Raw genomic sequence first — 55,978 nt, 5'->3', positions numbered from 1 at the left:
CCGGATGCGCGTTGACGACCCGCACATCGGCGAGCGTCGTGCCCGGCCTGGCCACCAGCACGAAATTGACCCGCACCACGTACTCGCCGATGATGCGCAGGTTCGGGATGTTCGCGAGGGCGTCCTGGGTCGCGCTCACCCCACCCTCGATCGAATTCTCGATGGCGATCATCGCGGCGACACTGCGGCCGGAAACCACGTCATCGAGCGCCTCGCCCACGTTGTTCACGGGTCGCCACGGCTTGCCCGCGGCTTCAGGGACCTGCGCGAGCGCCGCCTCGGTGAACGTCCCGGCGGGGCCCAGGTAGCTGTAGGTCTCGTGGGCGTTCGACTCGGGCATGGTAGCGAGTCTATTTGTGCGCAATGGTTAAGGCATGAACGAGCGAGCCGGACAGCCAGCACAACAATCAGACCTCATCGATGTCCAGGAGCTGATCGACGCGTACCACCACCGCAAACCGGACGTATCCATACCAGAGCAACGCGTCGTCTTCGGCACCTCCGGCCACCGCGGGTCATCGCTCGACACGGCGTTCAACGAAATGCACATCGCGGCGATCACCCAGGCGATCGTCGAGTACCGGCGCGGTCAGGGCGTCACCGGGCCGCTCTTCATCGGCCGGGACACGCATGCCCTGTCGCACCCGGCTGAGACCACCGCGCTTCAGGTGCTGATCGCCAACAAGGTCGACGTGCGGGTTGACGAGTTCAGCGACTTCGTGCCGACCCCGGCACTCAGCCACGCAATCCTGAAGTACAACCGCAACGGCCCGGCCGGTCGCGGCAACGGCCGGTCCAAGCCGTCCGGGCCGGGCCTTGCCGACGGCATCGTCATCACTCCGAGCCACAACCCGCCACGCGACGGCGGCTTCAAGTACAACCCCCCGCACGGCGGCCCGGCCGACTCCGACGCCACCAGCTGGATCGCGGGCCGCGCCAACGAGCTGATCGCCGACGGCAACCGCGATGTCCTGATGGCCGAACCAAGCGCGGTCGGAACCTACGACTTCCGTGGGAACTACGTCGAAGACCTGGCGAACGCCATCGACCTGGAGGCGATCCGCCGGGCCGGCATCCGCATCGGCGCCGACCCGCTCGGCGGCGCCAGCGTCGGCTATTGGAAGGCGATCGCCGAACGGTACGGACTCGACGGAGGTGACGGTTCGAGCACGCTCACCGTCGTCAACCCCTTGGTCGACCCGCAGTGGGCGTTCATGACGCTCGACTGGGACGGCAAGATCCGGATGGATCCGTCGTCGCCGTCAGCCATGGCATCCGTCCTGGCCCGACGCGCCGACTTCGACATCCTCACCGGCAACGATGCCGACGCCGACCGCCACGGGATTGTGACCCCGGATGGCGGGCTGATGAACCCGAACCACTTCCTGGCCGTCGCCATCCAGTACCTCTTCACGCACCGCCCGGGTTGGCGCAGCGATGCGGCGGTCGGCAAGACGCTGGTCTCGTCGACCATGATCGACCGGGTGGCTGCAGCGCTCGGCCGGCGGTTGGTGGAGGTACCGGTCGGGTTCAAGTGGTTCGTGCCCGGCCTGCTCGACGGAAGTGTCGCGTTCGGCGGCGAGGAGAGCGCCGGCGCCAGCTTCCTGGCAATGAACGGGACCACCTGGACCACCGACAAAGACGGCATCCTCCTCGCGCTGCTCGCCAGCGAGATCCTTGCCGTGACCGGGAAGACCCCGTCGCAGTTGTACGCGGAGCTCACCGCCAAGTTCGGCGCCCCCAGCTACGAGCGTGTGGACGCCGCCGCCACCAAGGCGCAGAAGTCAGCGCTCGGCAAGTTGACGGGTGACGCCATCACAGCGGATGCCCTGGCCGGGCATCCGATCACCGCCAAGCTGAGTGAGGCGCCCGGTAACGGCGCCGCGCTCGGAGGGGTGAAGGTCGTGACGGAACGCGCCTGGTTCGCCGCGCGTCCGAGCGGCACGGAAGACGTGTACAAGATCTACGCAGAGTCGTTCGACGGCCCGGAACACCTGCGCCAGGTGCAATCGGAGGCCCGCGACATCGTCGACGCCGCGCTCGACAGCACAACGCAGTAGTTCCCGTTCCGGCGGATTGCGCCCGTTCCGCGGGGCACTTTCAACCGGAACGGGCACTATCAATCAGGGGTAGGCGGGGGCGGCGGGCAGCCCGAAGAACTCCTCGAGCGTGGTGACGCCCTGCTCGCGCAGCTCGGTCGCGAGCGGGACCCCGATGTAGCGATAGTGCCACGGCTCGAACAGGTACCCGGTGATCGGTGTCTTGCCGTCCGGATACCGCAGGTGAAACCCGAAGCGCCAGGCATTCTCCGCGAGCCAGGCACCCTGGGAGGTCTCCGCGAAACACTCCTGGACGGAGCACTGCCCGCTGTCAGGCGCAATGTCGGCAGACAGTCCGGTCTGGTGCTCACTGTGCCCGGGGCGCGCGCTGCCGACATCGGCGCGCTCCTGACCGAGACGGCTCACGTGGCCGGCATAGACGTTCACCTGCGTCTCGTAGGACCGGAAGGCGTTCTGCACCATCATTCCGCCTGCACCCTCCGCGACTGCGGTGGCGAACATCTGCTCCAACGCCGCAGCAGCTTCCGCTCGCATCGTCGCGTTCGCCGCGTATGGAACGTTCGCCGTAACCAGGTCGGGCGCCCTGAAGTTCAGCGGATTCAGCGGACGCAACTTGTCTGCGACCACCCAGATGCTCATCGGGTCATCAATCGACAAGGCGGTCTTGTCGAATGGCGGTGGCGTCGGCGTCGGCGTCGCGGTGGGGGTGGGAGTCGGGGTCCTGGTCGGAGTCTTCGCAACAGCCGATGGTGTCACTGTCGGGGCCGGCGCCGGACTGCTGGCCCACACGATGGTGGCGGTCGTCAGCCCCACTGCGACAACTCCCGCGACAACGGCAACCACCAGACGTCGGCGTCGAACTCGTCGTGAAGTTCGGCGGGGGCGCAGGTCGGTCACCACGCCAGCCTAAGCGCATCCCCGCAACGCCGTTTCATGGGAGCGCTCCCAAAGTATTTTAGCTTGTCTGATCAGGCCTTTCCATTCAGTAAGCGTTTGCACGCGTTGACAGTTCGCCCGGAAGGTGAATAGGGTGGCGTCGATCTTGTGGGAGCGCTCTCATATCACGTTTGGGAGCGCTCTCACGAGGCCTACCCCATCCACGCACACAAAGGAGTGACCGTGAGCACCTCACGACGCACCACCGCAGCCGCCGTCGCCGGCATCGCTGCGTTTGCCATGATCGCCACCGGATGCGCGAGCACTCCGGCCGGCGGCGACGAAGATATCACCCTCACCATCGCCACCTTCAACGACTTCGGTTACACCGATGAGTTGCTCGCAGAATACGAAGCGGCACACGAGAACGTGACCATCGTCCACAACAAGGCAGCCACCTCGAACGACGCCCGCGAGAACATGTTCACCAAACTCGGTGCCGGCTCCGGCCTGTCCGACATCGAGGCCATCGAAGTCGACTGGCTCGCCGAGCTCATGCAGTACTCCGACAAGTTCGTCCCGGTGACCGACGAGGACACCAAGGACCGCTGGGTCGATTGGAAGGCCGCTGCGGCGACGGATGCCGACGGCAGCCTGATCGGGTACGGCACCGATATCGGCCCCGAGGGGGTCTGCTACCGCGCCGACCTGTTCGAGGCGGCCGGACTCCCGACCGACCGCGAAGAAGTCGCCGCCCTGCTCGAAGGCGACTGGGACCACTATTACGAAGTCGGTGAGCAGTACCTCGCCGGCGGCGGCGAAGGCGCCTGGTTCGATTCGGCCGGGGCCACCTACCAGGGCGTGATCAACCAGGTCGAGAACGCGTACGAGGAGGGCGACGGCACCATCATCGCGGGCGAGAACCCCGAGGTCGAGGAAGCCTTCTACTCAGTGCTCGAGGCCAGCTCCACCCTCTCGGCGCACCTCGGCCAGTGGGGCGACGACTGGTTCGCCGGACTCGCCAACGGCGCCTACGCGACCATGCTCTGCCCCGGCTGGATGCTCGGCGTGATCTCCGGAAACGCGCCAGACACCACGGGCTGGGACGTGGCCAACGTCTTCCCGAACGGCGGCGGAAACTGGGGCGGGTCGTACCTGACCGTTCCGAAGCAGAGCGCCCACCCGGAGGAGGCATCCGCCCTCGCCGCCTGGCTGACCGCCCCGGAGCAGCAGCTCAAGGCGTTCGCCAATGCCGGCACCTTCCCCAGCCAGCAGGCCACCTACGGTGACACCGCCCTGGAAGAGGCAACCAACGAGTACTTCAACAATGCCCCGGTCGGCAGCATCCTCACCGACCGTTCGGAGGCCATCACCGTGGCTCCGTTCAAGGGCGTGAAGTACTTCCCCATCAATGACGCCATGCAGAAGTCGCTGACCAGGGTCGAAGACGGCACCCAGAGCATCGACCAGTCGTGGGAGCAGTTCCTGGCCGACGTCAAGTCGCTGAGCTAGCCACCCGCTCCACCCCGCGAGTGGGCACTGGATGCCCTGAGGACCCGACTTTGGGGCCACAAGTGCCCACTCGCGGCGGAGTCTTTCCTCCCTCTGCCGAATTGACGCCAGGAGCCACCATGCCGTCCACGCGCATCCGCCCGGAACGCGTCCCCCGCCGAATCGCGTTCAGCCAGACGCTCGGGCGCTGGGATCTCAAATTCTCCCCGTATCTCTATGTCTCCCCGTTCTTCATCCTGTTCGCGATCGTCGGACTGTTCCCGCTGATCTACACCGGCTGGGTCTCGCTGCACGAGTGGCACCTGATCGGCGGCCAGGGCGAGTTCGTGGGTGTCGACAATTTCGTCTTCCTCTTCGGCCAACGCCACTTCTGGCTGGCCCTCGGCAACACGTTCAGCATCTTCCTGCTCTCCACAATCCCGCAGCTCGTCGTCGCCATCGTCATCGCGGCGATGCTCGACACCAACCTGCGGGCGAAAACCCTGTGGCGGATGGGAGTGCTCCTTCCCTACGTCGTCATGCCGGTCGCTGTCACCCTCATCTTCAGCAACATGTTCGCCGACAAGTACGGCCTGGTGAACACACTGCTCAGCCAGGTCGGACTCGGCCCGGTCGGCTTCCACTCGGATGCCTTCTCCAGTCACATCGCGATCGCCACCATGGTCAACTTCCGCTGGACCGGCTACAACGCACTAATCCTCCTCGCCGGCATGCAGGCGATCCCCCGCGACTACTACGAGGCGGCGACCATCGACGGAGCCGGACGTGTTCGCCAATTCTTCTCGATCACGGTGCCGCAACTGAGGCCGACCATCATCTTCGTCGTCATCATGTCGACCATCGGCGGGCTGCAGATCTTCGACGAACCGCGCCTGTACGACCAGTTCGGCCAGGGCGGTGCGGACGGCCAATGGATGACCCTCACCATCTACCTTTACAACCTTGGCTGGGGCCAGCTGAACTTCGGGCGAGCGGCCGCCGTCGCCTGGCTGCTCTTCCTGGTCATCGTGCTCATCGGCCTGATCAACTTCTTCATCACCAAACGCATCGCCACCAGCGAGGGGAGAGCCGGATGAGCACCGTCACCGAACGCGCACGGTTGCGGAGAGCCCGTTCCGTCATCAACCAGCGGCCGGGCTTCCTCGTCTACGGCCTGCTCTCGGCCGTACTGCTCGGCGCCGCCTTTCCCCTCTACTGGTCGATCCTGATCGGCAGCGGCGACGCCTACACGATCAACGACCCGAACATGAGCTGGATCCCCGGCGGCAACTTCCTGGCCAACGCCGCCACGGTTATGGAGAACCAGAGTGTGCACTTCTGGAAGGCGCTCGGAAACAGCATCATCGTCTCGACAGTGGTGTCGGCATCCGTCGTCTTCTTCTCCACGCTGGCCGGCTACTCATTCGCCAAGCTGCGGTTCAAGGGCCGGCGCTGGATGCTCGTGTTCGTGGTGGCCACCATGGCGGTCCCCACCCAACTGGGAGTCGTCCCGCTGTTCATCGTCATGTCGCAGCTCGGCTGGGCCGGATCGATCGGCGCCGTCATCGTGCCGGCACTGGTCTCGGCGTTCGGAGTGTTCTGGATGGCGCAGTACATCAGCCAATCGCTGCCGGACGAGCTCGTCGAGGCCGGCCGCATCGACGGCGCCAACATGTTCCAGACCTTCTGGTACATCGGGCTGCCGTCCGCCCGACCGGCGGCAGCGATGCTCGCCCTGTTCACCTTCATCACCACCTGGACGAACTTCTTCTGGCCGTTCATCGTGCTCGACCGCAGCAATCCGACGCTCCCGGTCGCCCTCCAGCTTCTTCAGGGAGGCTACTTCGTGGACTACTCGGTGGTGCTTGCCGGCGTACTGTTGGCCACACTTCCACTGATCATCCTGTTCGCATTCACGGGCAAGCACCTCGTCACAGGCATCATGCAAGGAGCGGTAAAAGGTTGAACGAGTTCCCTCAAGACTTCCTGTTCGGGGTCGCCACCGCGGCGTACCAGATCGAAGGGGCTGCGCACGAAGACGGTCGCCGCGACTCCATCTGGGATGCCTTCTGCCGGGTGCCCGGTGCGGTGGTGAACGCCGACAATGGGGACGTGGCCTGCGACCACTACCACCGGTATGCCCAGGATGTCCGGATGATGGCCGACCTCGGCATCCAGACCTACCGGTTCTCGACATCCTGGGCGCGCATCCGCCCGGACGGCGGCCCGGTCAACCCGCTCGGCCTGGACTTCTACTCGCGCCTGGTCGACGAGCTGCTCGAGAACGGGATCAAACCCTGGCTCACCCTCTACCACTGGGACCTGCCGCAGGCACTCGAAGAGAAGGGCGGCTGGGCCAACCGCGACACCGCCCACCGCTTCGCCGAGTATGCGGGCGACGTGCACGACGCGCTCGGCGACCGGGTGGATGCCTGGACGACCCTCAACGAACCGTGGTGCTCCTCATTCCTCAGCTACACCGGAGGAGAGCACGCCCCCGGCCGCCAATCCGTCGCCGACGGGCTCGCCGCCGGCCACCACCTGCTGCTCGCGCACGGCCTCGCGATCAAGGAGCTCCGGGCACGCGACGAGAAGCTCCAGCTCGGCATCACGCTGAACCTCACCGTTCCCGACCCGGTCGACCCAACCAAACCGGGCGATGTCGATGCGGCCCGGCGCATCGACGGACAGTTCAACCGGTTCTTCCTCGACCCGATCTTCCGGGGCGAGTACCCGGCCGACCTGCTGGCCGACCTCGACGGTCTCGGGCTGACCGAGAACATCCGCCCAGGCGACCTCGACACGATCAGCACGCCGATCGACGCACTGGGCGTCAACTATTACCACGGGGAGGCGCTGAGCTCCGAACCGCCGCTCGAGCCGGAGCTGAGCACGGCAGCGCCCTCCGAACGCCCGAAGCGTTCGCCGTTCCCCGCCGCGGACGGCGTGTACTGGCATCCGCGTGGCCTGCCGGTCACCGCCATGGGTTGGGAGGTGCAGCCGGAAGGCCTGACCAGGCTGCTGAACCGCGTGCACGAGGAGTACACCGGCCCGGCGGATGTCGCGCTCTACGTCACCGAGAACGGTGCGGCCTACGACGACACGGTCGAGGCTGACGGTTCCGTGCACGATACCGACCGCACCGAGTTCCTGCGCAGCCACCTGGCCGCGATCCGGGATGCCATCGAGCAGGGCACACCGGTCGGCGGCTACTTCTACTGGTCGCTGATGGACAACTTCGAGTGGGCCTGGGGCTACGACAAGAGGTTTGGGCTGGTGCGCGTGGACTACGACACACAGGAGCGGACCCTGAAGGACAGCGCCATCGAGTACCGCCGCATCATCGGTGACCGAGCCGTCTGAGGAAGCAAGTAGCTAGACTTTCGCACGATATGACAACCCTCAAACCGGCCCGTCGCGCCGCACCGACCCTCGAAGCGGTCGCCGCGGCCGCCGGTGTGTCGCGTTCCACCGCGTCGCGGGTGCTCAACGGGTCGAGCAAGGTGAGCCCGGATGCCGTCGCGAGCGTCGAAAGGGCGGTCGCCAGGCTCGACTACGTGCCCAACCGCGCGGCACGTTCCCTGGTCAACAGCCAGACCATGGCCCTCGCCCTGGTGGTGCCGGAAGACACCATCCGCTTCTTCGGCGACCCCTACTTCGCCGCCATCGTGCAGGGCATCGCTCGCGGGCTGGAAGACAGTGACTACGTGCTGACCCTGCAGTTGGCGAGCCAGTCAGTGCCGTCAGCCAAGACGGTGCGCTACCTCAGCGGCGGCAACGTCGACGGTGCCTTCGTCGTCTCGCACCACTCCGGGGACCACTTCCTGGCCGGCCTCGGCTCCACCCTTCCGGTGGTGTTCGGCGGCCGGCCGCTCAGCATCGACGAGCACCCGAACTACTTCGTCGACGTCGACAACACGGCGGCGGCGGCCATGGGCACGCGATACCTCATCGAGCAGGGCAGGCATCGCATCGCCACCATCACCGGACCGCCGGATATGCCGGCCGGAATCGACCGCACCGAAGGGTGGAAGGCGGCCCTCGAGGAGAGCGGCCTGCCCGCCGACCGGCTGATACACGGGGACTTCACCCTGGTCGGAGGCGCCCAGGCGATGCGCGCACTGCTCGACACGCATCCGGACCTCGACGCCGTCTTCGTGGCCAGCGACCTGATGGCGGTCGGCGCCATCTCGGTGCTGCGGGAACGCGGAATCACCATCCCCCAGCAGGTGGCGATCGTCGGGTTCGACGACTCCCCCGCGGCGGCGACCGGCCCCATCCAGCTCACCACCGTTCACCAGCCATCCGTCGCCATGGGGATCAGGATGGCGGAGACCATGCTGGCCATCCTGCGCGGGGAGAACCCGGGGCGCGAGCACATCCTGCCAACGCACATGGTGGTGCGCGACTCCGCATAGCCTCACTCGAAGGCGATGCCGGCCTTCTCCAGGCGGCGGCGGATGATCGTGATCGACTCGTCGCCCTCATCGATGAGCAGGAACCTGCGCCCGAGCGCGCCGGCGACGGCGCCGGTGGTGCCACTGCCGGCGAAGAAGTCGAGCACCCAGTCACCCTCCCGGCTGGACGCCTGCACGATGCGGCGCAGCACGCCCTCCGGCTTCTGCGTCGGGTACCCGGTCTTCTCCTTGCCGGTGGGCGACACGATCGTGTGCCACCAGACATCCGTCGGCAGCTTGCCCCTGGCCGCCTTCTCCGGCGTGACAAGCCCGGGCGCCATGTATGGTTCGCGATCGACCGCCTCGGAATTGAAGTGGTAGCCGGCCGGGTTCTTCACGTAGACGAGGATCGTGTCGTGCTTGGTCGGCCAGCGGCTCTTCGACTTGGCGCCGTAGTCGTAGGCCCAGATGATCTCGTTGAGGAAGCACTCCCGGCCGAACAGCGCGTCGAGCAGCACCTTGGCGTAGTGGGCCTCGCGATAGTCGAGGTGCAGGTACAGGGTGCCGTCATCCGCCAGCAGTCGCCACGCCTCGGCGAGGCGCGGTTCGAGGAACGACCAGTAGTCCTCGAAGTGGTCGTCGTAGCTCATCAGGTCGCCGCGGATTCGCTCGTACTGGAGGCCCTTGAACCCGGTGATGGATCCGACCGTGCCCCTTGGAGATGGGCTGCGAACGCTGGTGGTGGACTGCCGCCGCTGGCTGCGCCCGGTGTTGAACGGCGGGTCGAGGTAGACCAGGGTGAACGCGCCATCCGGCAAGGATGCGGTCACCTCGAGGTTGTCGCCCTGGATCACCCGGTTCGCGGAGGTCGGGGTCCAGGATGACGGCATGGGGCTATCTTCCCATTCAGCGGGGGGTGCGGAGGGGCAGCACGATGGGACGGCCGGTCTCCGGCTGGGACATGATCTGCACGCCGAGGCCGTAGGCCTGCTCGACGAGTTCCGCCGTCAGCACCTCGGCCGGGGTGCCGACCGTCATGAGCCGGCCGCCGGCGAGCAGTGCGATCCGGTCGGCGTACGCGCCGGCCAGCGACAGGTCGTGCAGCACGACGATGACCGCCTTACCGTCCCTGGTGAGGGCGCGGGCAGTGTGCATGACGTCCTCCTGGTGCCGCAGGTCGAGGGCGGCGGTCGGCTCGTCCAGGAAAATCGTGTCGGTGTGCTGCGCGAGCGTCCGCGCCAGCGACACCCGCGCCTTCTCCCCGCCGGAGAGCGACGTGAAGCGACGCCCGGCCAGGTGCAGCACATCCGTCGTCTTCATCGCGTCGACCACGGCGGACTTGTCGTTCTCGTAGTCGGGAGTGCGCCCCCAGGGGCTGCGCCCCATCTCCACGACCTCGTGCACGCGGAACGGGAAGCTGACCGCGTTCTCCTGTGTAAGCACCGCCCGGCGCTGCGCCAGCTCGAGGTGTTTCATCGAATAGACGTCGACGCCCTCGAACGAGACCGTTCCGGTGGTCGGCTTCGTATCACCGGACAGCACGCCCAGCAGGGTCGACTTGCCGGCACCGTTCGGTCCCACCAGCGCCAGGACCTCGCCCGCGCGGATGTCCAGGTCGATCGAGTCGAGGATGGTCGCGCCCTCGATGGTGACGCCGACATTGGTTGCCTGAATGCGGGGTGCTGCGGCATCCGTCATCATGCCCACCCGCCACTCTGCTTGCGGGCCCGGTAGAGCAGGAAGAAGAAGAACGGGCCGCCGATGAGAGAGGTCAGCATGCCGATCGGCAGGTCCGCGCCGGGGATCATGGTGCGTGCGATCAGGTCGGCGAACACCATCAGCACCCCACCGCCCACGGCGCTGGCCAGGATCAGCGGGCGGTGCTTGGGTCCGATCGCCATCCGCATGATGTGCGGCACGACCAGTCCGACGAAGGCGATGATGCCGCAGAAGGCGACCGCCGCACCGGTGAGCAGGGCAACCAGCAGGATCGACAGCACCCTCAGCAGCTCCACGTTCACGCCGAGGTGGCGGGCGGCACGCTCGCCCAGCGAGAACAGGTCGAACTTGCGGGCGAACAGCAGCGCGACAGCGAGCCCGGCGACGGCGATCACGGCGACGATCAGCACCTCCGACCAGCCGGAGCCGTTCAGTGACCCGAGCTGCCAGAAGATGATCTGCTCGCGACTCGCGGTGTCCCCGAAGAACAGCAGCAGCGCGAGGCCAGCCCCGCCGAACGCGTTGATGGCAATACCCGTGAGCAGCAGGGTGACCACCTCGGTGCGGCCGCTCGCCCGGGACACGAAGTAGACCAGCAGCACCGCGAGCAGTCCGCCGGCGAAGGCGAAGGCGGCGGTGCTCCAGCTGCCGAGAATGGTGAGCCCGAGAACGATGCTGACGGATGCGCCGAGCGCGGCACCCGAAGAAACACCCACCACACCGGGCTCTGCCAGCGGGTTGCCGAAGATCGCCTGCATGACGGCACCGGCAACGGCGAGGGCCGCCCCGACCATGAGCCCCATGACCAGCCGCGGGAAGCGCACCACCCAGAGCGTGGACTCGATGATCGGATCATCCGGAGCCCACTCATTCGGTACGCCAACAGCCTGCAGGATGGACCCGAGAACCTCCGCCGGGGTGATCGGCAACTGGCCGGCGATGGCCGACAGCACAACGCCGAAAACCAGGGCGACCGTCAACACCAGCCCGAGGACGGCACCGCGCGCCAGCTGAGCGCGGCGCGCCCGAGAGGGAACCTCCGTCACGGAACCCGTTGCAGCCATGCCTCGGTGCCGAACTTCTCGGCGACCAGCAGCTCCGCCTGGTGCAGCTCATCCTCAGTCAGATCGGCCGCGGTGAGCCCGTAGAGACCACGGAAGGTTTCGATCATCCGCTCGATGATCTCGGCGCGGCTGAGGCCGGTCTGGCTGCGCAGCGGGTCGACGCGTTTGTTGGCGCTCTTGGTTCCCTTGTCGCTCATCTTCTCGCGGCCAATGCGGAGCACTTCGACCATTTTGTCGGCATCCAGGTCGTAACTCATGGTCACGTGGTGCAGCACCGCACCGCTGCCGAGGCGCTTCTGCGCGGCACCGCCGATCTTGCCCTTCGCGCTGGTGATGTCGTTGAGCGGCTGGTAGAAGGCGTCGATGCCGAGGGACTTCAGTGCGGTGATGACCCACTCGTCGAGGTAGGCGTAGGAGTCGGCGAACGTCATCCCCTGCACCAGTTCGGTCGGTGCGTAGATCGAGTAGGTGATGACCGACCCAGCCTCCATGAACATGGCACCGCCACCGCTGATGCGCCGCACCACCTCGATGCCGTACTTCTCGGCGTTCTCGCGGTCGACCTCGTTCTTCACCGACTGGAAGCTGCCGATGACAACGGCCGGCTCCTCCCACTCCCAGATGCGCAACGTCGGCTTGCGGCGCCCGGCACCGACCTCCTCGGCCAGAACCTGGTCGAGCGCCAACTGCAATGCGGGAGGGTAGGAGGCGCCGTGCACCAGCTGCCAGTCATAGTCGGTCCACTCGGTTGCTCGGGCCAGCGACCGCCGGATGGCCACCGCGATGGCTTCCGGCGAGAATCCGAGGAGCAGTGCGCCGTCCGGTAGTGCCTCATGGATGGCAGCGGCGATGCTCGACGCGTCACTGCTCTCGGGCAGGCCGTTCACGGCGCTGTTGATGCGTTCGAGCGCGTAGTCGGGCTCGAGGAAGAAGTCACCGGCGAGGCGGAAGCCCGCGAGCTTTCCGTCGGCGACCTCGAGATCGACGACGACGAGCTTTCCGCCGGGGACCTTGTACTCGCCGTGCATCCGTTACTCCTCAGAATCGGTTCTTGGGTTAGCCTAACGGCCCTTCCGGGACCGCCGACGCGGGCGCCAGCGCGGTCTCGGGAGGCGCACCCGGGTCGGCAGCACCCATCCGAAGCGGCGGGCCAGTAGCGAGAGTCCGGCCCCGGTGAGGATCGCTGCGGCGGCACCGATCTCAGGCTGCCCCAGCTCGCTGAGCACCAGGGTGACCACGCAGGCAGCCAATGAACTGGTCGCGTAGAGCGTGTTGCCCCCGAAGATCGACGGGACCCTCATCAGCAGCACGTCCCGGACCATGCCGCCGCCGACCGCGGTGACCATGCCCAGGATGATCGCCGGCAGCCAGCCGAGCCCGGCGTCCAGGGCCTTCTCCACGCCGACGGCCGACCAGCATCCGACCGCGAGCGCGTCGACCAGCACGAGCGGTCTCTGGGTCCACTTGCCCTGCAGCGGCACCAGGAACGCGATCACTGCACCAACGATGGCCAGGATCAGGTAGTACGGATCGGTGAACGCCACCGGTACGCCGTTCTGCAGGAGGGTGTCGCGGATGATCCCGCCGCCAAGCCCGGACAGCACCGCCAGGATGCCGAAACCGACCAGGTCGAGGCGGGCGCTGCGGGCGGCGATCCCGCCGAGGATGGCGTTGCCGAGAACTCCGGCGAGGTCGACGATTCGGATGAGGTCGCCTACGTTCTCGACGGCAGGGTCCATCCGGCAATTATCCCTCTGGATCGACCGACTCGAGTTTAGTTAGCCTAACTAATTTGCTAGGCTAACGATTTATGCGACAAGAAGACATCCAGGAACTCCGGTTCGCGATCCAGAGGCTGGCCAGGCGCATCCGCGCCATGCAGGCAACCGATGTCACCGAAAGTCAGCGCACAGTGATGTTCACCCTGCACGGCGAGGGTCCACAAACGCTGGGCTCGCTCAGCGCCCATGAAGGTGTCACACCGCCCAGCATGAACCGCACCGTCAACGCGCTCGTCGCCGCCGGCCTGGTCACCCGTATCACGGCGGAGGACGACGCCCGCAAGGTGAAAGTCGACCTGTCCGATGCCGGCCGCGAGTTCATCCGCGAGACCAAGCGACGCCGCGACGCCTGGTTCACCACCCAGCTAGCCGCCCTGCCCCCCGACCAGCGCAAACTGCTCGAGCAGGTCACGCCCATCCTGAAGGAGCTGGCGAACAAGTGACGGCCATGTTCCGCTCCCTCGGCGTCTTCAACTACCGGGTCTGGTTCATCGGCGCCCTGATGTCGAACATCGGCACCTGGATGCAGCGCACCGCCCAGGACTGGATCGTCCTCACCGAACTCACCGAACACGACGCGGCGGCGGTCGGTATCACCATGGCACTGCAGATGGGGCCGCAGCTCTTCCTGATGCCGGTCTCCGGCCTCATCGCGGACAGGGTCAACGTGCGGCGGATGCTCATGGTCACCCAGTCGACGATGGGTGCGCTCGCCGTGGGGCTGGGGCTGATCGTCGTGCTTGGTGTCGCCCAGTTGTGGCACGTCTACCTCTTCGCCCTGCTGCTCGGAATCACGGCGGCGATCGACGCCCCCATCCGCCAGACCTTCGTGGCAGAGCTGGTGTCGAAGAAGTACCTGACCAATGCTGTCTCGCTGAACTCCGTCTCCTTCCACACCGCCAGGATGATCGGCCCGGCCGTCGCCGGTGGCCTCACAGTCTTGGTTGGCGCGGGCCCTGTGTTCCTCATCAACGCGCTGACGTTCATCGCCACCCTGGTCGCGCTGCTGATGATCCGGGTGCGTGACCTGGGGCTGCAGCCCAGGGCATCCCGGGCGAAGGGGCAGATCCGGGCGGGGTTCCGGTATGTGTTGGGCAGACCGCCGATCATCGTGATCATGATCATGGTGAGCCTGATCGGGACCTTCGGCCTCAACTTCTCGATCTACATCTCCACTATGGCGACCATCGAGTTCCACCGCGGCGCCGGAGAGTTCGGTTTCCTCTCCTCGGTGATGGCGATCGGCTCGGTTGCCGGTGCCCTGATGTCCGCCCGGCGGGAACGGCCACGGCTGCGCGTCATCTTCTCGTCCGCATTCTTCTTCGCGGCCGCCTGCCTGATCGCTGCGGTCATGCCGACACTTGAGTTGTTCGCGGTGGCACTGATGCTGGTCGGGCTGACCTCCCTGTCGTTCATGACGACCGCGAACGCCTTCGTGCAGACGACGGTGAAACCGGCAATGCGCGGGAGGGTGATGGCCCTCTACCTGGCGATCTTCGTCGGCGGTACCCCGATCGGAGCGCCGCTGGCCGGATGGGTCGTCAACCAGTTCGGGCCGCGATGGGGGCTCGGGGTCGCGGTGGCCGCAGGCCTCCTGGCTGCGTCGGTGTGCATGTTCTGGATGGTCAGGTATCAGAACCTGCGGGTTCGCGTTCACAAGGGCCGGCGCCCGCTGCGCGTCTCGTACGGTCACCATACGAACCGTGCACTGGCTACTCAGGAGATCGCCATCGTCGAGGCGGAGGCCCAGCGCTCCTGACCCGCTACCGCTTCGCGATGCGGTCGTCCATCCACTCAATGGTGTCGTCGATCACCTCGTCGGCGTTCGTCTCGTTGAAGATCTCGTGCCGGGCATCCGTGTAGATGATCAGTTCGACGTCGCTCAGCCCGGAGCGCTTCAGGTAGCTTTCGGCCAGCAGCTCGGCGCTGCGAGTACCACCGAACACGTCATCGCTGCCGATCTGGATCAGCACCGGAACGTCGTGCGCGATGTTGCGGGACGGACGCCCCAGCAGGCGGATGCTGTCGGCCAGTCCGAAGGCCTTCAGCGCTTCCGCCGTGAAAGCCAGCGGGTCCTCCACAAACGCCTCGGCAACCTTCGGATCGCGGCTCAGCCACTCGTGGCCGGTGGATCCCAGGTTCTTGTGCCTGGCGTTCAGCTTGCCGCCGTTCATCCGCCGCAGTGTGCGGTACGCGGTACCAGTCAGGATGACGGCGTCATAGTTCTCGGATGCCGTATTGATGATCTTCTGAACGATGATCGAGCCCCAACTGTGGCCGAGCAGCACCAGCTGCAGTCCCTCATTCTCCGAGTGGATGATGCCGGTCAACTGTTCGACGGCCTGCACGGTCGCGCGCATTCCGCCTCGCCCGAGCTTTCCCAGCTTGGTGGCGTCCGAGTCCCATTGCTGCATGCCGGTGCGGCCGTGGCCACGATGGTCGTCGGCGTAGACCGTGTAGCCGGCGGTCACCAGGCGCTGCGCCAGCGCTTCGTAACGACCCAGGTGATCGCCGAGTCCGTGGGCGAGCTGCACGACCGCCTTCGGCTTTCCCGCCTTCCAGAGGGAGAAGTGGATGATCACGCCGTACGCGTCCGTGAAGGTGCGATCCTGCCGCGCCGCAGTGAATCGGATCACCGTACCTCCACTCATCGTTGTCGTGACTGACAGTGTATTTGGCGGGGGGGTCGCCGTGGGAACTTGGGGCGAGGTCCGTAGTGTGTAAGTAGGAAGAACAGGACACCCCATGGTCAAGCGCCGACTCCCACGCCCCCGCGAGCTCGCCCCGCTGATGAAGTTCAAGACGCCAGAGTTGAATGCGAGACGACGTCGCCTGGCGAGCGCGCTCACCATCTACGACCTGCGGACGATCGCCCAGCGGCGCACCCCGAAAGCAGCATTCGACTACACCGACGGGGCTGCCGAGGCGGAGGTTTCACTGGCGCGGGCCCGCCAGGCGTTCGAAGACATCGAGTTCTCACCGAGCATCCTCCGCGATGTGTCCACCGTGTCCACCAGATGGGATGTCCTGGGCGCACCCGTCGCCCTGCCGTTCGGAATCGCACCGACCGGTTTCACCCGGATGATGCAGACCGAGGGGGAGATCGCCGGAGCCGGCGCGGCCGGAGCCGCGGGTATCCCCTTCAGCCTCTCGACGATGGGGACCTCGTCGATCGAGGATGTGCGGGACGCGAACCCGCACGGCCGCAACTGGTTCCAGCTGTACATGTGGAAGGACCGCGAACGCTCGATGGCCCTGGTCGACCGGGCGGCGCAGGCGGGGTACGACACGTTGCTGGTGACGGTGGACGTGCCGGTCGCCGGTGCCCGCCTGCGCGATACCCGCAACGGGATGTCCATTCCCCCGTCACTCACACCGAGGACGGTCCTGGGCGCTATCCCCCGACCGGAGTGGTGGATCAACTTCCTCACCACTGAGCCGCTCGCCTTCGCCTCGATCGATCGTTGGCCCGGCACCGTCAGCGAGTTGATCAACACCATGTTCGACCCGACGGTCACGTTCGAAGACCTTGCCTGGATCAAGGAGCAATGGAAGGGCAAGCTCATCGTCAAGGGCGTGCAGAACCTGGACGACGCGAAGAAGCTGGCGACCATGGGCGTCGACGCCGTGACGCTGTCCAACCACGGGGGTCGCCAGCTCGATCGCGCCCCGATCCCGTTCCATTTGTTGCCGGATGTCGTTCGTGAGGTTGGCAGGGACCTCGAGGTCCACCTTGACACCGGCATCATGTCCGGGGCCGATGTCGTCGCATCCGTCGCGCTCGGTGCCCGCTTCACGATGATCGGCCGCGCCTACCTCTATGGGCTGATGGCGGGCGGGCGCGAAGGAGTCGACCGCTCCATCGAGATCCTCGGCGACCAGGTGGAACGCACGATGCGCCTGCTCGGGGTCGCATCACTCGAAGAGCTCGAGCCACGCCACGTCACGCAGCTACAGCGCCTGGTTCCCCGCCATCGGAGCGACTGATTCTGCGGCCACCGTGTTGCGCAGCAGTGCGGCGACCGCCGGCAGCCCGCCCGAGTTGAAGGCCGCACGTTGGCGGTCGGCACCGGCGCCCTCCGCGAAGAGGCGATCCAGCCATCCGCTCACCTTGTCGCGGTCGCCGTGCTCATCTAGTGCGCCGCCAATGAGGTCGAGCAGGTCACCAGTCACCTGCTTTGCGCTCAGCATCTCGCCCGTGTCAGGGTGCACGAGGTTCGCGCTGATGCCGTCCCGCGCCGCGTGCCACAGTGCGGCGTTCAGCAGCTCGGGCTCAGGGCCCGGCCCCGGGAACTCGCGCACCATGGCGGTCGCGACCAGGCCGCGGATGATGGCGGCGAGCAGCACAGACTGCCACGCTTCCAGCTGCGAGTCAGGGCCGCGAACCTCGATGGTCGGGTGCTTCTCGGAGAGACGGATGTTCCAGGCCAGCAATGCTCTGTCCATGTGGCCACCGACGCCGAGCAGGCTTGTGGTACGCCGCTCATAGTCCGCCGCATCGGCGAAGACCGGCGGGCATCCGTGGGTGGTCCAGCGTTGCAGGTTGATGGTGCGCCAACTGCTGAACCCGGTGTCGATGTTCTCCCAGAACGGCGAATTGCCTCCCAGCGCGACAATCACGGGCATCCACCGCCGCATGCGGTTCATCACCTGCACGCCAACCTCCCGGTTCGGAATCCCGATGTGGACGTGCAGGCCATTGAGGAAATGCTGGCGAACCAGCGCGCGATAGTTGATGCTTACCGCGTGGTAGCGCTGCTTGTTGGTGACCAGTCCCGCACCCGCCATTCTCGGCGGGGCGCCGGTGCCGGCCACCAGCACTCCGTGGGACTCTGCGGCCCCTCGCAGTCTGCGACGGAAGTCACCCAGGTCGCGCAGGCCCTCATCAAGGGTCGTGCAGACCGGGGTGGTGCGCTCCAACTGGCACACCAGGTACTCGCGTTGAACCTGCGGGCTCTCGGCCCGGCTGATCCCCAGGGTGCGGTAGACCTCATTGGCAGCGGATCGCGGCTCCAGCGTCAGCGGATCGAGGAACACGTACTCCTCTTCAATGCCGAAGGTTGCCACGCTTCTCCTCAGGTCGGTATCCGCAGCTTAAGCAGCGTGGCTGGTGAACGTCAGTGCTTGACCAGAACGGATGCCGAACATCCGCTGGTCACTACGAGGGCGAGATCGTGCGGAATCCGAGTTCGGCCGCTGAGATCAACAACCGCGTGTCATACGCGCAGACGACATCCGCACCCATCAGCGTCGCGGTGGCCAGGTGGATCGCATCCAGGCTGCGAAGCGTTGAAGGACCGATCCGGCGGGCGATTTCTGCCACCGGCTCGGTGATGCGGCACTCGGTGATGCCTGCCACAGCGTTCTCTATCGACAGCACGACCTCTGCGGGCGGCTCCTGATCCAGCCGCGACCGCACGGTTCGCGTTACTTCTATCCATGCCAGCGTCGACGAGTACAGCACTGATTGTTCCGCCACCCACTGATCGATGGCGTCGATCAGCGCTGCGGACTCATGCTCGCGGATTGCTCGCTTGATGAGGGCGCTGCTGTCGACGTAAATTCGCACTCAGATTCGGTCTTCGCGATCGAGAAGATCGAGAGACGTGACGCCCTCGGGAAGTTCCAGAAGCCGGTGGGGTCGCCGATAGGGAACCCGTGGCGGGATCACGGTGCCATCTGCGATGAGCTCATCCATCGAACGCGAACGGGGTATGACTCCGATTCCGAGATACCGATCGACGGCCTCCCGGATCAGTTCCTGTTGCGAGCGCCCGGAGCGTTCGGCGGCTTCGCGGAGTGCGGTTTCTGCCTCGGGGCGGAGCCGAAGGTTGGTGGCCATGGAAATATGGTACCGCTCCTGGTACCAGGTCGGTACCGTCGCTCCCAAGGTGAAAAGGCAGAAAGTCACCGATAGGGATCGGGTTTCGGTGACTTCCTGCCTTCTCGCGGGCGGGTACCCGGGGGTTCGGCTTGCTAGGCCCTCAATTCTTCGAGCACGGCCTCCAGCTGGGTGACGGCGAAGTCGAGGTCTTCGGCCTCGACAACGATCGGCGGGGCCAGGCGGATGGTCGAACCGTGGGTGTCCTTCGCCAGGACTCCACGTTCCATCAGTCGCTCGCACACCACGCGTCCGGGAGCCAATTCGGGATCGATGTCGATACCGGCCCAGAGCCCGGCGGTGCGCACGGCGATCACGCCATTGCCGATCAAGCGTTCGAGGTCGACACGCAGGCGCTCGCCCAGCACACGGGCTCGCTCCTGGTACTCGCCGGTCGCGAGCAGGTCGACGACTGCGTGGCCGACAGCCGCCGCGAGCGGATTTCCGCCGAAGGTCGAGCCGTGCTCGCCCGGCCGGAGCACCCCGAGCACGTCGCGGTTGCCGACAACGGCGCTGACCGGCACGATACCGGCGCCGAGCGCCTTGCCGAGCAGGTACAGGTCGGGGACGACTCCGACGTTGTCGCACTGGAACGTTGCACCGGTTCTGCCGAGCCCTGACTGGATCTCGTCGGCGATGAAGAGAACGTTCAGACGGGACGTGATCTCCCGCACGGCAGGCAGGTAATCTGCCGGGGGAACCAGCACACCGGCCTCGCCCTGGATCGGCTCGATCAGCACCGCAACGGTGTTCTCGTCGATGGCAGCCTCGAGGGCGGCGGCGTCACCATACGGGACCGAACGGAAACCGGGGGTGTACGGGCCGAAGTCAGCGCGCGCCTCCTCATCGTTCGAGAAGCTGATGATGGTGGTGGTGCGACCGTGGAAGTTGCCGTCGGCCACGATGATGTTGGCCTGGTCGGCGGCAACGCCCTTCACCCGGTAACCCCAGGCGCGGGCCACCTTGATGCCGGACTCGACCGCTTCGGCACCGGTGTTCATCGGCAGCACCATGTCCTTGCCCGCCAGTTCGGCAAGCGCGGTCACGAACGGGCCGAGCTGGTCGTTGTGGAACGCGCGGCTGGTCAGCGTGACCCGGTCGAGCTGCTCCTTGGCCACCGCGATCAGGCCCGCATGGCTGTGGCCGAAGTTGACGGCGGAGTACGCGGCCAGGCAGTCCAGGTAGCGGCGACCCTCGACATCCGTCACCCAGGCACCCTCACCGTGGGAGACCACGACGGGCAGCGGGTGGTAGTTGTGCGCAGCGTGCTCCTCTTCGAGCGCGATCGCGTCCGCGGTCAGCGGCGCAGTTCCAGCGTGCAGCATTTCACTCCTCCTCCGCCGAGCAGCAACTCGGACAAGTCGACACCAATGGGGTTGTAGCCGCGTTCACGCAGCTGACGCTCGAAATTCTTCGCGCGTGATGCGATGACCACGTTGTAGCCGTCGCTGTATGAATTGAGACCGAGAACGGCCGCGTCCTCTTCGGTCGCGATGATCGCATCCGGGAACCGCGTGCGCAGCTCTGCCAGGCTGGCCGCGCTGAACGCCGACTCGAGGTACGCGATGTTCGTGTCGTCGAGCTTCGCGATGGCGGTGTCGACGTGGTAGAAACTCGGGTTCGACAGTTCAAGCGAAACGACCTCGCGGCCGGAGAGCTCCGCCAGCTCACGGTGGCTGTCGGTCGAGCTGCGGAAGCCCGTGCCGGCCAGGATGACGTCGCCGACCAGCAGGAAGTCGCCCTCCCCCTCGTTCACGAACTTCGGCTCGTGCACATCGAATCCGTTCGTGCGGAACCAGTCCATGTACGCAGGACCCTCGGCCTGGCGCTGCGGATGCGTGAAACTGGCACCGTATGCCTTGCCGTCGATCACGAATCCGCCGTTCGCGGCGTAGACCATGTCGGGCAGTCCGTCAATCGGGTCGATCAGGTGCACATCGAAGCCGAGGTCGAGGTAGGTCTGGTACAGAACCTCCCACTGGGAGACGGCGAGCGAGGTGTCGGTGGGCTGCTCCGGGTGCATCCACGGGTTGATTCGGTAGTTCACCGTGAAGTATTCCGGGCGGCACATGAGGATGGAGCGCTCGGTGGCCTGCCTGGTGGGCGTGGACGCAGAGGTGTCGGTCAAAGTCATATTTCTAGTCTCACACGCACACAATGCAAGTTTGGTAACTTTTCGCGCACCAAATCAACGTATTCCCTAGTGTATACACAACGAAACGCCATAGAGTATGCGGATGGACAATCTTGACTACGGAATCATCGATCTGTTGAGGCAGAATGCCCGCGCAGGTTATGGCGACATCGGCGAAGTGATCGGTCTGTCGGCATCCGCAGTTAAACGCCGCGTCGACAAGCTGGTCGCCGACAAAGTCATCCGCGGGTTCACCATCCAGGTCGACCCGGTCGTCGATGGCCTCGCCACCGAGGCCTATGTGGAGCTGTTCTGCCGGGGCACCGTCGCCCCAGAAGAGTTGAAGCGCATCCTGTCGGCGGTGCCGGAGGTTGTGGATGCCGGAACCGTCAGCGGCAGTGCCGACGCCATGGTGCACATGCGCTCCCGTGACATCGCCAGCCTCGAGCAGGCCCTGGAGCGCGTGCGGCTTGCCCCCAACGTCGACCACACCCGCAGCTCCATCGTGCTGTCGAAGCTCATCCACCGGTCGCGGGACTAGCGCCTGCCCGCTTCGCTGTCCCGGTCACTGCTCCAACCACGAGACGGTTTGTTGACGTCGAGGTGGGCTGATTCGCCTGCTTGTCAACAAACCGCCTTGCCGTTGAAGGATCACCCGTTGACGACTCACCTTTTGTATTGCTACATTGCTACAGAACTCGCACAATGAGTGGCGAACCAAGGGACGCGCATGGGAACACTGGGTTGGATCGCAGTCGGCCTCTACCTCGCGCTCGGCGCCGGAGCGCTCATCGCGAACGCGCGTCCACACGCGCAGGAGCGTGTGGTGTCGAAGTTCGCGCTCCAGGTGGGCTTACCCCTGCCTGAGCAACTCGCGGAGCCGATACGACGGCGGATGCTGAACCGCAGGCGAAGCAGCACCATCGGCGCGATGATCGGTGCCATCACGAGCGCAATCGCCTTTCTCCTTTCGCCGGCCTCGACGCCCGCTGATGGACTCAACCCGCTGGTCGTCGTGGCAGGGACACTCGCCGGGTGGGCGATCGGCACATCCGTTTCTGCCTTCCGAAGCTCTGCGGGTGACGTCTCCTCCGACCGGCCGCGATACGCGCGAGCACATGCCGTCGAACTGGGCGACTACGTTTCGCCCGCTGAACTGTGGCTGGCACGAGTGCCCGTGGGATTGGCCGTCGTCGCGACGGTGACAATCACGACGCTCGCACAGGTCGGTTGGGTGCGCTACGACGGCACAGCTGCCCTCGTCGGCTCGATCGTGCTCGCGCTGGTGACTGTCGGCACACTCATTGCCTGCGAGCTGGTGGGACGCCGGGTGGTCGCGATGGGCAATCATGTGACGTCGCCAGAAGACCTCGTCTGGGAAGACGCGGTTCGCGCCATCACCATCCGAGAGCTCGTGAGCGCTCCGACCTTCCTCGGCTATTACGTCCTGCTCATGGCCCTCAACCCGCTGCTCGTCTCACCGGACGACAGCGCCCGCGTCGGATTTGCGATCGCTTCTCTCTGCCTCGCCATCGTCACGCTCGTGATCGCCGTTGGCATGCTGGTGAGCGCATTGGCCGTGAAGCGACGCTTCCTGCGGCGCCTCTGGCCCGAGCTGGCAACCGGGGCCGGGCTGTGACCGACACCCTCTGGTGGATCGTCGGAGCCTACGCCGCTGTTACCGCGGCACTCCTCCTTGGGGACTCACTGCCCCATGCGCGGGAGCGGGCGGTATTGCGATTCGAGAATTCCCTCGGCCTCACCCTTCCCGCTCAACTGGGCGAACCCCTTCGCCGACGGATGGTGAACCAACGGCGGAGCTATCTGCTGGGCGGAGTGGTCGGTATCGCAGCTTCGGCGACCGCAGTCACCCCCGCACTTCAGTCCCTGCCGGAGCACCTGATCCTCTGGACATTGTTTGGGGGGATGTTCACTGGTGCGGCCATTGCCACGGCCATCGCGGCACTGTTTTCCGCACGCCCTCGAGTCGGCGATCACGAGCGGCTTGCGAGGGCGACGGCAGTCGCTCTCGACGACTACCTGGCACCGCTCGACCGATGGACGGCGCGACTGCCCGTCGTGTTCGCCGTTGCTGCCATCCCACTTTCACTCGTCGGAAATGAACTCCGCTGGACATCGGTGTCCAGCCAGTCGATGTTCATCTGTGGGGTGATCCTCGCCGCGATGGCCGTGACCTCACTTGTCGTCTTCGAGGTGGCCGCCAGGAGAATAGTCGCGAAGGGGCGCCCGATCGGGTCGCTCGATGAGCTCGTCTGGGATGACGCTTTTCGTTTTCAGGTCCTGCGGGATCTGCGCTACGCGCCGCTGGTCCTGAGCGCATACGCGCTGGGACTTACCGGCTCGGCGCTGGGGATCATGTCAGCGGGAGTCGAGGAACCCAACAGCATCTCTTTCGGCGTCTTCGCCACGCTTCTGATTTGCACCTTCATCGCGCTATGGGCCGCCCGCGCGGCGAAGACCCAGCGCCACTTCCTGCGTCGACTGTGGCCGGAGCTGGCGGCCGAGGCGGACAACCCGGTGGGGGCAGATGCCTGATGCTGGTCATCGACCCGAAATCGGCAGTGCCACCCTTCGAACAGTTGCGCGTGCAGCTGGTCGAGCAGATTGGGGACGGCACCCTCGCAGCCGGGGCGAAACTGCCGACGGTTCGGCGCCTTGCCGAGGACCTCGGGCTCGCCGCCAACACGGTTGCCCGCACCTATCGCGAGCTGGAGGCGGTTGGCCTCATCGAGACGAGGGGCCGCAATGGCTCGTTCGTCGCTGCGCAGGGGGACGCCGCCCAGCGCGGTGCACAGGAGGCCGCCCGGGCGTACGCCGATCGCATCCGCCAACTGGGTGTGGGGGCGGATGCCGCGATCGTGTACGTGCGGGCGGCCCTGCGCGACTGAGACGCGTGCGCGGGCGAGCGGATTTCGGCGGGGGAGAGCCTGTAACGGCTGACTCCTCGCGCCGAAACCGGCTCGTGGGGTTGGTCTCCCTGGTTTCGATACGGCGCTGCGCGCCTACTCAACCGGCAGGGACGGGCTCCTCCACCAGGTACTGCGTGTAGGCGCACAGGGTGAGGAAGGTCGGGTACTCCTCCTGCAGTGCGACTGTACGGAACACCTCGATCGCATCGTCGAACCGATCGCCGTCGCCACGCGGCAGGTCGAGTGATGCGATGATCCCCTCGACGAACTCGCGCGAGATGGTGGTGCCCTCCTCGGTGACGGTGTCCTGGTGGATCCACTGCCAGATCTGTGACCGGCTGATCTCGGCGGTCGCGGCGTCCTCCATGAGGTTGTCGATCGCGGCAGCACCGACACCACGCAGCCACGACTCTATGTAGCGGATGCCGATGGAGACGTTGTCGCGCACGCCGGCATCCGTCACTGTCCCGCCAATCGAGCGGATGTCGACCAACTGGTCCCGGGTGACGTGCACGTCGTCGCGCAGCCGGTCGACCTGGTTCGGCTTGTCACCGAGCACCGCGTCGAACTCGGCCCGGGCAGTCGGGATCAGGTCGGGGTGCGCGACCCAGGTGCCGTCGAATCCGTCGGTCGCCTCCCGGCGCTTGTCTGCGGAGACCTGCTCGAGGGCGCGCGCAGTGACCTCCGGGTCGCGACGGTTGGGGATGAATGCGCTCATCCCGCCGATGGCGTGGGCGCCACGCTTGTGGCAGGTGCTGACCAGCAGTTCGGTGTACGCCCGCATGAACGGAACCGTCATCGTGATCTGCTTGCGGTCGGGCATCACGTACCACTGGCCACGGCCGCGGTAATTCTTGATGATAGAGAAGATGTAGTCCCAGCGGCCGGCGTTCAGCCCGGCGCAGTGGTCCCGCAGCTCGTAGAGGATCTCGTCCATCTCGAACGCTGCGGAGATCGTCTCGATCAGCACGGTGGCGCGGATGCTGCCGTGCTCGATCCCCAGGTACTCCTCTGAGAACGAGAACACGTCGTTCCACAGCCGGGCCTCGTAGTGCGACTCGAGTTTGGGCAGGTAGAAGTACGGACCGCGGCCCGCAGCGATGAGCGTCTTCGCATTATGGAAGAAGTAGAGGCCGAAGTCGACCAGGCTTCCGGACGCCGCCATCGTGGTCCCGGTGCGGTCGGTGAAGCGCAGGTGCTTCTCGACCAGGTGCCAGCCGCGCGGCCGCATCACGATGGTGGGCGTCTCGTCCTTCACCTCGTAGCGCTTGCCCTCCGGGCTGGTGAAGGAGAGCTGGCCGCGCACCGCGTCGAACAGGCTCAACTGCCCGCCGATGACGTTGCCCCAGGTCGGGCTGGTGGCGTCCTCCTGGTCGGCGAGCCAGACATTCGCGCCCGAGTTGAGGGCGTTGATCGCCATCTTCGGGTCGGTCGGTCCGGTGATCTCGACCCGGCGGTCTTCGAGGCCCGGGCCGGCGCCGGCGACCTGCCAGGTGGCATCCTCACGGATGGCGGATGTCTCGGGCAGGAAACGCAGGTCGCGCCCGTTCCCGAGGTCGAAGCGGCGCTGCATCCGGGCGGCCAGTTGGTCGTGACGGCGGCCACTGAAGCGGGCGTGTAGCTCGGCAAGGAAGTTCAGTGCCTCGTCGGTCAGGATTTCGTCGTACCGATCGCGCATGGGGCCCGCGATCTCGATTCTGGTGTTCATGGTCGTTCTCCTTGAATATCCGTGGGTTGAGTGCGCCGAGACCGGCTGCTGTCAGTGAGGTTTCGATACGCGTGCTCGCTGCGCTCGCGCGCTACTCAACCCGCAGGGGTGAAGTGTGTTTAGTGGAACTGCTGCGACTCGGTGGAGCCGACGAGGGCCAGGGTCTGGCTGCCGGGGTTGAGGGCGGTGGCAATGCGGTCGAAGTAGCCGGTGCCGACCTCGCGCTGGTGGCGCGTCGCCGTGTAGCCGTCGGCCTCGGAGGCGAACTCCGCCTCCTGCAGCTCGACGTATGCGCTCATCTGACGCTGGCTGTAGTCGCGCGCCAGCGTGAACATGGAGTGGTTCAGCGAGTGGAACCCGGCGAGGGTGATGAACTGGAACGAGTAGCCCATCGAGGCGAGCTCCCGCTGGAACGACGCGATCTGGGCGTCATCGAGGTGGCTCTTCCAGTTGAACGACGGCGAGCAGTTGTACGCCAGCTTCTTGCCGGGGAACTCCCGGTGGATGCTCTCGGCGAAGGTGCGCGCCAGCTCCAGGTCGGGTTCGGACGACTCGACCCACAGCAGGTCGGCGTATGGCGCGTAGGCGTGCCCACGGGCGAGCACCGTCTCGATGCCGGGCCGCGTGTTGTAGAAGCCTTCCGCCGTGCGCTCCCCGGTGATGAACGGCTGGTCGCGCTCGTCGATGTCGCTGGTGAGCAGGGTGGCGGCGAGCGAGTCGGTGCGCGCGATGATGATCGACGGGACGCCGGCGACATCCGCCGCCAGTCGTGCCGCGTTCAGGGTGCGGATGTGCTGGCCGGTCGGCACCAGCACCTTGCCTCCCATGTGTCCGCACTTCTTCTCGGATGCCAGCTGGTCCTCCCAGTGCACGCCGGCCGCTCCGGCCTCGATCATGGACTGCATGAGCTCGTACGCGTTGAGCGGGCCGCCGAAGCCGGCCTCGGCGTCGGCGACGATGGGCGCAAGCCAGTCAATCGAGCCGGAGGCCTCTTCGTGCTCGATTTGGTCGGCACGCAGCAGCGCGTTGTTGATCCGGCGCACGACCGCGGGAACCGAGTTGGCCGGGTACAGGCTCTGGTCCGGGTAGGTCTGCCCGCTCAGGTTCGCGTCGGCGGCAACCTGCCAGCCGGAGAGGTAGATGGCCTTCAGTCCGGCGCGCACCTGCTGCACGGCCTGGTTTCCGGTCAGCGCGCCGAGCGCGTGCACCCACTGGTCTTCCGGGCCGTTGATGAGCTCCCACAGTTTCTCTGCGCCGCGGCGGGCGAGGGTGCGTTCCTCACGGACACGACCGCGGAGGGCGATGACGTCTTCGGCGGCGTAGTCGCGGGTGATGCCGCTCCAGCGGGCATCCGTCTTCCACTCGGTCTCGAGTTCTGACGCGGTCTGCAGTTGGTCGCCTGGGCGGTGGGAGGTGCTCATGAGGGTGTCTCCTTGTTCGTGGTGGTTCAGCCAGCCTGTTGCAAGAAAGCGGCTCCTTCGCGAGAAAGTTCGGCAGAATTTTCGGCATTCTTCTATTCCACGGAAGAACCATTCATGCGAGGCTGAGCGGATGCCCCACTCACCACTCCCCCGCGGCCACGATGAAGAGATGCTCGACTCCCTCACCATCGGCCGACGTATCCGCGACCTGCGCACCAGTCGGGGAATGACCCTCGACGACCTGGGTGCCGCCATCGGCCGCGCCGCCTCGCAGGTGAGCGTGCTCGAGAACGGCAAGCGCGAACCGCGCATCAGCGACCTGCAGACCCTGTCGAAGGCGCTCGGGGTCACTCTCGACGACCTGCTGACCAACGAGCCGCCGAGTCGGCGCTCCGCGTTGGAGATCGCCCTCGAGCGCGCCCAGCGCGGCCCCTTGTTCAGCTCGCTGGGGCTCCCCACCCTCCCGGTCAGGAAGTCGCTCAGCGATGAGGCGATCGAGACGATCCTCGGCCTGCACCGTGAACTCGAGCGCCTCTACCGCGAGCGCGCGGCCACCCCGGAGGAGGCCAGGCGCGTCAACACCGAGCTTCGCCACGAGATGCGCAGGCAGGGCAACTACTTCCCGGAGCTTGAGGCGCACGCCCGCCAGTTGCTGGCGGCGGTCGGGCACACGGGAGGTCCGTTGTCGCAGCGCGTGGCATCCGACCTCGCCACCCACCTCGGCTTCTCGTTGCACTACGTCAGCGACCTGCCCGGATCGACCCGCTCGGTGAGCGACTTCACCCACGGGCGCATCTACCTGAAGATGGATGCCGGCGGCGACCCCCGAACGGCGCTGCTGCAGGCGCTGGCCAGCCATGTGCTCGGCACCAAGGAGCCCACCGACTACGCCAGTTTCCTGCGCCAGCGGGTGGAGACCAACTACCTGGCCGCCGCGCTGATGATCCCGGAGAAGGGCGCGGTGGAGTTCCTCGTGAAGGCGAAGGAGAAGAAGGAACTGTCGGTCGAGGATCTGCGCGACGCGTTCGCCGTCAGCTACGAGACGGCCGCCCACCGCTTTACCAACCTGGCCACGCAGCACCTGGGACTCCCGGTCCACTTTCTCAAGGTGCACGAATCGGGCGCGATCTCCAAGGCCTACGAGAACGACAATGCGGCATTCCCGACGGATGCCCTGGGCGCTATCGAAGGCCAACTCGTCTGCCGCCAGTGGAGTGCCAGGCAGGTGTTCGATGCCCACGACCGGTTCAGCCCATACCACCAGTACACCGACAAGCCGGCCGGAACCTATTGGTGCACCTCGAGCATCCAGTCGACCGCCCAGGGCGCGTTCTCGGTGAGCCTCGGCACGCCGTTCGTGCACGCCAAGTGGTTCCGTGGGAGGGACACCGCCAACCGCAGGGTGTCGAGTTGCCCAGACCCCGGATGCTGCCGGCGGGCCCCGCAGGAACTCGAGGACAAGTGGGCGGCGCAGTCGTTCCCGAGCCCGCGCCTGCAGTCGTCACTGTTGGCGGCGGCCCCGGCCGGCACGTTCACCGGTGTCGACCAGACCGAGGTCTACCAGTTCCTGGAGCGCCACGCGCCGGCATCCGCTCGCTGAGAATCGCTGTGGGTTGAGTAGCGCGCGACGCAGGAGCACGCGTATCGAAACCTCGCCGCTGGTTTCCATACGGTCGCTGAGCGACCTACTCAACCCACAGAAGTTCTACTTCGCGAGGAAGCGCAGCAGCGCGGCGTTCACCTCGTGGGCGTGCGTCCACAGCATGCCGTGCGGCGCGCCCTCGAGTTCGACGTAGTCGGCGGTCGGCATCAGCTTGGAGAACGGCCGCCCGGTCGAGTCGATCGGCAGGATGCGGTCAGCCGTTCCGTGCATGATCAGCGTCGGCACGTCGATCTTCGGAATATCCTCGCGGAAGTCGGTCAGCCAGGTCGGCACCACGGCCGACGAGGCGTACCAGGATGCGCCGGCCGCCACCGTCCAGCTGCCACGCAGGGCGGCATCGCTGAGTCGCGAGTCGAGCGTCTCATCCGTGTTGTAGAAGTTGATGAAGAAGTTGTCGAACCAGTCGTACCGGTCGGCGATCGCCGACTGGCTGATCTCATCGAACACCGCCTGCGGGACGCCAGCGGGGTTGTCGTCCGCCTGCAGCAGGTACGGCTCGAGCGAACCGAGGAACGCAGCCTTGGCTACCCGTTCAGACCCGTAGCTGCTCAGGTAACGCGCCACCTCACCGGTACCCATCGAGAACCCGACCAGCACGGCGCCCTGCAGGTCGAGGGTGTCCATGATCACCTTCAGGTCAGCGGCGAAGGTGTCGTAGTCGTACCCGATCGTCGGCTGGCTCGACTGCCCGAAACCACGGCGGTCGTAGGCGATGACGCGGAATCCGGCATCCAGCAGCACTGCCTCCTGTTTCTCCCAGGACCGACCGTTCAGCGGGTACCCGTGGATGAGCACCACCGGCTGGCCGGAGCCGTGATCCTCGTAGAACAATTCGATGTCGGTCGAGTTCTCCTGGCCGACGGTGATGAATGCCATCGTGATTCCTTCCCTCGTTACTCGGTCCAGTTCTCCTGGACCATCTCGTCCACCGGGTGGATGTTCACCATCAGCGCCCGCCGATCCCCCATGTTGGTGAACTCGTGCCAGGCGTTCGCCGGGATGATCGCGATGGTGCCACCTTGCATCCGCTGCGTCGTTCCGTCCACCGTGACGTCGATGTCGCCGTCGATGATGACGAACGTTTCGATGTACGGATGCCGGTGCTTGCTCGCGCCCTTGCCCGGTTCGCTGGTGACGTAGAAGAACGACACGGGTGAGCCGTGGTTCTTGCCCTCGAACCGGCCCGCACCTCGGCTCGCGGCGATCACCTCGGCGATGTCAATCGTTCGGATGTCTGCCATGGTCCGATTCCACACCCCGGCGGCGCTGGGGTCAACCGCGCCGGTTCGGACAAGCATGTCGCTGCATCCGCAGTGGAGAAGATGGGGCACCGCGTAACATTCCCGGAACACACAATCTGGGCTGATACACCTAGAGCATGCCCTCCGAAATGCGCCTCCCCGTTCTCGACCTGTCACGACTGGACGAGGGGGAAACCGAAGCGGATGCCTTCCGCACCGAGCTGCGCGAAGCGACCCACGAGTACGGCTTCTTCTACCTGACCGGGCACGGCGTTCCGCAGGAACTGCTCGATGACGCGATCACCACGGCGCGGGACTTCTTCGACCTTCCCGTGGAGGAGAAGATGAGCATTGAGAACCTGAAGAGCCCACACTTCCGCGGCTACACCCGCATCGGAGGCGAACTCACCCTCGGCAAGACCGACTGGCGCGAGCAGATCGACATCGGCCCGGAGCGCGAGGCCATCCCCAAGGAGCCGGACACCCCCGACTACTGGGTGCTCGAGGGCCCCAACCAGTGGCCGGATGCCCTCCCTCACCTTCGCGATGTCGTCACCCGCTGGCAGGACCAGCTGAACGCGGTCAGCCTCAAGCTGATGCAGGCCTGGGCGCAGTCGCTCGGTGCCGAGCCGACCTTTTTCGACGAGGCCTTCAAGGAGCGCCCGTCAACCCTGATCAAGATCGTGCGATACCCCGGCAAGGACGACCCCGAACCGCAGCAGGGCGTCGGCGCCCACAAGGACTTCGGCGTATTGACCCTGCTCTACGTGGAAGACGGCAAAGGCGGCCTCCAGGTGGAGAAGGACGGCGAGTGGATCGACGCTCCCCCGCTGAACGGCGCATTCGTGGTCAACATCGGCGAGCTGCTCGAGGTGGCGACGGGTGGCTACCTGAAGGCGACCAACCACCGCGTGGTGTCACCGAAGGCCGGCGACGACCGCATCTCCGTGCCGTTCTTCTATGCGCCGGCGCTCGACGAGATGATTCCGACGCTGACCCTTCCGCCTGAACTGCAGGTGCAGGCGAACGGCGTGACCCTGGACGCTGCGGGCCAGCCGCTATTCGACACCTACGGGAAGAACGCCTTGAAGAGCAGGCTGCGCGCGCATCCGGATGTCGCGGCCATCCACCACCCGGAACTGGTGAAGTAACCCGCTACAGGTCGATCGAGGCGATCTGCGGGTCGGGGTTGCCGTAGCGGTGCGCCGTCATGCTGATGACCTGCTCCCGCAGGAACGGCAGCAGCTCGAGCCTGCCCGAGGTGGTGACCGGGCCGCCGTAGACGGCAACGTCGGGGTAGGCGTCCAGCTCCACGGCCAGGGCGTGGTGGGCATCCGCTGAACCGATCAGGCGGATGCGATCGGTCGCCAGGTCCCCCTGCAGCGCTCGCGCCTGCCACCGAACATCCGACTCGACCACAACGCTGCCGACCGTGGCCGGCGAGAACTCCCGCCCGAACAGGGCGATCAGGCCGGCTGGCAACGGCACGGCCGAGCTGACGGCCACCGGCGCACCCGCCCTGGTCGCGGCCGCGATCAGCCGGATCAGCTGGGCGAGCGGCTCCCCCTCGGCGAGGCGAATCGTGACCGGAACCGGCACGTAGCGCAGCACGTTGCGCTCGAACCCCAGACCGGCCGGGTCGGTGCTCTGCGAGTAAATGGCATCCCAGGCGCGCTGGTCGCTGACCGCTCCGGCGCGGATCCGGTCGAACTCGAGGTACTCGAGGCTCGGCTGCGCGGCTTCAACCACCGCGAGCACGTTGTCGTCGACTCCGGTGATCTTCACGGACGGTTTCGGGTCCGCGAAGATGGGCTCCCAGTCGCCGAGCGCCAGCAGGTAGTTCGGTCCGCCTGCCTTCGATCCGGGGCCGGCCTGGGACGCCTGCCAGCCGCCCACCGGCTGCCGCTGAACCAGCGCACCCGTGGTCGGACGGTTGACGAACAGGTTGCCGGCTTGCACGGCATCGACCCAGGTGGCGATCTCCGCCGGGTCGAGCGAGTGGATGCCCGCGGCAAGCCCGAAGTCGGTGTCGTTCTGCAGTTCGATGGCTTCGTCCAGCGTGTCGGCGTGCATGATCCCGAGGACGGGGGCGGCCGGCGGGGTGAGGTGGAAAGCCGATCCCCTGGCGATACCGTCCTTCACCCCGGGCGACCAGAGCAGGCTGCTTGTTGAGGCCGTGTCATCCAGCGGCTTCGCTTCGATCAGCCAGGTCTCACCCTCGGCGAGGGCGGTCAAGGCCTCCAGCGTGGTTCCGGTCGGCGGCTGGAGGAGTGGCCCGACGGAGGTTGTCGGGTCCTGCGGCTGGCCGGCCTTGATGGAGGTCACGGCATCCGTCAACTGGCGTCGGAACTGTTCCGACTTCGACACCGACCCGACCAGGATGACCAGTCTGCTCGCCAGCGGCGCCTGCCCGGCGTGGGTGAACGCGCTCTTCACGATGTCGCCGACGGCAAGGTCGATGTCGGCGCTGGAGGTCACGATGATCGCGTTGCTGCCGCCGAGGTCTCCATGAAGCCTGAGGTCGGGTCGTGCTGCGCGAAGCTGACGCACGGTTTCGGCGCTCCCGCTGAACAGCACCCGGTCGACGTTCGGATGCGTGACAAGCTGCTCGCGCAGTTCAGGGGTTCCGGTTGTGGCCACTGCCAGCAACTCCGGCTGCAGCCCCGCCTCCCAGAGCGCTTCGGCGAGCACGGCGGACAGTCGCTGGCTGAGCGGAGCCGGTTTCAGGATGACCGCGCTTCCCGCGGCGAGCGCGCCGAGCGCCGTGCCGGCCAGCCCGGCCATCCCGGCGACAGCAGCAGGGACGACCACCGTGAGCCTGGACGGAACGAACAGGGCGTTCTCCACCGACTCGAGTTCGCGCGCCTGCTCCGCGTAGTAATGGGCGAAGTCGATGGCGGCACTGGCCTCGGCATCCGCTTCTGAAATCGTCATTCCGCTCTCGCTGACGAGCACCTCGATGAGGCGGCCGCGATAGGCGGCGAGCACGTCGCCCACCTCGTGCAGAACCTCGGCCCGAGCGTCGGCACCCTTCGCTCCCCAGGCTTCGCCGGCCTGGACGGTTCTGGTGACGAGTTCCTGCACCTGGTCGGCAGTGGAGATGGCGGATGCCCGGATGGTGTCAGTACCCAGCGTCGAGTGGCGCGCGCGCTCAAGCAGTTGCCGTCCCCACACCCGGTTGGCGGCGATCGACGGGTCGGTGTCCGGGGTGTTGGCGAAGGCATCGGCGCGAGACGTGAGCTCAGGCAGCGACGGGTTCAGGCGGTTCTGCACGCGGTTGGACGGCGGCACCACGTCGTCGACCTCCTTCAGGGAGGCGAGGAAGCGCTGTTTCTCACGCTCGAACATCCGCTCGTCGTCGGCCAGTTCGAACACGGCGGACATGAAGTTGTCGGGGCTTGCGTTTTCCTCCAGCCGCCGGATCAGGTAGGCGATGGCGGCGTTGAACTCGGTCGGCCGGACCACCGGCGTGTACAGCAGGATAGGGCCGACGTCCTTCTTCACGACCGCGGCCTGGGCCTGCGCCATCCCGAGCAGCATCTCGAACTCGACCCGGCGCTCGACCCGGCGCTGCTTGGCCAGCAGCCAGGCGAACGCCACATCGAAAAGGTTGTGGCCGGCAACGCCGAGGCGAACGGAGTCGGTGCGTTCCGGCGTCAGCGCCCAGTTCAGCACGCGCTTGTAGTTGGTGTCCGCCTCCTGCTTGCTCCGGGCGGTCGCCAGCGGCCAGCCGTGCCTGATGGCATCCACCCGTTCCATCGCCAGGTTGGCGCCCTTGACCAGCCGGACCTTGATACTGGCACCACCGTCGGCGCGTCGTCGGGTGGCCCACTCGGTGAGGTCCTGCAGCGCGCGGAGGGCGTCGGGCAGGTACGCCTGCAAGACGATGCCGGCCTCCAGTTTGTGGAGTTTCGGCTGGTCGAGCAGTCCCTTGAACACCGCAATGGTCAGGTCGAGGTCGTGGAACTCCTCCATGTCGAGGTTGATGAACTTGGTCGAAGCGGATGCCGCAGCCTGCTCATAGAGCGGCGTCAGGCGGGCGATCACCCGCTGAACGGTTTCGTCGTAAGCCCACATACCCAGCTTGCCGGAGACGGCAGACACCTTGATGGACACGTAGTCGACGTCGTCGCGGGCGAGCAGTTCGCGCGTGTTGGCCAGACGGCGGTCGGCCTCCTCAATGCCGAGTACTGCTTCGCCGAGGAGGTTCAGATTGAGGCGCGCGCCGTCGCTCCGCAGCCTGGCCAGGTGCTTGTCGAGCTGTTTCGGGGTCGCATCGAGCACCAGATGGCTCACCATCCCGCGGAACACCCACCGGGCGATGGGCACGATCGGCCAGGGAAGCAATGGCGCGAACCCTCCAGCCAGCTGGATGGCGATGCGCAGGTACCACGGCAGGAAGCGGGGCACCCGGCGTGAAACGATCTCCAGGTTGTGCCCGGCGACGCGAAGGTCGTGCGGGCGCACCACCCGGTCGACGAACCCGATGGTGAAGGCGAGGCCGTCCGGGTCTTTCAGCACCCCGGCCAGGCGCTCAGCCGAGACGTCCCGTTTGCCGCCGCCGCTTGCCGGGTCGGCTGCCTCTGCCAACCAGCGACGAACGGTGGCAATGGTCTCGTCCGCAAGCTCCTGCGGTCGGGAACTCTGGCTGGTTTCGCTGGTGGGCATGCTCAAGAAATTACCTTGTCGATCTGGGAGAGGGGGCTTCTCCAGTCTGGAGCAGCCAGAACATAAGATGAAGTGACTTCTTATGCAGGATACCGTGCAGTTTTACTGATGAATGGATGCTCGTGCTCGACCTCCGCCGACTTCGACTGCTCCGGGAGCTCAAGAACCGGGGAACGCTGGCCGCCGTCGCCGAAGCGCTCTCCTACAGCCCCTCTGCGGTCTCGCAGCAGCTTGCCCTCCTGGAGAAGGAGGCAGGTGTGCAGTTGCTGCTTCCGGTCGGGCGTCGGGTGCAGCTGACCGCCCAGGCCGAGATTCTGGTGAAGCACACGACGCAGCTGCTGGAGCGACTCGAGTTGATGGAATCGGAGATGAACGCGTCGCTCGCAGCGATCTCAGGAACGGTGCGGCTGGCCGTGTTCCAGTCCGCCGCTCTCGGTATAGTTCCCCAGGCGCTCACGGCCCTCGCGGCGCGCTACCCCGACCTCCGCGTGGAGGTCACCCAGCGGGAACCGGAGAGCGCGCTCGCCTCGGTGTGGGCCCGGGACTTCGACCTGGTGATCGCCGAGGAATACCCCGGCCACTCGGCCAGGCGGCTTCCTGAGCTCGACCGGGAAGTGCTCTGTTTCGACAGCCTGCGGCTGGGTACCGCGCCGGGCAGCGGCATCCGCTCAATCACCGAAGCATCCACCATTCCCTGGGTGATGGAGCCTCGGGGAACCGCCTCCCGTCACTGGTCGGAGCAGCTCTGCCGGGCTGCAGGATTCGAGCCGGATGTGCGGTTCGAGACTGCCGACCTGCAGGCGCACATCCGCTTGATCGAATCCGGCAACGCGGTCGCGATCCTCCCGGACCTGGTCTGGGCCGGTCGGACGCCGAGCATCGACCTGGTCGACCTGGATGGTGCACCGCAGAGAACCGTGTTCACCTCGGTGCGCGCCGCGAGTGCCGGCCAGTCGACGATCATCGCCTGCCGCGAGGTGTTGCAGGAGTCGGTCGGTTTTCTCTCGAATTGACCCAGTCACTAGTCTCGAACCATGTCTGACCTCTTTGATGTCGCCATCGTCGGCGGCGGCCACAATGGCCTCACCGCAGCGGCCTACCTCGCCTCCGCCGGAAAGCGCGTGATCGTTCTCGAGAAGCAGGATGTGCTGGGCGGGGCGGCCGTGTCTTCGCAGGTGTTCGAGGGAGTGGACGCACGTCTGTCGCGCTACTCATACCTGGTGAGCCTCCTGCCGCAACGCATCATCCGCGACCTGAAGCTCGACGTGCGGCTGCAGCGGCGCCGCTACTCCTCCTATACGCCGCTGCCCGGCACCGACCGAGGCCTGCTCATCGACCACGGCGACCCCGAGGCGACCGCGGCGAGCTTCGCCAGCATCGGGGCATCGGCCGACTTCGCCGCCTGGGGACCGTTCTACGACGACACCGCCCGTCTCGCGCGGGCGCTCTTCCCGACTGTGTGCGACCCGTTACTCACCCGCAGGGAGGCACGCGCGGCCGTCGCTGATGACCGCCTCTGGAACGCCTTCATCGAGCGGCCGGTGGGTGAAGTCATCCGCGATACCTTCGCAGGCGACCTGGTGCGCGGCGTCGTGCTGACGGATGCGCTGATCGGCACCTTCGCCGCCAACCTCGACGACACCCTCGCGGCCAATCGGTGCTTCCTGTACCACGTGATCGGTGGCGAGACCGGCGATTGGGACCTCCCGATCGGCGGGATGGGCGTGGTCAGCGGCGAGCTGGCGCGGGCAGCGCGGCTGGCCGGGGCAACGCTGGTGACGGATGCGCAAGTCACCTCGGTCACACCGGACGGCGAGGTGCGGTACACCACACCTGACGGCGAGAAGCGGGTGGGCGCGGGCACCATCCTGTCGAACGTGGCACCGTGGACGCTGGCTCAGCTGGTCGAGCGCGCCGAAGCCGGTACCGGGGTCACTTCGACAAGCTCAGTACAACGCTCGACGAGCTCGACCAGCCTTGACCCCACCAAACCGGAGGGCGCCCAGCTCAAGGTCAACCTCCTGCTCTCCCGGTTGCCGCGCCTGCGTGACGGCGTCAGCCCGGAGGCTGCTTTCGGCGGAACCTTCCACATCAACGAGTCGTGGTCGCAGCTCCAGTCCGCGTACGACATGGCGGCGACGGGTTCCGTTCCGAACCCCCTTCCGGCCGAGATCTACTGCCACACGCTGGCCGACCCGAGCATCCTCTCGCCAGAGCTCCAGGCCAGTGGCGCACACACCCTCACCCTGTTCGCCCTCCATGCGCCGAGCCGCCTCACGGCCGGGCGGGACGAATTGCAGGCCGCGGCGCTGGCATCGCTGAACTCGGTTCTGGCTGAGCCGATCGAACCGCTGCTGCTCACCGATGCCTCCGGCAGGCCGTGCATCGAGGCAAAGACCACGCACGACCTGGAGCACGCCATCGGTCTCCCCGGAGGAAACATCTTCCACGGGCCACTGTCCTGGCCGTTCGTGGAGGACGATGCGCCCCAGGCCACTCCGGCCGAGCGGTGGGGCGTCGCATCCGGCTGGGACAACATCCTCATCTGCGGTGCCGGCGCCCAGCGCGGTGGCGGAGTGAGCGGGCTGGGCGGCCACAACGCCGCCATGGCGGTGCTCGAGCAGGGGTGACCCTCCGGATGTCGGAGGGGTGGGTCTAGCCTCGGACCATGATTTCTTTTCAGCCGCTCCGCGACGTCGTGGTCGGCCCGGTGCTGACGCCCGAAGACCCCGGTTTCACCGAAGAAGTGTCCGGGTCGAACCTCGCCATCGCACACAGTCCGGATGTGGTGGTCGGGGTGACCAGCGTCCGCGACGTTTCCGAGGCGGTGCGCTTCGCCGCGGCAATGGGGCTGCCGGTTCGCGTGCAGGCAACCGGGCACGGCGCCCATCACGCCATCACCGACGGCATGCTGCTGACCACCCGACGACTCGACGAGGTGACGGTTGACGCCGGCTCACGCATCGCATCCATCGGCGCAGGCGCAACCTGGCGCACGGTGCAAGCCATCGTCACGCCGCTCGGGCTGACGGCAATCCCCGGCTCATCGGTGACCGTCGGCGCAGTTGGATACACCCTCGGAGGAGGGCTCGGTCCACTGTCCCGCAGCCACGGAATAACCTCCGATTACGTGCGCGGTTTCGAGGTCGTCATGGCAACCGGCGAGACCGTCGTCGCGAACGACACCGAGAACGCCGAACTGTTCTGGGCGCTTCGCGGAGGCAAGGGCGGGCTCGGAGTGGTCACTCGCATGCAACTCGAGCTGGTACAGCTGGAGGCCATCTACGCCGGGTCGCTGTTCTTTGCCGAAGAACACATCGAGGCGGCTCTCCGCGGCTGGATCGAGTGGACCAGCGTCGCAGCAGATGACGTCACCACCTCCGTTGCCATCCTCAACTTCCCGGACTTCGAACAGGTACCTCCCCCGCTCCGCGGACGTCGGGTGCTCAGTCTGCGCTTCGCCTACCCAGGGGATCCGGATGATGGCGAACTCCTCGCCGCCCCGCTGCGAGCCCTTGCCCCGACGATGATCGACGCCATAGCGCCGCTCAGTACCGCGGCCCTCGGGCAGATCCACAACGACCCTGAAGAACCGGGTCCGGGGTGGAGCAGCGGCATGCTGCTGAACGCCATCGATGGTGGGTTCGCCACACAATTGCTTGCACGAGTCGGCCCGGGCACCACGTCGCCTCTCCTCGGCGTCGAGTTACGGCACCTGGGTGCCGCTACTGCAGCGGATGTTGCGGGTGGCTCCGCGGCGGGCGGTCGGGCATCCGCGTTCACCTTCACCATGATCGGGGTGCCGAACCCTGCTCTCTTCGATCAGGTGATTCCGGCGTTCGCGAACGAACTGACCGACAGCATCCGCCCCTGGGTCTCTGAGGAGACGGCCATCAATTTCGCCGCCGATACCTCCACTCCCGAGGCGTTCGCCGCAGCCTGGCCGCGCGAAATTCATGCCCGGCTGCAAGCTGCGAGGGCACTGTACGACCCGGCCCGGCTCTTTACCTTCGGTCCGAGCAGTGCTTAACTCCTCTGTATGACGTTTGATCCTTACGCCAATCAGGGAGACACGGCCGCGTGGGACCCTGAAGCCGCCGCTGCGACCAAGCGCGCCGCCGACAAGATCTTCACGGTCGGACCAGACGGTACAACTGCTGAGGTTGACGAAGACGACACGTCGCTGAAGCAGGATCCGCATCCGCCGAGCGAAGTTCCCGACCCGGACATCACGAACGACTAGTCCCAGACGCTCGGGGCTTCTTCCCTCGTCGAGGGCATCGCGACATCGTCAGCCCACTCGGCCAGCCAGCTGGGCAGGGTTACCTCGGACAGGTCGACATCCAGCATCTGCGCCAGCTCTGCCAGCGAGACGGTGCCTCCGCTCTTCTTCAGGAAGCGCCCGCGAATGTACCCCTGCGCATAGATCTCACCGTCAACGACGAAGCGCTGCTCCAGGTAGACGGCCTTCTCGTCGTAGCCGACGATCTTCGACTCGAGCACGTAACGCTGCCACGGCGCCAGCGATTTGCGGAAGGTGATCGTCTCACTCGCCACGACCGGATAGAAACCGTTCTTCATCATGGTCGCCCAGGCGCCGGACCGATGGAGCAGGTCGAAACGCCCCAGGTCCATCAACGAGAAGTAGACGCCGTTGTTGACGTGGTTGTTGACGTCGAGGTCGGTCGGCAACACCCGCAATGTCAGCCGGCCGACGTCGTGGACGTTGAAGCGTGGCCCCCAGTGGCTCTTGATCCAGAGCAGGATGGTTCGAAACAGCATATGCACGCCGCAACGCTAGACCATCTCCAGCACGGGAGCGCATCCGCTGTCGCTGGTCTACAAACTTGCGGATGCCCTGGGCTGGGCTCCTTGGACGAAACAACCCTCACCCGTCAGTTGCGGACCCAGCTGTACCGGCCCCGCATGCGGGCGTGTCCGCAGTTGACGGGTGAGCGGCGGTCAGTGCCAGCGGTGGTCCTGGATGGTGATGCGCGGGCCCCGGCGTGGCTTGTGGAAACCGCTCGCCAGGATCAACCGCATCACGCGCTGCCGGTGACCCGCCCACGGCTGCAACAGTTCGAGCATCCCGTCATCGTCGACCGGCTTGCCGATAAGCGCCCAGCCGACGATCGACGGCAGGTGGTAGTCGCCGACGCTCACCAGGTCGGGGTGGCCGTGCGCGCGCTGGCTGGTTTCGGCCGCGGTCCACGGGCCGACACCGGCGAGGGACTGCAGCCGGGCATCCGCATCCGTCACGGTGACCCGCTCGATGGCGGTGGCAACGGATGCAACGGCGAGCGCCGTTCTGCTGCGGCGCGGATCGACACCGGCCCGGTGCCACTCCCAGGACGGGATCATCCGCCACGCTTCGGCGGTCGGGAACACCCGCATGCCATCGGGGGCGGGGGCGGGAGCCGGCTCACCGTGTGCCAGCAGGAGCTGGCGCCACGCGCGCCAGGCCTCCACCGTGGTCACCTTCTGCTCGATGACGGCAGGGATCAGCGACTCCAGCACCAGGGCCGTGCGCAGCAGTCGGAGACCAGGTGACCTGCGGCGGGCATCCGCGAGGAATGCATTCGTGGAGACGTCGAAGTCGCTCCAGTCGTCGTCGGCCCCCAGCAATTGCGGAACCCGGTCGATGGCCCACTGCGCTCCGGCGCCCCAGGCCACCGCGTCAACCTCGTGCTGACCCTGCGTCAATCGCAGCGTCGCCGGCCCTTCCGGTGTGCGTTGGGTGAGCCAGACCCCTGTGGCGTCCTGCTGGCATGCCGGGTTGCGCGCGCTGCGGAACAGCGGCGCGAGCGTCATGGAAAGACTGATCGGATGCCGCGGTGCGTAACGCGTGCGCACCGGCAGTGCACGGTCGGCAACCTCGCTCAGGGTCTCGGCTACAGCATCCATCCCCAGAAGACTACGGGCAGCTCCGGTCGACGCGCCTCCTCCCGAGTGGGCACTTGTTGCCCTTCCGCGCGACTCTTGGGGCATTAAGTGCCCACTCGTAGAGAACTCGAGGGGTTCAGGATGTGAGGGGTGGGGCAAAATACAATTGGGCGGTGGCCATCCCCAAGATCCTGCTCTATTACATCTTCACCCCGCTCGCCGACCCCGAGGCGATCCGGCTGTGGCAGCGCGACCTGTGCGAGTCGCTCGGGCTGGGCGGACGCATCCTGATCTCGAAGGACGGCATCAACGGGACGGTCGGCGGCGACCTGCCTGCTGTGAAGAAGTACCTGCGCAAGACGCGGGAGTATCCACCGTTCAAGAACCTCGACGTCAAGTGGAGCGACGGCGCCGGCGACGACTTCCCCCGGTTGAGCGTGCGCGTTCGCGACGAGTTGGTCAGCTTCGGGGCGCCCGGTGAACTGCAGGTCGACGAGAATGGTGTGGTCGGCGGCGGCATGAGGCTCACTCCCGAACAACTCCACGAGCTGGTCGCCGAGAAAGACGTCACCTTCTTCGACGGACGCAACGCTTTCGAGGCCGAGATCGGCCGGTTCGCAGATGCTGTGGTCCCGCCGGTCAGCAACACCCGCGAGTTCATCACTGAACTGGACAGCGGCGCATACGACCATCTCAAGAACCAGCCGGTGGTCACCTACTGCACTGGCGGCATCCGCTGCGAAGTGCTGTCGAGCCTGATGATCAAGCGTGGCTTCAACGAGGTCTACCAGCTCGACGGCGGCATCGCCCGCTACGGCGAGAAGTTCGCGGACTCAGGGCTGTGGCAGGGATCGCTCTACGTTTTCGACGGGCGGATGGCCGTCGATTTCAGTTCAGATGCTGCCGTGATCGGGCGCTGCTACCGCTGCGCAGCGCCCACCAGCCACATGCAGAACTGCCACGACCTCGGTTGCCGCACCCAGCTGGTGGTCTGCGAGCAGCACGCTGCAGAGACGGCCTGCACCGAGCATCCGCTGACCCTGGTTTCCTGAACCGGGTGGCGCGGTCGCCCGTCCGCACCTGTATCTTGATCCTGTGAGCACTAAGCGGGCGACTCCGGGGTCGCAGACTTCACTTCGTGAAGCCAACCGTGCGCGAATCGTCGATGCCGTGAAGCGGCACGGAGGGCTGACCCAGGTCGAGCTCGCCGGTGCCACCGGCCTCTCCCCGGCCACGGTGTCGAACATCGTCAAGGAGCTGTCGACCTCCGGCGTCCTGAACACCACCCCGAGCACGCGCAGCGGCCGCCGCGCCCAGCACGTGACTCTCGCCCGCGCCCTGGGGCTGGTGGCCGGCATCCACTTCTCGACCAGGCACCTGCGGGTGGCGTTGGCGGATGTCGCCCACACCGTGGTCGCGGAGCACCACCTGCCGCTGGCCAAGGACCATCGCGCCGACAACGAACTGAACCGCACGTCGAGGCTCATCGCCGACATGCTGGACTCCGTCGACGCCACCATGGGCGAGGTGCTTGCCGTCGGCGTCGCCCTGCCCGCGCCGATCAACCTTCGCACCGGAACCATTTCACGCACCGGCATCATGCGCGGCTGGGATGCCGTTCCGGTCGCCGAGGTGATGGAGCGCCGGCTGAAGCGCCCGGTCTTCGTCGACAACAACGCCAACCTCGGCGCTCGGGCCGAATTCCGTTCCGGCGCCCTGCGCGGCAAGGAGAACGCCGTCTATCTCAGCATCGACGACGGTATCGGCGCCGGCCTGATCATCAACGGCAAGGTGTTTCGCGGGCACAACGGCAGCGCCGGGGAGTTCGGTCATTTCACCATCGACGAGAACGGTCCGCTGTGTCGCTGCGGCAACCGCGGATGCCTCGAAACCTACGTCGGCGGCCCGGCGCTCATCGAGTCCCTCCGCGGCAACCATCGCGGCCTTAAGCTGCACGACATCGTGGTTCGGGCGATCGCCGGCGACCCGAAATGCATTCGTGCGATAGCGGATGCCGGACGCCACATCGGGGTCGCCGCGGCCAACCTCTGCAACATCGTCGACCCCTCCCGGCTGGTGGTGGGCGGCGAGCTGTCGCAGGCGGGCGAGCTGCTGCTCGGACCGATGCGCCATGCCCTGGAACGGGCAGTCATCGTCGGTCCGGACAGCGTTCCCGACATTGTGCAGAGCCAATTGGGCGCCCGCGCGGAGATGCTCGGGGCGATCGCCCTGGCGGTCGACCGGGTCACCATCACGTCCAGCGATTCCGCCGCTGTCGCGCCCTGAGCATCCGCTCGCCCGGTAGTGCCGCCTGCGAAGGACGCTGTCGTGAACCGAAAACCTTGAGTTCAAGACTTGACGCCAAGAACGGAATAGTGTCATGCTCATGCCACCGCCACCGAGGGCGGCCATGACCGGAGGTTTTTCAATGAAGATCGCCACCAAGAGAGCGGTGACCGTAGCAACAGCGCTCCTGCTCGCGGCCGGCACACTGACCGCGTGTGCACCGCAAGAAGGTTCATCGTCCGACACCGGGGATGCCGCCACCGGCAAAATCGCCCTGCTGCTGCCGGAGTCGAAGAACACCCGCTACGAGGCCTACGACCGCCCGATCTTCGAAGCCAAGATCGCCGAGCTGTGCCCCGAGTGCGAGGTCGTCTACTCCAACGCCGACCAGGACCCCGCCAAGCAGCAACAGCAAGCCGAGTCTGCACTCACCCAGGGTGTAGCCGTGATGGTGCTCGACCCGGTCGATTCGTCCGCGGCCGCCAGCATCGTCGCATCCGCCAAGGCGCAGGATGTTCCGGTCATCTCCTACGACCGCCTCATCAACAGCAGCGATCTCGCCTTCTACCTCTCGTTCGACAACGAGAAGGTCGGCGAGCTGCAGGGCCAGGCCTTCGTGGACAAGCTCGCAGCTGACGGCGTGACCGAAGGTGACGTTGTCATGATCAACGGGTCGCCGACCGACAACAACGCCACGCTGTTCAAGAAGGGCGCGCACAACGTGATCGACGCGAGCCCGTACAACGTCGTCGCCGAGTTCGACACCCCAGACTGGAGCCCGGACAAGGCACAGGAGTGGATGGCAGGCCAGGTCACCCAGTTCGGTGACAGCATCGTCGGCGTCTACGCGGCCAACGACGGAACCGGTGGTGGCGCGATCGCGGCAATGAAGGCAGGCGGAGTCGATCCACTACCGCCCGTCACCGGCCAGGATGCCGAACTTCCGGCCATCCAGCGCATCGTCAGCGGTGACCAGTTCATGACGATCTACAAGGCGCTCAAGCTCGAGGCGGAAACGGCAGCCCAGCTCGCCATCGACCTGCTGAACGGCAAGACGCTGACCGGCGAATCGGCTGACACGGATGGCGTACCCACCACCCTGCTCAACCCGGTCGTCGTGACGATCGACAACATCATGGACACCGTGATCGCAGACGGCTTCTACACCGTGGAAGACATCTGCACCGCCGAGTACGCCGACGCCTGCGCGGCAGCCGGCATCCAGTAGCGGGCACCATGCAAGCAGTGCAGTCGATCGGGGCAGTACCTGTGCGCCCCGATCGGCTGTACTTTTGCGTTACCGCCCGGTGACCACACTCCAACCAGCGCTCAAGGAAGAGGCAACACCATGACCGCCGTAACCCAGGCCATACCGGACGACGATCTCATCATCTCGCTCCGCGGCATCAGCAAAGGCTTCGGTGCCGTTCAGGCGCTGGACGATGTGTCGCTCGACATCTACAAGGGCGAAGTCGTCGCCATCGTCGGCGACAATGGCGCCGGCAAGTCGACGCTCGTGAAAATCCTGGCCGGTGTGCATCCGGCCGACTCCGGCACCATGACCCACCTGGGTGATCGGGTCACCATCAACAGTCCCGTCGACTCGCGCGACCTCGGCATTGCGACTGTCTTCCAGGATCTCGCCCTGTGCGACAACCTCGACGTCGTCTCCAACCTGTTCCTCGGCCGGGAACTCGGAACCTTCGCCCTCGACGAGGTCGAGATGGAGCAGCGAGCGTGGAGCCTGCTGCGCCAGCTCTCGGCGAAGATCCCCTCCGTTCGCACGGCCGTCGCCTCCCTGTCCGGCGGGCAACGCCAGACGGTGGCCATCGCCCGGTCGCTCATCGGCGACCCGTCCATCGTGATCCTCGACGAGCCGACAGCGGCACTCGGTGTCGCGCAGACGGCTGAGGTGCTCAACCTGATCGAGCGGCTTCGCGAGCGCGGTCTCGGGGTGGTGCTGATCAGCCACAATATGGCGGATGTCCAGGCCGTCGCCGACCGCGTCGTGGTGCTGCGGCTCGGACAGAACAACGGTGACTTCCGGGTCCCGGACGTCAGCTACGAAGAGATCATCGCCGCCATCACTGGGGCAACAGACAACGCGGTCACCCGCCGGGCATCCGCCCAGAACTCGGAAGGGGCCACCTCATGAGCACCGTCACCAACCCGACAGCTCCCTCCGTGCGGCCGGAACGGTCGAGCATTGCCGAGAGCTGGGCTGCTTTCCGCAACCGCACGCGCGGCGGTGACCTCGGCGCCATTCCCGTGGTCGTCGGCCTGGCCATCATCTGGACGGTCTTCCAGATCCTGAACCCGAACTTCCTGTCCAGCTCCAACCTGGTCAACCTCGCCCTGCAGTGCGCGGCGCTGGGAACCATCGCGCTCGGGGTCGTCCTCGTGCTGCTGCTCGCCCAGATCGACCTCTCCATCGGGTCGATCTCGGGGCTCGCGGCCGCCATCCTGGCCGTCACCTTCACCCAGCTCGGATGGCCGTTGATCGTCTCGATCATTGCCGCGCTGGGTGCCGGCGCCTTCCTCGGCTGGCTGTACGGGTTCCTCTATACCCGCTTCGGCGTGCCCAGCTTCGTGATCACGCTGGCCGGCCTTCTCGGCGTGCTGGGCATCCAGCTCTGGGTGCTCGGCAAGCTGGGGTCGATCAACATCCCGTTCGATTCGTGGATCGTGATGTTCGCCCAGCAGATGTTCCTTCCGGACTGGCTGGCGTACGTGCTCTCCGCACTCGCCGCCGGCGGCTATGTGGCAAGCAACCTGCTGACGGCTAATCGTCGCGACAAGGCGGGACTCATCTCGGCCTCGAAAACCGGAATCTTCATCCGTGGCGCACTGCTGCTCGCGGTGCTGCTCGTCGGATCCTGGTACCTGGGCACCAACCGCGGCGTCGGAATGATGTTCCTGCTCTTCATCGTCCTCGTGGTGGTACTGAACTACGCGCTCACCCGCACCACCTGGGGACGCTCCATCTACGCCGTCGGAGGCAACGTCGAGGCGGCCAGGCGTGCCGGGATCCGGGTGAACCGGGTGTACATCTCGGTGTTCATCATCAGCACCTCGCTGGCCGCGCTCGGCGGCATCCTGGCAGCAGCCAGGCTCGCGTCGGCCAACCAGAGCAGTGGAGGAGGCGACACCAACCTGACCGCGATCGCGGCAGCGGTGATCGGTGGCACCAGCCTCTTCGGTGGACGCGGCAGCGCCTGGTCCGCCGTGCTGGGCATCGTCGTCATCCAGTCGATCGCCAGTGGGCTGACCCTCCTGAGCCTCGACTCCTCGGTGCGCTACATGGTGACCGGCGTCGTGCTGCTGCTGGCCGTGATCATCGACTCGCTGTCGCGGCGTTCCCGCGCCATCCACGGTCGGGCCTGACCCGAACGGGCCCGACCCGAACGGGCCCGTTCACGCAGCAACGCCCCGGTGTCTGACACCGGGGCGTTGCTGTTGTACGTGACTACGGGCAGGTGATGGTGGTGGTGCCGTCGGTGAGCACTTCACCCGACGCGTAGCCCGCGCAGGCCTCGGCGATGGCGTTGAAGCCGGCCGCACCCAGGGAGACGATGGCGATGACCGCGATGATCGAGATGACGATCGAGACGCTGGCGACAATGATACCGGCGAGCGCCAGCCCATTCTTGTAGCCGGCCTTCTTCGACTTGTTGAGCGCGATGATGCTCACGATGAGGCCAACGATGTTCGCGATGAAGGCGAGCACGAGCCCAACAATGCCGAGCGTCTTGCCGGGGTTCTCGGCAACGGGCGCGGTGTAGTCGGCGCTGGGGGCTGGGGCGGGTGTAGCTTCAGTCATGTGTTCTCCTGAGTTGGATGGCGCGTCGAACACGCGCAGGCACGACTGTAGTGGTGCAGGGGCTATCTGAGCAATCGGCGTTTTGGCCTCGCCCAAGTCGCGCCCTGTCCCTGGCTCCACCACAATGGACACATGAGAATCGGAATCCTGACCAGCGGCGGAGATGCTCCCGGGTTGAACGCCGTCATCCGCGGAGCCGTGCTCAAGGGCGACCAGCTCTACGGTCAGGAATTCGCCGGCTTCAAGGGCGGATGGCGCGGCGTCGTTGAAGAGGAGATCGTGCCTCTCGGCCGCCACGAGGTCAAGGGCATCAGCAAGCAGGGCGGGACGATCCTCGGTACCTCACGCACCAACCCGTTCGAGGGCAATGGCGGGCCGGACCGCATCCGCGAGGTGATGGAGCGGAACGACATCGGGTCCATCATCGCGATCGGCGGTGAGGGTACTCTCGCCGCCGCCAAGCGTCTCTCCGATGAGGGGCTCGAGATCGTCGGTGTGCCGAAGACGATCGACAATGACATCTCGGCGACGGACTACACCTTCGGGTTCGACACCGCCGTACAGATCGCCACGGACTCCATGGACCGCCTGCGCACCACCGGCGACTCCCACGGGCGTTGCATGATCGCCGAAGTCATGGGCCGGCACGTCGGCTGGATCGCGCTGCACTCCGGCATGGCATCCGGTGCTCACGCCATCCTGATTCCCGAGCAGAAGACGTCGATGGACCAGATCATCGGCTGGGTCACCAGCGCCCACGATCGCGGTCGCGCGCCGCTCATCGTCGTCTCGGAGGGGTTCACTCTCGACACCATGGATGACGCACACCACGAACGCGGGCTGGACGCTTTCGGCCGGCCGCGACTGGGTGGCATCGGCGAGCATCTGGCGCCGGTCATCGAAGAACGCACCGGCATCGAGACCCGGGCGACCACCCTGGGGCACATCCAGCGCGGGGGGACACCCACCTCATACGACCGCGTGCTCGCCACTCGCCTCGGCATGGCGGTGCTCGACCTGGCCAGGAACAAGCAGTGGGGGCAGATGGTCGCCCTGCGCGGCACCGACATGATTGCGGTCCCGTTCGAGGAGGCCCTGGGCAAGCTCAAAACGGTGCCGCAGGAACGCTACGACGAGGCCGCGATCCTCTTCGGCTGACCGACTCGTACGGGACGGCTGCGTATGGTTGGTTCCATGCGCGCATGGATGGTGACCAAGGGCGGCGACGGCGTCGACTCCCAGCTGGTGAACGTGACGGATGCCGACCTTGCCGATCGTACGGAATCGGCCGACGGCGATGTGCTGGTCGACGTCGAGTACTCCAGCATCAACTACAAGGACGGCCTGGCGCTGGCCGGCCGCCCAGGGGTGATCCGCGAGCATCCGCTCATCCCCGGCATCGACCTGGTCGGCACTGTCGCCGAATCATCCGACGACCGGTGGCGCGCGGGCGACCAGGTGTTGCTGAACGGCTGGGGAATCGGAGAGACGCACAACGGCGGCCTGGCCGAGCGCGCCCGCGTGAGCGGCGATTGGCTGGTGCGGCTGCCGGAGCGGCTTTCCGCCCGGCAGGCGGCGGCGATCGGCACCGCAGGGTTCACGGCCATGCTCGCCGTCATGGAACTGGAGCGGGCGGATGCGCTGGGCAGCCGGGCAACGGAAGGCAAGGTTCTCGTCACCGGGGCTGCCGGCGGCGTCGGCAGCATCGCCACTGCGCTGCTCGCCGGCCTCGGGCACACCGTGGTGTGTTCCACCGGCCGCCGGGAGCAGCACGAGTACCTCCGGCGGTTGGGTGCGACCGAGATCATCGACCGCAATTCACTGAGCGAACCCGGCAAGCCACTGCAGGGTGAGCGCTGGTCGGGCGCGATCGACTCGGTCGGCGGCACGACCCTGGCGAACGTTCTCGCCCAGACACGTTACGGCGGCGCAGTGGCCTCCTGCGGCCTGGCCGCCAGCCACGAACTCCCGGCAACCGTCCTGCCGTTCATCCTGCGCGGCGTGCGCCTGATCGGCATCAACTCGGTGTTCGCCCCGGCGGCCATTCGACAGGAGGCCTGGTCACGCCTCGCGACCGACCTGGACCTCGGCCTGCTGGACGACCTCACCGAGACGGTCGGGCTGGCGGATGCGCGGCGCATCGCCGACGACATCCTCGCCGGGCGCATCCGCGGTCGCACCGTCGTCGACGTGCGCGCCTGACCGCGCGCATCCGGCGCGGCACGTTCACGGACGCGCCCACCCGTCAACTACGGACTCAACCGTCCGCGGTACCTGTGCACTCGTGTCCGCAGCTGACGGGTGAACAGTTACCGGGTCGAGAAGAGGCGCCTCAGTTCGGGCGACACCCGCTCGGGGCGGATCCCACGGCCCACCACCCGGGCGGCCACTCGCCGGACGATCGGCAGCAGCAGGTGCAACACGAACCGCACCCGCGCCGGAAGCGGATGGGGCAGGTTCACCCCCGGCCCGGCGTTCGCGATCCTCTTGTGCAGCTGAAGCTGGATCGGCTGCATCACCCGCACCGGCGGCAAGCGCCGCCGCTGCACCGCCGCCAGGTCCCGCGTGGTGAGGGTGCCGGTGCGCAGCGGTGCGGCCAGCCGGTTGGCGGTGGCGACGGCGTCCTGGATCGCGAAGTTGACGCCGACCCCGAAGGCGGGCGACATGGCGTGGGCGGCGTCGCCGATGCAGAGCAAACCGGGCAGATACCACCGGCTCAGTCGGTTCACCTGCACCGAGAGCAGCTTGACCTGGTCCCAGCCCCGGAGTGAGTCGACCACGTCGGCGACCACGGGTGCCGTCTCGGCCACGCGCTGCCGGAACGCCGGGAGCCCGGCACTCTTCAACGCGGGGAACCCGTCCTTCGGGATGAGCATGCCCGCCTGGTAGTAGTCGCCGCGCGGAATCGTCAGCACCATCGACTTCTTGTCGAGGTAGGCGAGTGTCGGGCGGTCCTTCCGGGTCATCGGGAGGTGGAACCACAGCACGTCGACGGCGACGCCGTACTCCTTCAACGGGAGAGCGGATGCCTCCCGAACCACCGAATCACGACCATCCGCCGCCACCGTCAGGTCTGCTCGCACCGTCAGCTCTCCGTCACCGGTGGCTACAGTGACGCCTCTGACGCGATCCCGTTCACGGAGGAGCCCGGTGACCTCCGCCTGGGTGATCAGCTTGAAGTGCGGCAGCTTCGACGCCTCGGCGACGATGAAGTTCAGGAAGTCCCACTGCGGCATCAACGCCAGGAAGCGCGTGCCACCACGCAGCCTGGTGAAGTCGACGGGCTGGATGCGGTTGCCGCTGAGCACGACGTCGAGGCCCTTGACCTTGTTGTGCGGCAGCTTCAGGAACGCATCCTTCAGGCCGAGCTCGCCCAGCAGGTCGATGGTGGACGGGTGGATGGTATCGCCGCGGAAGTCGCGCAGGAAGTCGGCGTGTTTCTCCAGCACGACGACATCGACCCCGGCTTTCGCGAGGAGGAACCCCAGCATCAGGCCCGCCGGGCCGCCACCCGCGATGCAACACGTCGTGTCGAGGTCGCGGGTGTCCATGGCTTACCTAGTCGCGTTCGCCTTGTGATTCGTGGGCAGCGTACTCCGCGAGGCCCTCGACCAGGGAGTCGGCCGTGCGGGCCTCGGCAATGACGTGCACGCTCAGGCCGGCGGCCCTGGCATCGAACGCCGTTCGCGGGCCGATGCAGGCGACGACAATGGTCTCGGGCAGCGGTGCGAGTTGCGCTTGCACCTGCCTGGCGACCGAACCCGAACTGACCAGCACCGCGCGGATGCGGGCGTCAGCAACATCCGTCGCCACTTTCTCCGAGACGGGAACCCCCACGGTTCGGTAGGCGATGACGAATTCGATGTCGAGGCCGAGTTCGGCGAGGTCGGCCAGGAGGTGCGGCTCCGACAGGTCAGACTGCGGCACCAGCACCCGGCCGGACCGCTCAGACTCCGGCCATTCCTTCAACAGCCCGCGCATCGACTTGTCGGCCTCCGGTGCGAAATCGACCCGGTACCCGGCCAGGGTGAGCGCGGTGTTCGCGGTCTCCCCGACGGCAGCGACCTTGGTCTTCTCCGGAATGGTGATCCCCTGACTGACCAGCACGTCGACAACAGCTGCGCTGGTTACGGCCACCCAGTCGAAGTGGCCTTTCGCCAGTCGTGAGAGGGCGTCGCTGAGTGCCGGTACATCTTCGGGGCTGGCGAAGTTCACCATCGGCGCCACCACGGGTGACGCACCGTAGGAACGGAGGGCCGCGGCGACAACCTCGCCATAGGCGCCACCACGCGGAACCAGCACTCGCCAGCCGGCGAGTGGTTTGGTGTTGCGGAGCGGAGTCATGCCTTCAATACTGCCCCGCTAGCCCGTGAGAGCCAAAAGCACTGCTCAGTGAGGGTCAGTCGTCCCGCGCGGTGGAGCTATGGTGATCGCGCAGCGCGGTGGAGCTAAGGCAATCGCGCCAGCGATTGCGCGACCCCAGCGCCGACTGAGCCTGCGAAGGAGGATTGGGTGTAGCCAAGGTCAGTCGTCCCCGAAAATCGCCCAAGCAATCAAGCCACCAATAACAACGACCGCCGCCGTCGCCCCGATGATCCACGGCACCGGGTTGTCTTCATACGACACCCGCACCTTGTCGGCGAGGATTCCGGCCTGCTTCGGCACGTTCAGCTTGTCCTCGAGCTCGTCGAGGGTCTCTTCCAACTCCACCCGCTTGGCGGTAGCCCTGATGTCGGCTCCACCCAGATCTGATGTGGTCATGGCTTCTCTCACTTTCCGACGCCGCGTACGACGTTCAGGTCTTTCTTGAGGCTGTTGATTGTCGCGGTCGGCATTGGTGGCATCCCGCTCTTCAGCTTCACGTATCCGATCCAACCGACGATCGCTGCGATGATCAGCAGCAGCAGTGCGACCAGTAGCGCAGCCAGCCAGCCCGGCATCACCAGGGACAACGCGAGGATCGCAGCCGTCAGCAGCACCCCGACCGCGAAGAGCACTACGACGGCGGCTCCGGCGAGCAAGCCCGCCCCGATGCCGAGCGCGGTGAACTTGCGGGTCAACTCGGCCTTGAGCTGGTCGATCTCGGCCGCAATGAGTTCCTTGACCAGGCCGGGCAGGTCGGTAAGCAGCGTGAGCAGTGACCGCTTCGGTCGAATCGGTTCAGTCATGGTCGGTTACTTCGAGGTGCTTGACGAACGCGTCCCAGGGTTCTTCCTGACACCGGCCGCAGTCGCGCCGCTCGTGGAGGTACCGCTCGTGGAGCTGCCGCTCGTTGAGGTACCGCCCGTCGAGCTCTTGCTGCCGGCATCCGACTTCTTGGTTGCGGAGCGCACCTGGGAGACCACCTTCTTGGCGTTGTCGCTGATGAAGTCGACCACCTCAGGCGCCTTGTCTTTCGCGAAGTCTTCGACCGTCTCGACCTGTTGCTTGACCCTCGGGTCGTTCCAGAACTTGGTGGCGGCACGCTTGATCTCTTCGTAGCGTTCACGGCCGGCGCGGGCGCCCAGCACGTATCCAACGGCCAGCCCGGTCACGATGAGGATTTTGCCTCGCATTAGCTACTCCTGTTCCTCGTCTATTGCCGAGCGTCCGCTCGACGGCTATTCAAGCGTAGTGTCCGACGCCCTCACCGGGCATGGAGCTAACTCTCAGGCTGATCCGAAAGTGCCTCAGTGAAGGTACTCGAGGATGTCGCGCCCCACCGTGCGCATCGCGTCGAGTACGCGCAACCGGGCCAGGAGGTCGGTGTCGGCGAACTGAACGGTCACCGCGTAGGCGACGCCGGCACGGGCGCTGCGGACGACCCCGGCTTCGGCGCGGACGCCGGCATCCGTTCCCGTCTTGTTGACCATCTGGATGCCGTGGTCCTCCTCTCGGTGGGCCAGCGGGTCGAGGCCGAAGGCGCTGGCAACCATGGAGAGGTCGGCGTTCAGCGACAGCCAGCCGAGCACCCGCTGGCTGGTCACCGGGTCGACCACCTCGCCGCGCGACAGTGCACCGAAGAGCCAGGCGAGTTCTGCCATCGAGCCGACGGAAAGTTGGGGGGCGTCATCCGGACCGCGACGGTTGCGCACCAGGTCGAGAAGGGCGGTGCGCTTGAGACCCAGGGACTCCGCGCGGGCGCGCACCGCCTCGAGGCCGATCACCCGCAGCAGAACGTTCGTCGCCAGGTTGTCGCTGGTCGCGCCGACGAGCGTGGCCAGGTCGACTACCGGAAGGGCAGGCGCCTGAAGGTGCCGCCACAGGCCGGAGTCCGCGACATTGTCGCCGGGGGTCTTGTCGAGGATGCCGTAGCCAGCGAAATCGCGCGCGGTGATCCTCGCCGATGCCTCGATCAGGAGCAACACCTTGCCGACGCTGGCCGTCGGAAGCGCGATGCGATCGTCGATGGAAACCAGTTGGGCGCGAGTGGTCAGGTCGATGACGCTTGCCGAAACCTGGGCGCCCAGGTAGGCGAGCTCTCCGAGCGCGTGGAACCCGCCGGAGAAGCTCTCAGCTCCGTCGGCGCCACGGTGGCGGCCCGCCCTGACGGTACGGACCCGCTCGCGTTTGTCCTGATCTCGCGTCGGAATCACCAAATAGTCACACGCTCGTTCGGGTCGAGCCAGAGCTCATCATCGGGGGTCACTTCAAACGTCTCATAGAACGCGTCGATATTGCGAACAATCTGGTTGCATCGGAACTCGTTGGGCGAGTGCGGGTCGATGGACAGCAGGCGGATGACCTCCTGGTCGCGAGCTTTCAACTGCCAGGCCTGGGCCCAGGAGAGGAAGAACCGCTCGGCGCCGGACATCCCGTCAATCACCGGCGGCTCCTCGCCGGCGAGGGAGATCAGGTACGCCTTCCAGGCGATCCCCAGCCCGCCCAGGTCCCCGATGTTCTCCCCGATGGTCAGGGCTCCGTTCACGAAATGGTCGGGAACCTGCCGCGGCGCCAGCGCGTTGTACTGCTCGATCATGGAGGAGGTCAGCTTCTCGAAGGCCTCACGATCATCCGCCGACCACCAGTCGATGAGGCGACCGTCACCGTCGTACTTGGAGCCCTGGTCGTCGAAGCCGTGACCGATCTCGTGGCCGATGACCGCGCCGATCGCCCCATAGTTGGCGGCCGCATCACGGGTCTCGTCGAAGAACGGGAACTGCAGGATCGCTGCCGGGAAGACGATCTCGTTGAATCCCGGGTTGTAGTACGCGTTAATGGTCTGCGGCGTCATGAACCACTCGTCGCGGTCGAGCGGCTTTCCGATCTTGCCCAGCTCACGCTGGAACTCGAACTCGCTGGTCGCCCGCACGTTGGCGATCAGGTCGGACGGGTCGACCTGCAGGGCAGAGTAGTCACGCCACTTCACCGGGAATCCGATCTTGGGCGTGAACTTCTCCAGCTTCTCGAGCGCCGCCTGGCGTGTGGCATCCGTCATCCAGGCCAGTCCGGCGATGCTCTGGCGGTAGGCCTCGACCAGGTTGTCGACCAGCACGTCCATGCTCGCCTTGGCGGTCGGCGAGAAGTGCCGGTCGACGTAGATGCGGCCGACCGCCTCGCCCATCGCGCCCTCGACCAGGGAGACGCCGCGCTTCCACCTGGCCCGCAGCTCTGGCGTGCCGGTCAGGGTCTTGCCGTAGAAGTCGAAGTTGGCGTCGACGAAGTCTGTGGACAGGTAGGGGGCGGATGATCGGATGACCTGCCAGCGCAGCCAGTCTTTCCAGCTTTCGAGGTGCTCGTCGGCGAAGAGCGTGCGAACACCCTCGATGAAGCTCGGCTGGCGCACGACCAGCTCGTCGAATGAGCCGGTTGGGGGGTCGAGCGCCCTCCGCCAGTCGTTCAAGTCGGACGCTTCGACATCCGTCCAGGTCATCAGGTTGTAGGTCGCCTCGCTGTCGCGGGAGCGCACATTGTCCCAGTGGTGGGACGCGATCTGCTTCTCCAGGTCGAAGACGCGGCGAGCGCTGGCGGATGCCTCCGGCAGCTTCGCGAGGTCGAACATCCGCTCCAGGAATTCCTGGTATTTGGTTCGTACCTCGTCGAACTTCTCCTCGCGGAAGTAGGATTCGTCTGGCAGGCCGATTCCGCCCTGCTCGAGGAACACCAGGTAGCGTTCGGGGTTGCCCGGGTCGTTGTCGACGAAGAGCTGGAACAGCCCGCTGGTGCCCTGGCGCTCAAGGCTGCCGAGCGTGGAGAGCAGTTCGTCGACGGTGCTTATCGCGTCGACCTCAGCCAGCAGGTGAGCCAGCGGCTCACCGCCCAGTTTCTCGATGCGGTCGATGTCGAGGAAGCTCGCGTACAGGTCGCCGAACTTGCGCTCCTCGGTTCCCTCGGCGGCGGTTTGTGCTTCCTCGATGATGTCGCGAACAGCCTTCTCGGCCTCCTCCGCGAGCACGTAGAACGAGCCATACCTGGCCTTGTCGGACGGAATCTCGGTGCGGTCGATCCACTTCCCGTTGACGTGGCGGAACAGGTCGTCCTGTGGGCGGATGTTCGGGTCGAGTTCGTCGGTCTGGATACCGGAAGTCAGCTGGGGATCGGCGCTCATGCTCCCAGCCTATGCTCCCCCGATGTGCGCTCGCAGCCCGGTCTCCCCCATTCCCTGGGGTGCCGATAAATGGGCTTCCCCGGCCACGGGAACGCCAATTTCTGGCATCTCGGGTAAGGTTTTGGGCATCTCCAGAGAACTTGACCGCGACATCCTGCGGTTGGCCGTACCCGCGCTCGGGGCGCTCGTGGCCGAACCCCTTTTCCTCCTGACCGACACCGCGATGGTCGGCCATCTCGGCGCGGCACCGCTGGCGGGCCTCAGCATCGGCAGCGCCATCCTGCAGACCGTGATCGGCCTGCTGATCTTTCTCGCCTACGCCACCACCCCGGCTGTCGCCCGGCGGTTGGGCTCCGGCGACCGGGGAGGTGCCATCCGGGCGGGGATCGACGGCATGTGGCTCGCGCTGCTGATCGGTGTCGCGCTGC

At 66.3% G+C, this 55,978-nt stretch carries 55 protein-coding genes (2 of these 55 only partly in view); 27 read left to right on the top strand and 28 right to left on the bottom strand.

Going from position 1 to position 55,978, the window contains the following annotated elements; genetic code table 11:
• Positions 1–340 carry the beginning of a prephenate dehydratase gene (pheA, locus tag ACX3PH_RS04010; RefSeq protein WP_459089615.1) on the bottom strand. The gene continues 611 nt to the left of window position 1, outside the view, so only the first 340 of its 951 coding nucleotides appear in the window; the start codon lies at positions 338–340; its stop codon lies beyond the left edge, outside the window.
• A 34-nt stretch (positions 341–374) separates the two neighbouring features.
• Here pheA and pgm point away from each other — a divergent pair, with 34 nt between their 5' ends.
• Positions 375–2,060: a phosphoglucomutase (alpha-D-glucose-1,6-bisphosphate-dependent) gene (pgm, locus tag ACX3PH_RS04005; RefSeq protein ID WP_459089613.1), complete on the top strand. Its 1,686-nt coding sequence runs from the start codon at positions 375–377 to the stop codon at positions 2,058–2,060.
• A 63-nt stretch (positions 2,061–2,123) separates the two neighbouring features.
• Here the strand turns inward: pgm and ACX3PH_RS04000 are convergent, their stop codons facing one another.
• Positions 2,124–2,957 carry a M15 family metallopeptidase gene (locus tag ACX3PH_RS04000; protein ID WP_459089611.1) on the bottom strand — a complete coding sequence of 278 codons (834 nt, stop codon included), beginning with the start codon at positions 2,955–2,957 and terminating at the stop codon, positions 2,124–2,126.
• A 222-nt stretch (positions 2,958–3,179) separates the two neighbouring features.
• Between ACX3PH_RS04000 and ACX3PH_RS03995 the strand changes: the two genes are divergently transcribed.
• From ACX3PH_RS03995 to ACX3PH_RS03975, 5 genes are all read left to right on the top strand, one after another.
• Positions 3,180–4,448 (top strand): ABC transporter substrate-binding protein, encoded by a 1,269-nt coding sequence (locus ACX3PH_RS03995; RefSeq protein ID WP_459089609.1) that lies wholly within the window; start codon positions 3,180–3,182, stop codon positions 4,446–4,448.
• A 119-nt stretch (positions 4,449–4,567) separates the two neighbouring features.
• Positions 4,568–5,524 carry a carbohydrate ABC transporter permease gene (locus ACX3PH_RS03990; RefSeq protein WP_459089607.1) on the top strand — a complete coding sequence of 319 codons (957 nt, stop codon included), beginning with the start codon at positions 4,568–4,570 and terminating at the stop codon, positions 5,522–5,524.
• Positions 5,521–6,393 (top strand): carbohydrate ABC transporter permease, encoded by an 873-nt coding sequence (locus tag ACX3PH_RS03985; RefSeq protein WP_459089605.1) that lies wholly within the window; start codon positions 5,521–5,523, stop codon positions 6,391–6,393. Before ACX3PH_RS03990 ends, ACX3PH_RS03985 begins: the two co-directional genes overlap by 4 nt.
• Positions 6,390–7,790: a GH1 family beta-glucosidase gene (locus ACX3PH_RS03980; RefSeq protein ID WP_459089603.1), complete on the top strand. Its 1,401-nt coding sequence runs from the start codon at positions 6,390–6,392 to the stop codon at positions 7,788–7,790. Before ACX3PH_RS03985 ends, ACX3PH_RS03980 begins: the two co-directional genes overlap by 4 nt.
• Positions 7,791–7,819: 29 nt before the next feature.
• Entirely contained in the window at positions 7,820–8,845 is a 1,026-nt protein-coding gene (locus tag ACX3PH_RS03975) for a LacI family DNA-binding transcriptional regulator (RefSeq protein ID WP_459089601.1), read from the top strand.
• Positions 8,846–8,847: 2 nt separating this feature from the next.
• Here the strand turns inward: ACX3PH_RS03975 and ACX3PH_RS03970 are convergent, their stop codons facing one another.
• Genes ACX3PH_RS03970 through ACX3PH_RS03950 form a run of 5 tightly spaced genes read right to left on the bottom strand, consistent with a single transcriptional unit; the run spans position 8,848 to position 13,346 of the window.
• Positions 8,848–9,714 carry a DNA-methyltransferase gene (locus ACX3PH_RS03970; RefSeq protein WP_459089599.1) on the bottom strand — a complete coding sequence of 289 codons (867 nt, stop codon included), beginning with the start codon at positions 9,712–9,714 and terminating at the stop codon, positions 8,848–8,850.
• A 16-nt stretch (positions 9,715–9,730) separates the two neighbouring features.
• Complete coding sequence (locus ACX3PH_RS03965; protein WP_459089830.1) at positions 9,731–10,525, bottom strand: heme ABC transporter ATP-binding protein; 795 nt, start codon at positions 10,523–10,525, stop codon at positions 9,731–9,733.
• Positions 10,522–11,607 carry a FecCD family ABC transporter permease gene (locus tag ACX3PH_RS03960; RefSeq protein WP_459089597.1) on the bottom strand — a complete coding sequence of 362 codons (1,086 nt, stop codon included), beginning with the start codon at positions 11,605–11,607 and terminating at the stop codon, positions 10,522–10,524. Before ACX3PH_RS03960 ends, ACX3PH_RS03965 begins: the two co-directional genes overlap by 4 nt.
• Positions 11,586–12,635, bottom strand: a complete 1,050-nt coding sequence (locus tag ACX3PH_RS03955; RefSeq protein ID WP_459089595.1) for a lipoate--protein ligase family protein — start codon at positions 12,633–12,635, stop codon at positions 11,586–11,588. Before ACX3PH_RS03955 ends, ACX3PH_RS03960 begins: the two co-directional genes overlap by 22 nt.
• A 33-nt stretch (positions 12,636–12,668) precedes the next feature.
• Complete coding sequence (locus ACX3PH_RS03950) at positions 12,669–13,346, bottom strand: trimeric intracellular cation channel family protein (protein ID WP_459089593.1); 678 nt, start codon at positions 13,344–13,346, stop codon at positions 12,669–12,671.
• Positions 13,347–13,417: 71 nt separating this feature from the next.
• Here ACX3PH_RS03950 and ACX3PH_RS03945 point away from each other — a divergent pair, with 71 nt between their 5' ends.
• Positions 13,418–13,831 (top strand): MarR family winged helix-turn-helix transcriptional regulator, encoded by a 414-nt coding sequence (locus ACX3PH_RS03945; protein WP_459089591.1) that lies wholly within the window; start codon positions 13,418–13,420, stop codon positions 13,829–13,831.
• Entirely contained in the window at positions 13,828–15,147 is a 1,320-nt protein-coding gene (locus ACX3PH_RS03940; protein ID WP_459089589.1) for an MFS transporter, read from the top strand. The genes ACX3PH_RS03945 and ACX3PH_RS03940 overlap by 4 nt, the downstream gene beginning before the upstream one ends.
• Before the next feature lie 4 nt (positions 15,148–15,151).
• Here ACX3PH_RS03940 and ACX3PH_RS03935 read toward each other — a convergent pair whose 3' ends face one another.
• Positions 15,152–16,024, bottom strand: coding sequence for an alpha/beta fold hydrolase (locus ACX3PH_RS03935; RefSeq protein WP_459089587.1), 873 nt, complete (start codon positions 16,022–16,024; stop codon positions 15,152–15,154).
• Between the two features lie 109 nt (positions 16,025–16,133).
• On the opposite strand from ACX3PH_RS03935, the gene ACX3PH_RS03930 reads away from it, so the two are divergent.
• Positions 16,134–17,375: an alpha-hydroxy acid oxidase gene (locus ACX3PH_RS03930; protein ID WP_459089585.1), complete on the top strand. Its 1,242-nt coding sequence runs from the start codon at positions 16,134–16,136 to the stop codon at positions 17,373–17,375.
• Here the strand turns inward: ACX3PH_RS03930 and ACX3PH_RS03925 are convergent.
• The 5 genes from ACX3PH_RS03925 to ddaH all read right to left on the bottom strand — a co-directional run bounded on the left by ACX3PH_RS03925 (position 17,340) and on the right by ddaH (position 21,403).
• Positions 17,340–18,455 carry a carboxylate-amine ligase gene (locus ACX3PH_RS03925; protein ID WP_459089583.1) on the bottom strand — a complete coding sequence of 372 codons (1,116 nt, stop codon included), beginning with the start codon at positions 18,453–18,455 and terminating at the stop codon, positions 17,340–17,342. The two genes, ACX3PH_RS03930 and ACX3PH_RS03925, sit on opposite strands and share 36 nt — an antisense overlap.
• A 91-nt stretch (positions 18,456–18,546) precedes the next feature.
• Positions 18,547–18,957, bottom strand: coding sequence for a type II toxin-antitoxin system VapC family toxin (locus ACX3PH_RS03920; protein WP_459089581.1), 411 nt, complete (start codon positions 18,955–18,957; stop codon positions 18,547–18,549).
• On the bottom strand, positions 18,958–19,230 hold the full coding sequence (locus tag ACX3PH_RS03915; RefSeq protein ID WP_459089579.1) for a ribbon-helix-helix domain-containing protein: 273 nt from the start codon (positions 19,228–19,230) through the stop codon (positions 18,958–18,960). It abuts the gene before it with no gap.
• 134 nt (positions 19,231–19,364) lie between these two features.
• The gene (rocD, locus tag ACX3PH_RS03910) at positions 19,365–20,594 is read right to left on the bottom strand and encodes an ornithine--oxo-acid transaminase (protein WP_459089577.1); all 1,230 of its coding nucleotides are present in this window, start codon (positions 20,592–20,594) and stop codon (positions 19,365–19,367) included.
• The gene (gene ddaH / locus ACX3PH_RS03905) at positions 20,567–21,403 is read right to left on the bottom strand and encodes a dimethylargininase (protein ID WP_459089575.1); all 837 of its coding nucleotides are present in this window, start codon (positions 21,401–21,403) and stop codon (positions 20,567–20,569) included. Before ddaH ends, rocD begins: the two co-directional genes overlap by 28 nt.
• Before the next feature lie 103 nt (positions 21,404–21,506).
• On the opposite strand from ddaH, the gene ACX3PH_RS03900 reads away from it, so the two are divergent.
• The 4 genes from ACX3PH_RS03900 to ACX3PH_RS03885 all read left to right on the top strand — a co-directional run bounded on the left by ACX3PH_RS03900 (position 21,507) and on the right by ACX3PH_RS03885 (position 24,312).
• On the top strand, positions 21,507–21,944 hold the full coding sequence (locus ACX3PH_RS03900) for an Lrp/AsnC family transcriptional regulator (protein ID WP_459089573.1): 438 nt from the start codon (positions 21,507–21,509) through the stop codon (positions 21,942–21,944).
• Between the two features lie 189 nt (positions 21,945–22,133).
• Positions 22,134–23,042, top strand: coding sequence for a hypothetical protein (locus ACX3PH_RS03895; protein WP_459089571.1), 909 nt, complete (start codon positions 22,134–22,136; stop codon positions 23,040–23,042).
• Positions 23,039–23,959, top strand: a complete 921-nt coding sequence (locus ACX3PH_RS03890) for a hypothetical protein (protein ID WP_459089569.1) — start codon at positions 23,039–23,041, stop codon at positions 23,957–23,959. The genes ACX3PH_RS03895 and ACX3PH_RS03890 overlap by 4 nt, the downstream gene beginning before the upstream one ends.
• Positions 23,959–24,312: a GntR family transcriptional regulator gene (locus ACX3PH_RS03885; protein WP_459089567.1), complete on the top strand. Its 354-nt coding sequence runs from the start codon at positions 23,959–23,961 to the stop codon at positions 24,310–24,312. The genes ACX3PH_RS03890 and ACX3PH_RS03885 overlap by 1 nt, the downstream gene beginning before the upstream one ends.
• Before the next feature lie 118 nt (positions 24,313–24,430).
• Here the strand turns inward: ACX3PH_RS03885 and aceB are convergent, their stop codons facing one another.
• Both aceB and aceA read right to left on the bottom strand, forming a co-directional pair.
• Entirely contained in the window at positions 24,431–26,041 is a 1,611-nt protein-coding gene (gene aceB, locus ACX3PH_RS03880) for a malate synthase A (RefSeq protein WP_459089565.1), read from the bottom strand.
• A 119-nt stretch (positions 26,042–26,160) separates the two neighbouring features.
• Complete coding sequence (gene aceA, locus ACX3PH_RS03875; protein ID WP_459089563.1) at positions 26,161–27,462, bottom strand: isocitrate lyase; 1,302 nt, start codon at positions 27,460–27,462, stop codon at positions 26,161–26,163.
• Between the two features lie 130 nt (positions 27,463–27,592).
• Between aceA and ACX3PH_RS03870 the strand changes: the two genes are divergently transcribed.
• Positions 27,593–29,062, top strand: coding sequence for a helix-turn-helix domain-containing protein (locus tag ACX3PH_RS03870; protein ID WP_459089561.1), 1,470 nt, complete (start codon positions 27,593–27,595; stop codon positions 29,060–29,062).
• A 105-nt stretch (positions 29,063–29,167) separates the two neighbouring features.
• Here ACX3PH_RS03870 and ACX3PH_RS03865 read toward each other — a convergent pair whose 3' ends face one another.
• Together ACX3PH_RS03865 and ACX3PH_RS03860 are read right to left on the bottom strand one after the other, a co-directional pair.
• The gene (locus ACX3PH_RS03865) at positions 29,168–30,001 is read right to left on the bottom strand and encodes an alpha/beta fold hydrolase (protein ID WP_459089559.1); all 834 of its coding nucleotides are present in this window, start codon (positions 29,999–30,001) and stop codon (positions 29,168–29,170) included.
• 17 nt (positions 30,002–30,018) lie between these two features.
• Positions 30,019–30,366: a cupin domain-containing protein gene (locus tag ACX3PH_RS03860; RefSeq protein WP_459089557.1), complete on the bottom strand. Its 348-nt coding sequence runs from the start codon at positions 30,364–30,366 to the stop codon at positions 30,019–30,021.
• Positions 30,367–30,503: 137 nt separating this feature from the next.
• Here ACX3PH_RS03860 and ACX3PH_RS03855 point away from each other — a divergent pair, with 137 nt between their 5' ends.
• The gene (locus ACX3PH_RS03855; protein WP_459089555.1) at positions 30,504–31,517 is read left to right on the top strand and encodes an isopenicillin N synthase family dioxygenase; all 1,014 of its coding nucleotides are present in this window, start codon (positions 30,504–30,506) and stop codon (positions 31,515–31,517) included.
• A 4-nt stretch (positions 31,518–31,521) separates the two neighbouring features.
• Here the strand turns inward: ACX3PH_RS03855 and ACX3PH_RS03850 are convergent, their stop codons facing one another.
• The gene (locus ACX3PH_RS03850; RefSeq protein ID WP_459089553.1) at positions 31,522–35,034 is read right to left on the bottom strand and encodes a proline dehydrogenase family protein; all 3,513 of its coding nucleotides are present in this window, start codon (positions 35,032–35,034) and stop codon (positions 31,522–31,524) included.
• Positions 35,035–35,156: 122 nt separating this feature from the next.
• On the opposite strand from ACX3PH_RS03850, the gene ACX3PH_RS03845 reads away from it, so the two are divergent.
• The 4 genes from ACX3PH_RS03845 to ACX3PH_RS03830 are packed head-to-tail and all read left to right on the top strand — an operon-like array spanning position 35,157 to position 39,277.
• Positions 35,157–36,047, top strand: a complete 891-nt coding sequence (locus ACX3PH_RS03845) for a LysR substrate-binding domain-containing protein (protein ID WP_459089828.1) — start codon at positions 35,157–35,159, stop codon at positions 36,045–36,047.
• Positions 36,048–36,068: 21 nt separating this feature from the next.
• Entirely contained in the window at positions 36,069–37,664 is a 1,596-nt protein-coding gene (locus ACX3PH_RS03840) for a phytoene desaturase family protein (RefSeq protein ID WP_459089551.1), read from the top strand.
• Between the two features lie 38 nt (positions 37,665–37,702).
• On the top strand, positions 37,703–39,064 hold the full coding sequence (locus ACX3PH_RS03835) for an FAD-binding oxidoreductase (protein ID WP_459089549.1): 1,362 nt from the start codon (positions 37,703–37,705) through the stop codon (positions 39,062–39,064).
• A 9-nt stretch (positions 39,065–39,073) separates the two neighbouring features.
• Positions 39,074–39,277 (top strand): hypothetical protein, encoded by a 204-nt coding sequence (locus ACX3PH_RS03830; protein WP_459089547.1) that lies wholly within the window; start codon positions 39,074–39,076, stop codon positions 39,275–39,277.
• Here the strand turns inward: ACX3PH_RS03830 and ACX3PH_RS03825 are convergent.
• Both ACX3PH_RS03825 and ACX3PH_RS03820 read right to left on the bottom strand, forming a co-directional pair.
• Complete coding sequence (locus ACX3PH_RS03825; protein ID WP_459089826.1) at positions 39,274–39,816, bottom strand: acyl-CoA thioesterase; 543 nt, start codon at positions 39,814–39,816, stop codon at positions 39,274–39,276. The genes ACX3PH_RS03830 and ACX3PH_RS03825 overlap by 4 nt on opposite strands.
• A gap of 180 nt (positions 39,817–39,996) precedes the next feature.
• Positions 39,997–40,938: a DNA-3-methyladenine glycosylase family protein gene (locus ACX3PH_RS03820; protein WP_459089545.1), complete on the bottom strand. Its 942-nt coding sequence runs from the start codon at positions 40,936–40,938 to the stop codon at positions 39,997–39,999.
• Positions 40,939–41,090: 152 nt separating this feature from the next.
• Between ACX3PH_RS03820 and trhO the strand changes: the two genes are divergently transcribed.
• The 5 genes from trhO (at position 41,091) to ACX3PH_RS03795 (ending at position 46,587) form a co-directional block, all read left to right on the top strand.
• A complete protein-coding gene (trhO, locus tag ACX3PH_RS03815) occupies positions 41,091–41,969 on the top strand; it encodes an oxygen-dependent tRNA uridine(34) hydroxylase TrhO (protein ID WP_459089543.1) in 879 nt (292 codons plus the stop codon).
• A gap of 43 nt (positions 41,970–42,012) precedes the next feature.
• Entirely contained in the window at positions 42,013–43,203 is a 1,191-nt protein-coding gene (locus ACX3PH_RS03810) for an ROK family transcriptional regulator (protein WP_459089541.1), read from the top strand.
• 142 nt (positions 43,204–43,345) lie between these two features.
• Positions 43,346–44,431, top strand: coding sequence for an ABC transporter substrate-binding protein (locus ACX3PH_RS03805; RefSeq protein ID WP_459089539.1), 1,086 nt, complete (start codon positions 43,346–43,348; stop codon positions 44,429–44,431).
• A gap of 120 nt (positions 44,432–44,551) precedes the next feature.
• Complete coding sequence (locus ACX3PH_RS03800) at positions 44,552–45,358, top strand: ATP-binding cassette domain-containing protein (protein WP_459089537.1); 807 nt, start codon at positions 44,552–44,554, stop codon at positions 45,356–45,358.
• On the top strand, positions 45,355–46,587 hold the full coding sequence (locus tag ACX3PH_RS03795; RefSeq protein WP_459089535.1) for a sugar ABC transporter permease: 1,233 nt from the start codon (positions 45,355–45,357) through the stop codon (positions 46,585–46,587). Before ACX3PH_RS03800 ends, ACX3PH_RS03795 begins: the two co-directional genes overlap by 4 nt.
• A gap of 82 nt (positions 46,588–46,669) precedes the next feature.
• Here ACX3PH_RS03795 and ACX3PH_RS03790 read toward each other — a convergent pair whose 3' ends face one another.
• Positions 46,670–47,023, bottom strand: a complete 354-nt coding sequence (locus ACX3PH_RS03790; RefSeq protein ID WP_459089533.1) for a DUF4190 domain-containing protein — start codon at positions 47,021–47,023, stop codon at positions 46,670–46,672.
• Between the two features lie 132 nt (positions 47,024–47,155).
• Here ACX3PH_RS03790 and ACX3PH_RS03785 point away from each other — a divergent pair, with 132 nt between their 5' ends.
• Together ACX3PH_RS03785 and acuI are read left to right on the top strand one after the other, a co-directional pair.
• Complete coding sequence (locus tag ACX3PH_RS03785) at positions 47,156–48,181, top strand: ATP-dependent 6-phosphofructokinase (protein ID WP_459089531.1); 1,026 nt, start codon at positions 47,156–47,158, stop codon at positions 48,179–48,181.
• Between the two features lie 36 nt (positions 48,182–48,217).
• Positions 48,218–49,225, top strand: a complete 1,008-nt coding sequence (acuI, locus tag ACX3PH_RS03780) for an acrylyl-CoA reductase (NADPH) (protein WP_459089529.1) — start codon at positions 48,218–48,220, stop codon at positions 49,223–49,225.
• 107 nt (positions 49,226–49,332) lie between these two features.
• Here the strand turns inward: acuI and ACX3PH_RS03775 are convergent, their stop codons facing one another.
• From ACX3PH_RS03775 to ACX3PH_RS03745, 7 genes are all read right to left on the bottom strand, one after another.
• Entirely contained in the window at positions 49,333–50,574 is a 1,242-nt protein-coding gene (locus tag ACX3PH_RS03775) for an FAD-dependent oxidoreductase (protein ID WP_459089527.1), read from the bottom strand.
• A 7-nt stretch (positions 50,575–50,581) separates the two neighbouring features.
• Positions 50,582–51,367: a uroporphyrinogen-III synthase gene (locus tag ACX3PH_RS03770; RefSeq protein ID WP_459089525.1), complete on the bottom strand. Its 786-nt coding sequence runs from the start codon at positions 51,365–51,367 to the stop codon at positions 50,582–50,584.
• Between the two features lie 180 nt (positions 51,368–51,547).
• Positions 51,548–51,784: a DUF3618 domain-containing protein gene (locus ACX3PH_RS03765; RefSeq protein ID WP_459089523.1), complete on the bottom strand. Its 237-nt coding sequence runs from the start codon at positions 51,782–51,784 to the stop codon at positions 51,548–51,550.
• An 8-nt stretch (positions 51,785–51,792) separates the two neighbouring features.
• Positions 51,793–52,191, bottom strand: coding sequence for a phage holin family protein (locus ACX3PH_RS03760; protein WP_459089521.1), 399 nt, complete (start codon positions 52,189–52,191; stop codon positions 51,793–51,795).
• A 6-nt stretch (positions 52,192–52,197) separates the two neighbouring features.
• On the bottom strand, positions 52,198–52,578 hold the full coding sequence (locus ACX3PH_RS03755; RefSeq protein ID WP_459089519.1) for a YtxH domain-containing protein: 381 nt from the start codon (positions 52,576–52,578) through the stop codon (positions 52,198–52,200).
• Positions 52,579–52,692: 114 nt separating this feature from the next.
• On the bottom strand, positions 52,693–53,598 hold the full coding sequence (locus tag ACX3PH_RS03750) for a serine hydrolase (RefSeq protein WP_459089517.1): 906 nt from the start codon (positions 53,596–53,598) through the stop codon (positions 52,693–52,695).
• The gene (locus ACX3PH_RS03745) at positions 53,595–55,550 is read right to left on the bottom strand and encodes a M13 family metallopeptidase (RefSeq protein ID WP_459089515.1); all 1,956 of its coding nucleotides are present in this window, start codon (positions 55,548–55,550) and stop codon (positions 53,595–53,597) included. The genes ACX3PH_RS03750 and ACX3PH_RS03745 overlap by 4 nt, the downstream gene beginning before the upstream one ends.
• A gap of 121 nt (positions 55,551–55,671) precedes the next feature.
• On the opposite strand from ACX3PH_RS03745, the gene ACX3PH_RS03740 reads away from it, so the two are divergent.
• A protein-coding gene (locus ACX3PH_RS03740) for an MATE family efflux transporter (protein WP_459089513.1) crosses the window boundary here: on the top strand, positions 55,672–55,978 show its 5' end (the start). It continues 1,010 nt past the right edge of the window; the window shows 307 of its 1,317 coding nt (coding positions 1–307); it begins with the start codon at positions 55,672–55,674; its stop codon lies off the right edge, out of view.

It is taken from the genome of Homoserinimonas sp. A520, from assembly GCF_054489245.1.
This window is presented reverse-complemented; position numbering and strand designations above follow the sequence as displayed.

What these genes read in the sequence shown, in the direction of transcription:
- ACX3PH_RS03835 (WP_459089549.1), top strand. Translation starts at nt 37,703, where the DNA reads ATGATTTCTTTTCAGCCGCTCCGCGACGTCGTGGTCGGCCCGGTGCTG.
- ACX3PH_RS03825 (WP_459089826.1), bottom strand. Translation starts at nt 39,816, where the DNA reads ATGCTGTTTCGAACCATCCTGCTCTGGATCAAGAGCCACTGGGGGCCA.
- ACX3PH_RS03950 (WP_459089593.1), bottom strand. Translation starts at nt 13,346, where the DNA reads ATGGACCCTGCCGTCGAGAACGTAGGCGACCTCATCCGAATCGTCGAC.
- ACX3PH_RS03975 (WP_459089601.1), top strand. Translation starts at nt 7,820, where the DNA reads ATGACAACCCTCAAACCGGCCCGTCGCGCCGCACCGACCCTCGAAGCG.
- ACX3PH_RS03915 (WP_459089579.1), bottom strand. Translation starts at nt 19,230, where the DNA reads ATGGCCACCAACCTTCGGCTCCGCCCCGAGGCAGAAACCGCACTCCGC.
- ACX3PH_RS03805 (WP_459089539.1), top strand. Translation starts at nt 43,346, where the DNA reads ATGAAGATCGCCACCAAGAGAGCGGTGACCGTAGCAACAGCGCTCCTG.
- ACX3PH_RS03765 (WP_459089523.1), bottom strand. Translation starts at nt 51,784, where the DNA reads ATGACCACATCAGATCTGGGTGGAGCCGACATCAGGGCTACCGCCAAG.
- ACX3PH_RS03755 (WP_459089519.1), bottom strand. Translation starts at nt 52,578, where the DNA reads ATGCGAGGCAAAATCCTCATCGTGACCGGGCTGGCCGTTGGATACGTG.
- ACX3PH_RS03770 (WP_459089525.1), bottom strand. Translation starts at nt 51,367, where the DNA reads ATGACTCCGCTCCGCAACACCAAACCACTCGCCGGCTGGCGAGTGCTG.
- ACX3PH_RS03830 (WP_459089547.1), top strand. Translation starts at nt 39,074, where the DNA reads ATGACGTTTGATCCTTACGCCAATCAGGGAGACACGGCCGCGTGGGAC.
- pgm (WP_459089613.1), top strand. Translation starts at nt 375, where the DNA reads ATGAACGAGCGAGCCGGACAGCCAGCACAACAATCAGACCTCATCGAT.
- ACX3PH_RS03930 (WP_459089585.1), top strand. Translation starts at nt 16,134, where the DNA reads ATGGTCAAGCGCCGACTCCCACGCCCCCGCGAGCTCGCCCCGCTGATG.
- ACX3PH_RS03850 (WP_459089553.1), bottom strand. Translation starts at nt 35,034, where the DNA reads ATGCCCACCAGCGAAACCAGCCAGAGTTCCCGACCGCAGGAGCTTGCG.
- ACX3PH_RS03945 (WP_459089591.1), top strand. Translation starts at nt 13,418, where the DNA reads ATGCGACAAGAAGACATCCAGGAACTCCGGTTCGCGATCCAGAGGCTG.
- acuI (WP_459089529.1), top strand. Translation starts at nt 48,218, where the DNA reads ATGCGCGCATGGATGGTGACCAAGGGCGGCGACGGCGTCGACTCCCAG.
- ACX3PH_RS03900 (WP_459089573.1), top strand. Translation starts at nt 21,507, where the DNA reads ATGGACAATCTTGACTACGGAATCATCGATCTGTTGAGGCAGAATGCC.
- ACX3PH_RS03955 (WP_459089595.1), bottom strand. Translation starts at nt 12,635, where the DNA reads ATGCACGGCGAGTACAAGGTCCCCGGCGGAAAGCTCGTCGTCGTCGAT.
- rocD (WP_459089577.1), bottom strand. Translation starts at nt 20,594, where the DNA reads ATGCTGCACGCTGGAACTGCGCCGCTGACCGCGGACGCGATCGCGCTC.
- ACX3PH_RS03990 (WP_459089607.1), top strand. Translation starts at nt 4,568, where the DNA reads ATGCCGTCCACGCGCATCCGCCCGGAACGCGTCCCCCGCCGAATCGCG.
- ACX3PH_RS03965 (WP_459089830.1), bottom strand. Translation starts at nt 10,525, where the DNA reads ATGATGACGGATGCCGCAGCACCCCGCATTCAGGCAACCAATGTCGGC.
- ACX3PH_RS03855 (WP_459089555.1), top strand. Translation starts at nt 30,504, where the DNA reads ATGCCCTCCGAAATGCGCCTCCCCGTTCTCGACCTGTCACGACTGGAC.
- ACX3PH_RS03885 (WP_459089567.1), top strand. Translation starts at nt 23,959, where the DNA reads ATGCTGGTCATCGACCCGAAATCGGCAGTGCCACCCTTCGAACAGTTG.
- ACX3PH_RS03820 (WP_459089545.1), bottom strand. Translation starts at nt 40,938, where the DNA reads ATGGATGCTGTAGCCGAGACCCTGAGCGAGGTTGCCGACCGTGCACTG.
- ACX3PH_RS03785 (WP_459089531.1), top strand. Translation starts at nt 47,156, where the DNA reads ATGAGAATCGGAATCCTGACCAGCGGCGGAGATGCTCCCGGGTTGAAC.
- ACX3PH_RS03775 (WP_459089527.1), bottom strand. Translation starts at nt 50,574, where the DNA reads ATGGACACCCGCGACCTCGACACGACGTGTTGCATCGCGGGTGGCGGC.
- ACX3PH_RS03895 (WP_459089571.1), top strand. Translation starts at nt 22,134, where the DNA reads ATGGGAACACTGGGTTGGATCGCAGTCGGCCTCTACCTCGCGCTCGGC.
- ACX3PH_RS03840 (WP_459089551.1), top strand. Translation starts at nt 36,069, where the DNA reads ATGTCTGACCTCTTTGATGTCGCCATCGTCGGCGGCGGCCACAATGGC.
- ACX3PH_RS03795 (WP_459089535.1), top strand. Translation starts at nt 45,355, where the DNA reads ATGAGCACCGTCACCAACCCGACAGCTCCCTCCGTGCGGCCGGAACGG.
- ACX3PH_RS03790 (WP_459089533.1), bottom strand. Translation starts at nt 47,023, where the DNA reads ATGACTGAAGCTACACCCGCCCCAGCCCCCAGCGCCGACTACACCGCG.
- aceA (WP_459089563.1), bottom strand. Translation starts at nt 27,462, where the DNA reads ATGAGCACCTCCCACCGCCCAGGCGACCAACTGCAGACCGCGTCAGAA.
- ACX3PH_RS03970 (WP_459089599.1), bottom strand. Translation starts at nt 9,714, where the DNA reads ATGCCGTCATCCTGGACCCCGACCTCCGCGAACCGGGTGATCCAGGGC.
- ACX3PH_RS03860 (WP_459089557.1), bottom strand. Translation starts at nt 30,366, where the DNA reads ATGGCAGACATCCGAACGATTGACATCGCCGAGGTGATCGCCGCGAGC.
- ACX3PH_RS03870 (WP_459089561.1), top strand. Translation starts at nt 27,593, where the DNA reads ATGCCCCACTCACCACTCCCCCGCGGCCACGATGAAGAGATGCTCGAC.
- ACX3PH_RS03985 (WP_459089605.1), top strand. Translation starts at nt 5,521, where the DNA reads ATGAGCACCGTCACCGAACGCGCACGGTTGCGGAGAGCCCGTTCCGTC.
- ACX3PH_RS03800 (WP_459089537.1), top strand. Translation starts at nt 44,552, where the DNA reads ATGACCGCCGTAACCCAGGCCATACCGGACGACGATCTCATCATCTCG.
- aceB (WP_459089565.1), bottom strand. Translation starts at nt 26,041, where the DNA reads ATGAACACCAGAATCGAGATCGCGGGCCCCATGCGCGATCGGTACGAC.
- ACX3PH_RS03745 (WP_459089515.1), bottom strand. Translation starts at nt 55,550, where the DNA reads ATGAGCGCCGATCCCCAGCTGACTTCCGGTATCCAGACCGACGAACTC.
- ddaH (WP_459089575.1), bottom strand. Translation starts at nt 21,403, where the DNA reads ATGACTTTGACCGACACCTCTGCGTCCACGCCCACCAGGCAGGCCACC.
- ACX3PH_RS03865 (WP_459089559.1), bottom strand. Translation starts at nt 30,001, where the DNA reads ATGGCATTCATCACCGTCGGCCAGGAGAACTCGACCGACATCGAATTG.
- ACX3PH_RS03760 (WP_459089521.1), bottom strand. Translation starts at nt 52,191, where the DNA reads ATGACTGAACCGATTCGACCGAAGCGGTCACTGCTCACGCTGCTTACC.
- ACX3PH_RS03960 (WP_459089597.1), bottom strand. Translation starts at nt 11,607, where the DNA reads ATGGCTGCAACGGGTTCCGTGACGGAGGTTCCCTCTCGGGCGCGCCGC.